Origin of the sequence: Nocardia brasiliensis (assembly GCF_011801125.1) — a bacterium.
Taxonomy (GTDB): Bacteria; Actinomycetota; Actinomycetes; order Mycobacteriales; family Mycobacteriaceae; genus Nocardia; species Nocardia brasiliensis_C.
Window position 1 is genome coordinate 1943929 of the sequence record NZ_CP046171.1, and the last position, 57330, is coordinate 2001258.

Annotated in this window: 52 protein-coding genes (2 of these 52 cut by a window edge); 26 read left to right on the forward strand and 26 right to left on the reverse strand. The window is 68.9% G+C overall.

What is annotated here, in order from left to right; genetic code table 11:
- The 4 genes from F5X71_RS08710 to F5X71_RS08725 form a co-directional block, all read right to left on the reverse strand.
- Positions 1-333, reverse strand: partial view of a helix-turn-helix transcriptional regulator gene (locus F5X71_RS08710; protein ID WP_167461484.1) — the 5' portion only. The gene continues 1716 nt to the left of window position 1, outside the view; 333 of the gene's 2049 nt are visible here — the first part of the coding sequence; the start codon lies at positions 331-333; the stop codon falls past the left edge of the window.
- A 242-nt stretch (positions 334-575) separates the two neighbouring features.
- Positions 576-1511, reverse strand: coding sequence for a hypothetical protein (locus F5X71_RS08715; protein WP_167461485.1), 936 nt, complete (start codon positions 1509-1511; stop codon positions 576-578).
- A 3-nt stretch (positions 1512-1514) separates the two neighbouring features.
- Positions 1515-2564, reverse strand: a complete 1050-nt coding sequence (locus tag F5X71_RS08720) for a 3-oxoacyl-ACP synthase III family protein (protein ID WP_167461486.1) — start codon at positions 2562-2564, stop codon at positions 1515-1517.
- Positions 2565-2651: 87 nt separating this feature from the next.
- Positions 2652-3488, reverse strand: coding sequence for an SDR family NAD(P)-dependent oxidoreductase (locus F5X71_RS08725; protein ID WP_167461487.1), 837 nt, complete (start codon positions 3486-3488; stop codon positions 2652-2654).
- A 280-nt stretch (positions 3489-3768) separates the two neighbouring features.
- Between F5X71_RS08725 and F5X71_RS08730 the strand changes: the two genes are divergently transcribed.
- A complete protein-coding gene (locus F5X71_RS08730; RefSeq protein WP_167461488.1) occupies positions 3769-4536 on the forward strand; it encodes a trans-aconitate 2-methyltransferase in 768 nt (255 codons plus the stop codon).
- Here the strand turns inward: F5X71_RS08730 and F5X71_RS08735 are convergent.
- From F5X71_RS08735 to F5X71_RS08755, 5 genes are all read right to left on the reverse strand, one after another.
- Positions 4461-5168, reverse strand: coding sequence for a TetR/AcrR family transcriptional regulator (locus tag F5X71_RS08735; RefSeq protein ID WP_167461489.1), 708 nt, complete (start codon positions 5166-5168; stop codon positions 4461-4463). The two genes, F5X71_RS08730 and F5X71_RS08735, sit on opposite strands and share 76 nt — an antisense overlap.
- A 67-nt stretch (positions 5169-5235) precedes the next feature.
- Entirely contained in the window at positions 5236-6486 is a 1251-nt protein-coding gene (locus F5X71_RS08740; protein WP_167461490.1) for a serine hydrolase domain-containing protein, read from the reverse strand.
- Between the two features lie 159 nt (positions 6487-6645).
- Positions 6646-9240 (reverse strand): polynucleotide kinase-phosphatase, encoded by a 2595-nt coding sequence (locus F5X71_RS08745; protein WP_167461491.1) that lies wholly within the window; start codon positions 9238-9240, stop codon positions 6646-6648.
- A complete protein-coding gene (locus F5X71_RS08750; RefSeq protein WP_167461492.1) occupies positions 9240-10814 on the reverse strand; it encodes a 3' terminal RNA ribose 2'-O-methyltransferase Hen1 in 1575 nt (524 codons plus the stop codon). Before F5X71_RS08750 ends, F5X71_RS08745 begins: the two co-directional genes overlap by 1 nt.
- A gap of 73 nt (positions 10815-10887) precedes the next feature.
- On the reverse strand, positions 10888-13356 hold the full coding sequence (locus tag F5X71_RS08755) for a phosphoketolase family protein (protein ID WP_203218276.1): 2469 nt from the start codon (positions 13354-13356) through the stop codon (positions 10888-10890).
- Positions 13357-13528: 172 nt separating this feature from the next.
- Here F5X71_RS08755 and F5X71_RS08760 point away from each other — a divergent pair, with 172 nt between their 5' ends.
- The 7 genes from F5X71_RS08760 (at position 13529) to F5X71_RS36875 (ending at position 19952) form a co-directional block, all read left to right on the forward strand.
- Positions 13529-14101, forward strand: coding sequence for an FKBP-type peptidyl-prolyl cis-trans isomerase (locus F5X71_RS08760; RefSeq protein ID WP_167461493.1), 573 nt, complete (start codon positions 13529-13531; stop codon positions 14099-14101).
- Between the two features lie 170 nt (positions 14102-14271).
- A complete protein-coding gene (tig, locus tag F5X71_RS08765; protein ID WP_167461494.1) occupies positions 14272-15660 on the forward strand; it encodes a trigger factor in 1389 nt (462 codons plus the stop codon).
- A 258-nt stretch (positions 15661-15918) separates the two neighbouring features.
- Positions 15919-16509 carry an ATP-dependent Clp protease proteolytic subunit gene (locus F5X71_RS08770; RefSeq protein ID WP_167461495.1) on the forward strand — a complete coding sequence of 197 codons (591 nt, stop codon included), beginning with the start codon at positions 15919-15921 and terminating at the stop codon, positions 16507-16509.
- Positions 16510-16578: 69 nt separating this feature from the next.
- On the forward strand, positions 16579-17244 hold the full coding sequence (locus F5X71_RS08775; protein ID WP_167461496.1) for an ATP-dependent Clp protease proteolytic subunit: 666 nt from the start codon (positions 16579-16581) through the stop codon (positions 17242-17244).
- Between the two features lie 444 nt (positions 17245-17688).
- A complete protein-coding gene (gene clpX / locus F5X71_RS08780) occupies positions 17689-18969 on the forward strand; it encodes an ATP-dependent Clp protease ATP-binding subunit ClpX (RefSeq protein ID WP_029895224.1) in 1281 nt (426 codons plus the stop codon).
- A 235-nt stretch (positions 18970-19204) separates the two neighbouring features.
- Entirely contained in the window at positions 19205-19624 is a 420-nt protein-coding gene (locus tag F5X71_RS08785; protein WP_167461497.1) for an STAS domain-containing protein, read from the forward strand.
- A gap of 37 nt (positions 19625-19661) precedes the next feature.
- Positions 19662-19952, forward strand: a complete 291-nt coding sequence (locus F5X71_RS36875; RefSeq protein ID WP_167461498.1) for a ribosomal protein L7/L12 — start codon at positions 19662-19664, stop codon at positions 19950-19952.
- Positions 19953-19970: 18 nt separating this feature from the next.
- Here F5X71_RS36875 and F5X71_RS08795 read toward each other — a convergent pair whose 3' ends face one another.
- Positions 19971-20423, reverse strand: coding sequence for an Lrp/AsnC family transcriptional regulator (locus F5X71_RS08795; protein ID WP_167461499.1), 453 nt, complete (start codon positions 20421-20423; stop codon positions 19971-19973).
- Between the two features lie 111 nt (positions 20424-20534).
- Between F5X71_RS08795 and F5X71_RS08800 the strand changes: the two genes are divergently transcribed.
- The gene (locus F5X71_RS08800) at positions 20535-21152 is read left to right on the forward strand and encodes a LysE family translocator (RefSeq protein ID WP_167461500.1); all 618 of its coding nucleotides are present in this window, start codon (positions 20535-20537) and stop codon (positions 21150-21152) included.
- 18 nt (positions 21153-21170) lie between these two features.
- Here F5X71_RS08800 and F5X71_RS37415 read toward each other — a convergent pair whose 3' ends face one another.
- The 6 genes from F5X71_RS37415 to F5X71_RS08830 all read right to left on the reverse strand — a co-directional run bounded on the left by F5X71_RS37415 (position 21171) and on the right by F5X71_RS08830 (position 25323).
- The gene (locus F5X71_RS37415) at positions 21171-21305 is read right to left on the reverse strand and encodes a hypothetical protein (RefSeq protein WP_275106775.1); all 135 of its coding nucleotides are present in this window, start codon (positions 21303-21305) and stop codon (positions 21171-21173) included.
- Between the two features lie 133 nt (positions 21306-21438).
- A complete protein-coding gene (locus F5X71_RS08810; RefSeq protein WP_238815790.1) occupies positions 21439-21798 on the reverse strand; it encodes an aldo/keto reductase in 360 nt (119 codons plus the stop codon).
- A 153-nt stretch (positions 21799-21951) separates the two neighbouring features.
- Positions 21952-22767: a hypothetical protein gene (locus F5X71_RS08815; RefSeq protein WP_167461501.1), complete on the reverse strand. Its 816-nt coding sequence runs from the start codon at positions 22765-22767 to the stop codon at positions 21952-21954.
- A gap of 191 nt (positions 22768-22958) precedes the next feature.
- Complete coding sequence (locus tag F5X71_RS08820) at positions 22959-23336, reverse strand: nuclear transport factor 2 family protein (RefSeq protein ID WP_167461502.1); 378 nt, start codon at positions 23334-23336, stop codon at positions 22959-22961.
- 119 nt (positions 23337-23455) lie between these two features.
- Positions 23456-24781 (reverse strand): bifunctional o-acetylhomoserine/o-acetylserine sulfhydrylase, encoded by a 1326-nt coding sequence (locus F5X71_RS08825; protein WP_167461503.1) that lies wholly within the window; start codon positions 24779-24781, stop codon positions 23456-23458.
- Positions 24782-24807: 26 nt separating this feature from the next.
- Positions 24808-25323, reverse strand: a complete 516-nt coding sequence (locus F5X71_RS08830) for an OsmC family protein (protein WP_174817028.1) — start codon at positions 25321-25323, stop codon at positions 24808-24810.
- Between the two features lie 576 nt (positions 25324-25899).
- On the opposite strand from F5X71_RS08830, the gene mihF reads away from it, so the two are divergent.
- Positions 25900-26214, forward strand: coding sequence for an integration host factor, actinobacterial type (gene mihF, locus F5X71_RS08835; protein ID WP_029895202.1), 315 nt, complete (start codon positions 25900-25902; stop codon positions 26212-26214).
- Between the two features lie 159 nt (positions 26215-26373).
- Here the strand turns inward: mihF and F5X71_RS08840 are convergent, their stop codons facing one another.
- From F5X71_RS08840 to F5X71_RS08850, 3 genes are all read right to left on the reverse strand, one after another.
- A complete protein-coding gene (locus F5X71_RS08840; protein WP_167461504.1) occupies positions 26374-26904 on the reverse strand; it encodes a hypothetical protein in 531 nt (176 codons plus the stop codon).
- 91 nt (positions 26905-26995) lie between these two features.
- Positions 26996-27832: a formate dehydrogenase accessory sulfurtransferase FdhD gene (gene fdhD / locus F5X71_RS08845; protein ID WP_167461505.1), complete on the reverse strand. Its 837-nt coding sequence runs from the start codon at positions 27830-27832 to the stop codon at positions 26996-26998.
- Entirely contained in the window at positions 27825-30122 is a 2298-nt protein-coding gene (locus tag F5X71_RS08850; protein ID WP_167461506.1) for an FdhF/YdeP family oxidoreductase, read from the reverse strand. Before F5X71_RS08850 ends, fdhD begins: the two co-directional genes overlap by 8 nt.
- 1729 nt (positions 30123-31851) lie before the next feature.
- Between F5X71_RS08850 and F5X71_RS08855 the strand changes: the two genes are divergently transcribed.
- The 3 genes from F5X71_RS08855 to F5X71_RS08865 are packed head-to-tail and all read left to right on the forward strand — an operon-like array spanning position 31852 to position 33295.
- Positions 31852-32124 carry a hypothetical protein gene (locus F5X71_RS08855; RefSeq protein WP_167461507.1) on the forward strand — a complete coding sequence of 91 codons (273 nt, stop codon included), beginning with the start codon at positions 31852-31854 and terminating at the stop codon, positions 32122-32124.
- On the forward strand, positions 32121-32948 hold the full coding sequence (locus F5X71_RS08860; RefSeq protein WP_167461508.1) for a hypothetical protein: 828 nt from the start codon (positions 32121-32123) through the stop codon (positions 32946-32948). The genes F5X71_RS08855 and F5X71_RS08860 overlap by 4 nt, the downstream gene beginning before the upstream one ends.
- The gene (locus tag F5X71_RS08865) at positions 32945-33295 is read left to right on the forward strand and encodes a protein kinase domain-containing protein (RefSeq protein ID WP_167461509.1); all 351 of its coding nucleotides are present in this window, start codon (positions 32945-32947) and stop codon (positions 33293-33295) included. Before F5X71_RS08860 ends, F5X71_RS08865 begins: the two co-directional genes overlap by 4 nt.
- Positions 33296-33449: 154 nt before the next feature.
- Here F5X71_RS08865 and F5X71_RS08870 read toward each other — a convergent pair whose 3' ends face one another.
- Positions 33450-33818 carry an FHA domain-containing protein gene (locus F5X71_RS08870; RefSeq protein ID WP_167461510.1) on the reverse strand — a complete coding sequence of 123 codons (369 nt, stop codon included), beginning with the start codon at positions 33816-33818 and terminating at the stop codon, positions 33450-33452.
- A gap of 293 nt (positions 33819-34111) precedes the next feature.
- A complete protein-coding gene (locus tag F5X71_RS36520; RefSeq protein ID WP_194250761.1) occupies positions 34112-34450 on the reverse strand; it encodes a hypothetical protein in 339 nt (112 codons plus the stop codon).
- Positions 34451-35480: 1030 nt separating this feature from the next.
- Here F5X71_RS36520 and F5X71_RS08880 point away from each other — a divergent pair.
- Positions 35481-36101 (forward strand): hypothetical protein, encoded by a 621-nt coding sequence (locus tag F5X71_RS08880; protein ID WP_167461511.1) that lies wholly within the window; start codon positions 35481-35483, stop codon positions 36099-36101.
- Between the two features lie 708 nt (positions 36102-36809).
- Here F5X71_RS08880 and F5X71_RS08885 read toward each other — a convergent pair.
- Entirely contained in the window at positions 36810-37646 is an 837-nt protein-coding gene (locus tag F5X71_RS08885; RefSeq protein ID WP_167461512.1) for an SDR family oxidoreductase, read from the reverse strand.
- Positions 37647-37810: 164 nt separating this feature from the next.
- Between F5X71_RS08885 and F5X71_RS08890 the strand changes: the two genes are divergently transcribed.
- The 4 genes from F5X71_RS08890 to F5X71_RS08905 all read left to right on the forward strand — a co-directional run bounded on the left by F5X71_RS08890 (position 37811) and on the right by F5X71_RS08905 (position 41324).
- Complete coding sequence (locus tag F5X71_RS08890; protein WP_167461513.1) at positions 37811-38491, forward strand: TetR/AcrR family transcriptional regulator; 681 nt, start codon at positions 37811-37813, stop codon at positions 38489-38491.
- A 97-nt stretch (positions 38492-38588) separates the two neighbouring features.
- Positions 38589-39044 carry a GNAT family N-acetyltransferase gene (locus tag F5X71_RS08895; protein ID WP_238815791.1) on the forward strand — a complete coding sequence of 152 codons (456 nt, stop codon included), beginning with the start codon at positions 38589-38591 and terminating at the stop codon, positions 39042-39044.
- A gap of 84 nt (positions 39045-39128) precedes the next feature.
- Positions 39129-40073, forward strand: a complete 945-nt coding sequence (locus F5X71_RS08900; protein WP_167461514.1) for an RNA polymerase sigma-70 factor — start codon at positions 39129-39131, stop codon at positions 40071-40073.
- A gap of 81 nt (positions 40074-40154) precedes the next feature.
- The gene (locus F5X71_RS08905; RefSeq protein WP_167461515.1) at positions 40155-41324 is read left to right on the forward strand and encodes an NAD(P)/FAD-dependent oxidoreductase; all 1170 of its coding nucleotides are present in this window, start codon (positions 40155-40157) and stop codon (positions 41322-41324) included.
- 110 nt (positions 41325-41434) lie between these two features.
- On the opposite strand, the gene F5X71_RS08910 is transcribed toward F5X71_RS08905, so the two are convergent.
- Together F5X71_RS08910 and F5X71_RS08915 are read right to left on the reverse strand one after the other, a co-directional pair.
- Positions 41435-42985 (reverse strand): glycerol-3-phosphate dehydrogenase/oxidase, encoded by a 1551-nt coding sequence (locus tag F5X71_RS08910; RefSeq protein WP_167461516.1) that lies wholly within the window; start codon positions 42983-42985, stop codon positions 41435-41437.
- 61 nt (positions 42986-43046) lie between these two features.
- Positions 43047-43679: a TetR/AcrR family transcriptional regulator gene (locus tag F5X71_RS08915; protein WP_174817029.1), complete on the reverse strand. Its 633-nt coding sequence runs from the start codon at positions 43677-43679 to the stop codon at positions 43047-43049.
- Between the two features lie 98 nt (positions 43680-43777).
- Here F5X71_RS08915 and F5X71_RS08920 point away from each other — a divergent pair, with 98 nt between their 5' ends.
- Both F5X71_RS08920 and F5X71_RS08925 read left to right on the forward strand, forming a co-directional pair.
- Complete coding sequence (locus F5X71_RS08920; protein WP_167466320.1) at positions 43778-45355, forward strand: FAD-binding oxidoreductase; 1578 nt, start codon at positions 43778-43780, stop codon at positions 45353-45355.
- Positions 45352-46308 (forward strand): diacylglycerol kinase, encoded by a 957-nt coding sequence (locus F5X71_RS08925; protein ID WP_167461518.1) that lies wholly within the window; start codon positions 45352-45354, stop codon positions 46306-46308. Before F5X71_RS08920 ends, F5X71_RS08925 begins: the two co-directional genes overlap by 4 nt.
- A 12-nt stretch (positions 46309-46320) precedes the next feature.
- Here F5X71_RS08925 and F5X71_RS08930 read toward each other — a convergent pair whose 3' ends face one another.
- Both F5X71_RS08930 and F5X71_RS08935 read right to left on the reverse strand, forming a co-directional pair.
- Positions 46321-47061, reverse strand: a complete 741-nt coding sequence (locus F5X71_RS08930) for an ATP-binding protein (RefSeq protein WP_167461519.1) — start codon at positions 47059-47061, stop codon at positions 46321-46323.
- Positions 47062-47241: 180 nt separating this feature from the next.
- Positions 47242-47835: a helix-turn-helix domain-containing protein gene (locus tag F5X71_RS08935; RefSeq protein ID WP_167461520.1), complete on the reverse strand. Its 594-nt coding sequence runs from the start codon at positions 47833-47835 to the stop codon at positions 47242-47244.
- A gap of 154 nt (positions 47836-47989) precedes the next feature.
- On the opposite strand from F5X71_RS08935, the gene F5X71_RS08940 reads away from it, so the two are divergent.
- The 6 genes from F5X71_RS08940 to F5X71_RS08965 form a co-directional block, all read left to right on the forward strand.
- Entirely contained in the window at positions 47990-48913 is a 924-nt protein-coding gene (locus F5X71_RS08940) for an NAD(P)/FAD-dependent oxidoreductase (protein WP_167461521.1), read from the forward strand.
- Between the two features lie 204 nt (positions 48914-49117).
- Positions 49118-51796, forward strand: coding sequence for a valine--tRNA ligase (locus F5X71_RS08945; protein WP_167461522.1), 2679 nt, complete (start codon positions 49118-49120; stop codon positions 51794-51796).
- Complete coding sequence (gene folC, locus F5X71_RS08950) at positions 51793-53262, forward strand: bifunctional tetrahydrofolate synthase/dihydrofolate synthase (protein WP_428981459.1); 1470 nt, start codon at positions 51793-51795, stop codon at positions 53260-53262. Before F5X71_RS08945 ends, folC begins: the two co-directional genes overlap by 4 nt.
- A 227-nt stretch (positions 53263-53489) precedes the next feature.
- Positions 53490-53897 (forward strand): DUF4233 domain-containing protein, encoded by a 408-nt coding sequence (locus F5X71_RS08955; protein ID WP_167461523.1) that lies wholly within the window; start codon positions 53490-53492, stop codon positions 53895-53897.
- A gap of 93 nt (positions 53898-53990) precedes the next feature.
- Positions 53991-54407 (forward strand): nucleoside-diphosphate kinase, encoded by a 417-nt coding sequence (ndk, locus tag F5X71_RS08960; RefSeq protein ID WP_042253663.1) that lies wholly within the window; start codon positions 53991-53993, stop codon positions 54405-54407.
- Positions 54408-54981: 574 nt separating this feature from the next.
- Positions 54982-57330, forward strand: the 5' portion of a protein-coding gene (locus F5X71_RS08965) for a translation initiation factor IF-2 N-terminal domain-containing protein (protein ID WP_167461524.1). 894 nt of this gene lie beyond the right edge of the window; only the first 2349 of its 3243 coding nucleotides appear in the window; it begins with the start codon at positions 54982-54984; its stop codon lies off the right edge, out of view.

A 57330-nucleotide genomic window follows, 5' to 3' on the forward strand; every position in this document is an offset into this window, starting at 1 on the left:
ATAGTCCGCGACACCGGCCTCGACCAGCTGGTCGGCCACCGTCGCCGCGGGGAAACCCTTGCTGTGCAACAGCTCCGCCGCGCGGCAGCGGAGTTCCGGATGGGCGGGCGCGGGGATCTCGCGCGGCCGCCGCTCACCGGTGTCGAGATCGTCGACCAGCACCCGCGCCGACGGCCGAGCGGCGAGCCTGCGCACCACCGTGCGCACCGCCGTCTCGTCCACGGCGAGCAGTTCCGCGATCAGGCCGACGGTGCTGCACCCCCCGAGCACCGCCATGGCCTGGCCGATACTGGATTCCGCGATGGTCGACCACTGGGTGTTCTGTACCGACATCGGCCGTTGCATGCCCTAGTCCCTTCATCGATGAGTGTGCCCGACTGTGGAAGGGCACCATCGAAAAGAGCAGTTCGGTGCGCTGAAGATGCGGCGTCGTCGCAGCAGGGGCATGTCCGGATGCCCCGTTGGTCCAGCCGGTGCACACAGCCTAAGCTGCCTTGCCTGACCTGTCCCGGCATTGCGGCGACAAGGCCGCCGGAACGCCGGAGTCCGTAAGAAATCGTGGAAGATACCGGAAGTCAATGCCTTTCGGTTGCCGTGGCGGCGGCGCGGCCGGCCAATGCCGGTACCGGCTGCCGGTAGGGCAGACAGGCCGCCGAGGCATCGTCGGCGGCCAGGAACAGCACCGTCTCCGCGGTGGCGAGCACGCCCGACCGCTGCGCGTGCAGGTACGCGTGCACCGGCGCCGCGGAGTAGGGATCGCCGACCTCGGTGGGCACCCCGACAATTGATTGCGGTGCGAGCCCGAGGGTTTCGGCCAGGCGCACCCGGAAGCCGAGCCCGGGTGCGGGCGTGAGCAGCACGGCCCGGCCGGTGGCGAACGCGTCGCTGTCGATGCCCTCCTCGCTCACGCACGCGCGTACCGCGGCCGCCGCCAGCGAGATCGGGTCCGCGTCGCCGTGCCGCACGCGCATGGCCGAGCGTCCGTTCGCGCCTGCCTCACCGAGGTCGACCCACGCGGACGGCTGGAGGTCACCCTGGGCATGGCTGAGGTACAGGCGGCCGAATCCGGCCGCGAACGGTGTGCTTTCGAGCAGCAATGCGGCCGCGCCCGTGGTGTAGGGGAACCCGGCGACATAGCGCTGCCGGGATGGATGGGTATCGCCCCCCACGATCAGCGCGTACTCGACTTCGCCTGCGGTCAAGAAGCATTCGGCGGTCGTGACGGCGTGCAACAGGCCGGTGGCGCCGTGCATGAGGTCGAAGGAGAAGGCCGGGACGCGGCCCGGCGCGTAGGCGAGGCCGATGCCGATCCGCTTCTGGATGAGCGCCGAGACGGCGGGCTCGGAGATGTTGTCATCGCGAAAGACACCGGTGTTGATCAGCATGCCGACCTCGTCGACGGAGACGTCGGCCTGTTCGAGGCACGACATCGCCGCGCGGGTCGCCAGCTCGAAATAGCTGCCGGTGTCCAGATCGGTGTTCGTCGTCGCCGCGACGATAGTGGTCGCCATGATTCAGGCCTCCAGACGCGAGATGGTCGCGGCGAGATAACCGGAGACGATTCCGGAAGCCGCGGGGATCATCAGGATCTTCGAACCCTTCGGTATCCGCTGGCGCGCGAGATACTCGCGCAGCACCAGGAAATGTGAGGTCGATGCGGTATTTCCGAACTCCTGCAACACATTCAGCGCCTGCGGCATCGGGGTGCCGAAGTGTTGCTCGGTGAGCTGCCCGAGGTATTCGAGCGCGGGGGCGCTGAACTGGTGATGGATCCAGTAGTCGAATTTCTCGCTCTCCCATGACCTTCCGCTCTCCCGCAGGAACGTATCGATCCGTTCGATGCCCTGCCGGTAGCGCGACTCGTTCTGCATGGCGCGGTTGTCGGTGTAGAGCGCGATTCCCGCGGACTTGTCGCTCGGCATGCCGAGGCAGTGCTCGGCGCCCTCCGCGGTGGTCATCAGCTCGACGTAGTGGATCTCGTCGTGGTCGTCGCCCTGGTCGTCGAGAATCACCGCGACGGCCGCGTCGCCGACGGTCAGCGCGGCGAACTGCGGGTCGTACGGCTGGCAGATCTCGCGCATCGCGGTCTCGGCGATCGGGGTGATCTGCTCGCCGCTGACCACCATGCCGTTGCGCACCACCCCGGCCTTGATCATCCGATCCAGCACGAGCACGCCGGTCATCATCCCGGCGCACGCGTTGGACACGTCGAAGTGCCTGGCCGAGGTCGCGCCGACGGCGTTGCCGAGCATCAACGCGAATGACGGTGCGTAGCAGAAGATCTCCTTGCCCCGGGTGCGGGTGATCGAGGCGGAGATGATGATGTCCAGATCGCCTGCGGCGTAGTCGGAGTGGCGCAGGCAATCGTCGATCGCGCGCAACGCCAGCTCGAACGACGATTCGTAGCGGTCCGGATGGGAATCGTAGACCCGCCGGTTCTTGATGCCGGTGATCCGTTCCAGATCCAATGACCGCGGGACCGCGAGCCCGGAGATCAGTTCCTCGGTGGAACGGACAGTGGCCGGAGTGTACGAGCCGATGGACTCGAAACGCGTACGCTGCATTGTCCCTGCTTTCTACAACTCAGTCGGTGACAAACAATTTGTGTCGCTAGGACTTTCGACAACGTTGTCGGTGACTGTGTGGCATGCCTACGCGGTGGCGGCGACCAGGTTCGCGCTCACCGTGTAGAGCCGCTGGCCGAGCACTTCGTCCTGGGCCCGACGTGACGGCGTCTTGATGCGGTTGTGCTGGAAGTAGGCACCGCTCACCCCGGCCACTTCCGCGCCGGTGGCCAGATAGGCCAGCGCCTGCCCGCCCTCCTCGGCGGTGATCATGAACAGCCGCTTGGCGAGTGCGACCAGCGGCTGCCCGAACCATGGCATGGCATCCCAGATACCGGTGGCCACGGCGCCCGGGTGGAAGGCGTTCACCGTGACCCCGGTGCCCTCCAGTGTCCTGGCCAGCGCCCTTGCGTAGAGGATGTTCGCGAGTTTTGAACGGCTGTAAGCCTTTTCGCCTGTGTAGCCGTGCCGGAAGGCCAGATCGTCGAGATCGAGGCCCGCACCGAAGTGCAGGACGGAAGAGGTGAACACGATGCGCGACGGCGCGCTGCGCACCATCAGTTCGGTGAGCAGTTCGGTGAGCAGGAAGCCGCCGAGATGATTGACGGCGAAGGTCTTTTCGACTCCCTCCTTGGTCAGGGTGTGGTCCTTCTGATAGCCACCCGCGTTGTTGGCGAGCACGTCGAGCCGGTCGTAGCGGGACAGCACCGCCTCGGCGAGCCCGCGCACCGAGTCCTGCTCGCCGAAGTCGCATTCGAGGGTGTCGACCCCGCCGGCGCCGGCGGCGCGGACCTCGGCCGCCGCCGCATCGAGCCTGCGCGGATTTCGCCCGACCAGCACCAGTCGATCGCCCCCTGTCGCGATCTGCCGTGCTGCCGCGAGTCCGATACCCGAAGTGGCCCCCGTGATCAGGATCGTCTTCATAGCCGATCACCCTGCCACACGCGCCGGTGCGGAAAGGCCTTCGTGACCGGCGGTTATCCGCAACCGTGTGTATCGCGAAAGATGCTGCCCCGGAACAACATCAGCGATATCGCGCAGGTCGACAGAGTGAGGTGTCGGCACCTGCGGCGCTGGGTATTCCAGCTGCGCCCGGTCGTCGGCGGGGCCGATAGGGGGTGATAGGGGTTCGGCATATCCGCCTGTCGCGACATACAGTACAATCGTACTAAGAACGCTCGTACTGTTAACGAGGAGGGTTCGTATGTGGGATCCGAAGAAGTATCTCGACTTCGCCGATCACCGAGCACGCCCGTTCTTCGAGCTGATCGGGCGGATCGACGCCGAAAAGCCGCGCCGCGTGGTCGATCTCGGATGCGGACCGGGCAACCTCACCGCGATGCTCGCGCAACGCTGGCCGGATGCGCGACTGGCGGCGTTCGACTCCTCGCCGGAGATGGTGGCCGACGCGCGCGAGCGGGGGATCGACGCGCAGGTGCTCGACGTGCACGACTGGCAGCCGGACGAGGAAACCGACGTGGTCGTCTGTAACGCTGTCCTGCAATGGATTCCGGACCATCTGGCATTGCTCGCCGAATGGTTGCCTCGGCTGCCGCGGGACGCCTGGTTCGCCATGCAGGTCCCCGGCAACTTCGACGCGCCGTCGCATCGGGAGATCCGGGCGCTGGCCGACGAGGCGCGCTGGCGGTCCCGGCTCGCCGACGCGATGTTGCGCGGTGTCGACTCGGTGCCTGAGCCGTCCGGTTATGCGGCGGTGCTCAGTACCGATGACACCGTCGCCGACATCTGGGAGACCACCTACTACCAGCGCCTGCAGGGGCCCGACCCGGTGCTCGAGTGGGTCACCGGCACGGCGCTGCGGCCGATCCGGGCCGTCCTGGACGAGCAGGACTGGCGCGAATTCCGGACCGAGCTGGCCGCGCGCCTGCGCGTCGCCTATCCGGTCGGCCCCGACGGCACCACTTGGTTCCCGTTCCGTCGCCTTTTCGCGGTGGTGCACAAAGCGGCTTGACCGAGAATCCCGTCGACGATCCGGCGCGCCCGGGGGATTGCCGCCGTTTCGCCGACGCGTAGCGCGGTGTTGGTGGCGCACAGCACGGAATCGATCTGGAAGGCGGCGAGCTCCGCGTCGAGATCGGCGAGTTCTCCCGCCGTGATCGCTTGCCGCAGTTCGTGTTCGAGTACGCGCATCCAGGCGCGCCGGTCGCGCAGCAGCGCGTCGAGCACGGGGCCCGGCCTGCTGTCCTGCTCTGGCACGGCGGCCATCCAGAAGCAACCGCCGGTGAACAGCGGCGCCTCGATGTAGGACAGCCAGTAATCGATCAGCGTCCGCAGCCGGGGCAGGCCGTGCGGTGCGGACCGGGCAGGCTCGACCACCGCTTCGATGAACAGGTCACGCGCATGGTCGATCGCGGCGAGTTGCAATGCCTCCTTGGTTTTGAAGAGCGTCTGGATGCCCGCCTTGCTCAGGCCGGACTCGGTGGCGAGCCTGCCGAAGCTCAGCCCGTCGAGACCGTCGAGCGAGACGAGGTCGACCGCGTGCCGCAACACCGTCTCGCGCGTCCGCGCTCCGCGCAGCAGGCGTTTGTCGGTGATCTCGGCGGGCCGGCGCCGGAGCAACGCGGAGTCGGGGCCAATTTCCATACGGTCGATCGTACTCAGGCTGGCGTAAATCGGTCACCCGCCGAGAATCGGTGCAGCGCCGGGTGGGTCAGCCCGCCGCCTGTCGCGTGGCCGGCGTGCTGCCCGCAGACCTGCCGAGAAGCGCGGCGCGGCGGGCAAGGGCGGCCAGCGTCGGGAGCCGTGCGTCGCCCAGCGTCATCCCCGAGTAGCCGAGGTGATTGGTCACGAAGGCGACGGAAACGCCGGCGCCGGGTACGGCGATCGCCCCCGAGCCGCCGACGCCGAAGTGCCCCAGCGCCTCTCGGGTCAGTCGGGTGCCGACGATGCCGCGGTGGTAGCCGAGCGCCCAGTGCGGTGGTGCGCCGAGCACGTAGTCGAAGCGACTGTTCGCCGGCATCCGCGCGATCATCGCGGTGGTCTCCGGTCGCAGCAGGCGGCGGGTGCCGACCACACCGTCGTTGGCGATCGCGCCGTACATCCTGGCCAGTGATCGCGCCGTGAAAACCCCGCCCCAGCTGGGCATCACGGCGTCGTAGGGCCGCTGGCCGATGCTCATGTCCGCCCAGCCGTCGTAGATCGCGCTGCGCGCGGACCGTACTCTGCGCACCGCGCCGAGCGGTGCGATCAGCTGGTCCACCGGGACCAGGCCGATGCTGAGCCGAGGGGCCAGCGTGGCGAGCCGGTGCCGCTCGCTTCGTGGCACCCCGAACCAGAAGTCGTTGTCGCCCAGCGGTTCCGCCAGCTCGGTATGCACGACGTCGGTGAACGAGCGGCCGGTGGCGCGCTGGATCAGCTCGGCCACCAGGGTGCCGAAGGTGAGCCCGTGATAGCCGGAGGCGCGCAGCCGCAACGGATCCGGCGCGGACGCGGCGAGCGCCGCGGCCAGGCGGTCGTGATCGAGCAGCGCCTCGTCGTCCAGCGGGTTGCCTTCGCTGTCGACCAGACCCCGGATGCGCTGCAGGCCCGCGCGATGGTTCAGCAGGTCGCGCACGGTGATGGCGTCCTTGCCCCGCGCCGCGAACTCGGGCCAGTAGGTGGCCACCGGTGTGTCGAGATCGAGCACACCGCGTTCGATAAGCCGATGCGCGACCGTCGCGGTAACGCCCTTGCCGGTCGAGTACGTCAGCGCCATGGTGTCGCCGCGCCACCGCCGATCGGCGTCCGCCCAACCCGCCCAGACGTCCAGGACGGGCTCGCCGTCGAGATAGACCGCGAGCGCGCCGCCACCCTGTCGCCTGCGCCGGAACATGGCGAAGAACTTGGCGGCGACGGCCGTGAAGCGGTCGTCGACCAGCATGCGGCCGGTGCTCGATGCGCCGTCCTGGGTCGCTGCGGGCATGGTCAGACTCCCTTGTCCAGTACGCCGGGCGGTCCGCTGTGTAACAGTTGCAAGCGGTCCGCTAACTCGCACGGTAACGCGTTTCAATTGCCGCGTGCAAGGGGGTCGGCATCCGGACGAGAGGGTCGGTGACCCGCGACCGGCGCCCAGGACAGGACGTCACAATCGCGGGTCGACCGGCTCGGACTCCAGCGCCAGCACGGCGAACACGGCCTCGTGCACCCGCCACAGCGGCTCGCCCGCGGCCAGGCGATCGAGCGCCTCGAGCCCGAGCGCGTACTCGCGCAACGCCATCGAACGCTTGCGGCCGAGGCCTCGCGCGCGCAGCCTGCGCAGGTTGTCCTCGCGCAGGTACTCCGGCCCGTAGATGATCCGGAGGTATTCCGGTCCACGGCATTTCACACCCGGCTGGACCAGTCTGCCGGCGTCCGCCTGCGCGTCGCCGCCGCGCGGGCCACGGGCCAGCGCCTGGCGCGGTTTGACCACCATGCCCTCACCGCCCGCCGCGGTGAGCTCGATCCACCACGCGGTCGCGGCGGCGGTGCTGCGCTCGTCGGTCAGGTCGACGAACACGCGTCCGGTCGGTGCGCACAGCTCTGGATCGGCGGCGACGAGCCGGTCGATCCGCTCCAGGTGCCAATCATGCTCGCGCACCGCATGGTTCGCGCCCTCGGCGGCGAGGATCTGGAAGGGCGCGAGCCGCAGGCCCGCCATGCCGTCCACCGGCCAGCAATACCGGCCGTAGGCGGCGGTGAAGGCCGCTGCGTCGGCGCGTCGGGCGTCGGTGCGCCGCGCCAGCTCGTCGACGTCCAGGCCGCGAGCGCCTACCGCGGACAGCACGTCGCCCGCGGCGCCGAGCGCGGCCCTGGCCGCCGCGCCGACCGCCGCGTACTGCGCGCGCAGCAGCCCGATCGCCTTCGCCGACCACGGCATGAGCTCGGTGTCGAGCAACAACCACTCGCTGTCCAGCTCCGCGAAGAGCCCGGCCTGCTCGGCGGCCGCCCTGACCCGCGCGAGCACGGCCTCGGTGTGGCCGCGATCGTCGAAGAACGGACGCCCGGTGCGGGTGTAGATCACGCCGGTGCCGCCGTCGTCGACGCCGAAGCGGTCGCGCGCCGCCCGTGCCGAACGAGCCACCAGGACCACCGCCCGCGAGCCCATGTGCTTCTCCTCGCACACCAGCCGCTCGACGCCCGCCGCGCGGAAGTACGCGAAGGCCTGGTCCGGGTGCTCCAGGTAGCCGTCCAACTCGGCGGTCGCGCACGGCGCCATCGTCGGCGGCAGGTACACCAGCCACCGCGGGTCGAGCGCGAACCGGCTCATCACCTCCAGTGCGGCACCGGCGTTCTCCTCCTGTACGCCGACCCGGCCGTGGTGGCGGGTCTGCACGACCCGTCTGCCGGTCACGTCCGCGAGGTCGAGCACGCCGGGATCGCGGTGCACCACGCCCTCTGCGGTGCTGATCGTGGTGGCCCGCAACGGACGCACCGGCTCGTACCAAACCTGTTCCGCGGCGACCGAAACCGGCTCGCGCTCGGGGTAGCGCAGCGCCGAGAGCCTGCCGCCGAACACCACGCCGGTGTCCAGGCACAGCGTGTTGTTCACCCACTGCAGGTCGAGCACCGGTGTGTGGCCGTACAGCACGGTGGCCGTGCCGCGGTAGTCGTTGGCCCACGGGTAGCGCACCGGCAAACCGTATTCGTCTGTCTCGCCGGTGGTTTCGCCGTACATGGCGAAGGAGCGCACCCGGCCGGAGGCGCGGCCGTGGTACTCCTGCTTCAGTCCGGCGTGCGCGACGACGAGCTTGCCGCCGTCGAGCACATAGTGGCTGACCAGCCCGCGGCAGAACTCGTGCGCGGCCTTGCGGAAGACCTCGTCCTCGGCGTCGAGCTGTGCCAGCGACTCGGCCAGGCCGTGCGCGACGCGCACCTGCTTGCCGTCGAGGGCGCGCACCAGCTTGTGCTCGTGGTTACCGGTGACGCACAGGGCCGTTCCGGCGGCCACCATGCCCATCACCAGCCGGAGCACGCCCGGTGTGTCCGGCCCCCGGTCGACCAGGTCGCCGACGAATACCGCGGTGCGGCCCGCGGGGTGGTGAGCGCCGACCGCGCGGCCGCTGTCGTCGCGGTCGATGAGATAGCCGAGTTCGCCGAGGAGCGTTTCCAATTCGGCACGGCAGCCGTGCACGTCGCCGATCACGTCGAACGGGCCGGTGAGTTCGCGCCTGTCGTTCCACGCCTTCTCGTCGACGATCGTCGCGGCCTCGATCTCGGCGACGCCGCGCAACACGTGGACCTTGCGGAAGCCCTCCCGCTCCAGCCCGCGCAGGCTGCGCCGGAGCTCGCGCTGCTGCCGGACGACCACGTGCGCGCCGAGGCCTGCCCGGTCCGGACGCTTCGAATTGCGTTCCAGGCACACCGAATCCGGTACGTCGAGCACGATGGCCACCGGCAGCACGTCGTTGGCGCGCGCCACCGCGATGAGCTCCTGTCGCGAGCGGGCCTGGACGTTCGTCGCGTCGATCACGGTGCGCAGGCCACGGCGCAGCCGGACGCCGGCGATGTGGTGCAGCAGGGCGAAGGCCGCCGCGGAGGCCGACTGGTCGTTCTCGTCGTCGCTGACGACGCCGCGGCAGGCGTCCGAGGAGACGATCGCGGTCGAGCGGAAGTGCTTGCGCGCGAAGGTCGATTTGCCCGAGCCAGTGCTGCCGATCAACACCACCAGCGAGAGTTCGGGCACCGAGAGTTCCGCCATCACGCCGCCCCTTCCTGTGCCGATTGCGTGAAGACCGCCATCTGGGTCGGCGCACCCACCTCGGGGTCGAGCGGGCCGATCGGGACGAACCGCACGGCGTAGCCGTGCCGGGCCGCGACCCGCGCCGCCCACGCCTCGAATTCCGCGCGGGTCCATTCGAATCGATGGTCGGCGTGCCGGAACTGACCGGCGGGCAGGGTTTCGTAGCGCACGTTGAACTCGGCGTTGGGCGTCGTCACGAGCACCGTCCGCGGTGCGGCGGCGGCGAACACCGCGTGCTCGAGCGCGCCGAGCCGGGGCGGATCGACGTGTTCGATGACCTCCATGAGCACCGCCGCGTCGTAGCCGCGCAGCTCGGCATCGGTGTAGGTGAGCGCGCCCTGCCGCAGGGTCAGGCGCGCGGCGACCCGCTCGGGCAGCCGATCCAGCCGCAGGCGGCGCTCGGCGATGTGCAGCGCGCGCATCGAGACGTCGACACCGACGATCTCGGTGAACGTCTTGTCCGCCAGCAACTCCCGCACCAGCGCCCCCTCGCCGCAACCCAAATCGAGCACCCGGCTCGCCCCGACCTCGTGCAACGCGGCCAGCACCGCCGCCCGCCGCGCGACCGCCAACGACGGTGCGGGCAAGGCGGTTTCGTCCCGAACGCCGGAACCCGACCTCACCGGATCGGCCTGCACAGCGTCGCCCTGCGCCGGGCCGGACTGCGCCGGAACGGAGCAGTCTGAATCAGCCTGTTCCGCATCGCATTGCGTTGCCTCGGCCGCTTCGGTGCCTTCCTCCGCCACGTTCTCGACCGCGTCGAGTTCCTCCGGCTCCACCCCGTCCACCTCGGCGAGGCGGGCCAGTGCGGCGCGGACGAGGGACTGTCGGCGGGCCAGGTAGCGGCGGGTGATCCAGGCGCGCTCCGGGTGCTCGGCGAGCCAACTCTCGCCCGTGCGGATCAGCTTGTCGACCTCGTCGGCGGCCACCCAGTAGTGCTTGGCCCCGTCGAGTACCGGCAGTAGTACGTAGAGGTGTGCGAGGGCATCGGCCAATCGCGCGGTGCCGGTCAGGGCGAGGCGCAGGTGGTGCGAATCGCCCCAGTCGGGGAAGGCCGGATCCAACGGCAGGGGAGTCGCGTCCACCGTCCAGCCCAGCGGCACGAACATCCGCTCCGCCGCCGCGGCACCGCCCTTGCACGGCACCGCGGGCAGCTCGAGCCGCAGCGGCAGCGCGGTCTGCGCCAGTTCCGGCCGCAGCGTGCAGCGGCCGTGCAGTGCGGTGCGGAATACCGCGCCGATGGCCACCGACAACAGCGACGAGGCCGCATAGGGCCGGTCGTTGACGTACTGGCCGAGGCTGAAGTCCGGCGTGCCGCGCGAACGTCCGCGCACCAGTCGGATCGGGTCGATCTCCAGCAGCAGGGCCGCCGTGCACCGGTCGGCCGTTGCCTCCGGATACACCACGTGCGCCGTGCCGTACGACTGTTCGAAGGCCTGCACCCGGTCGGGGTTCTTGTGCAGCAAGAACCCGAGGTCGGTCGCCGGCCATGCGGCGCCGTCCGGTCGGGTGCAGGTGATCGTCAACAGCATCCAGCGATCGTCACCCAGTCGACAGAGCCCGCGCAAGGAAGTTTCCGCCCGGTGGCAGTGCCTGGCAGCCTGGTCACGGCGCCGGGTACGGCCAACTCCAGTCGGCGACCTCGGGGATGTCCGCCCCGTGCTCGCGCGTCCAGGCCCGCGCCGTCCAGCGTGCGTCGACCATCTCCTGCCGCAGCCCGGCTGCTCGCTCGCCCAGGCTCGGTACCCGATCGATCACGTCCATCACCAGGTGATAGCGGTCCAGGTCGTTGAGCATCACCATGTCGAACGGCGTCGTCGTGGTGCCGCGCTCCTTGTAGCCGCGCACGTGCAGCCCGTCGTGGTTGGTGCGCCGATAGGTGAGCCGGTGGATCAGCCACGGGTAACCGTGGAAGGCGAAGATCACCGGCCGGTCGTGGGTGAACAGGGTGTCGAACTCGCTGTCGGGCAGGCCGTGCGGGTGCTCGTCCTGCGGTTGCAGCCGCATCAGGTCGACCACGTTCACCACGCGAATGCGCAACTCCGGCAACCGTTCCCGCAGAATCGCCGCCGCCGCGAGGGTTTCCAGGGTCGGCACGTCGCCCGCGCAGGCGAGCACCACGTCCGGAACGGTGCCGAGCTCGTCGTTGTGGCTCGCCCAGTCCCAGATGCCGATGCCGCGGGCACAGTGCTCGGCCGCGTCGTGCACCGAAAGCCAGTCCGCCTGCGGCTGTTTGCCCGCGACCACCACGTTGACGTAGTGCCGGGAACGCAGGCAGTGGTCGTAGGTGGACAGCAGCGTGTTGGCGTCCGGCGGCAGATAGACGCGCACGATCGAGGGCTTCTTGTTGAGCACCACGTCGAGGAAGCCGGGGTCCTGGTGGGTGAACCCGTTGTGGTCTTGTCGCCAGACATGCGAGGAGAGAAGGTAATTCAGGCTCGCGATGGGGCGTCGCCATGGCACCGCCGCGCTCGCGTCCAGCCATTTGGCGTGCTGGTTGAACATCGCGTCGACGATGTGGATGAACGCCTCGTAGCAGGTGAACACCCCGTGCCTGCCGGTGAGCAGGTAACCCTCCAGCAATCCCTGGCACATGTGTTCGGACAGCACCTCGATCACCCGGCCAGCGCGGTCGAGTTTCTCGTCGTGGCTACCGATTTCGGCCTGCCAGTTGCGTCCGGTCACCTCGAGCACGTCCTGTAGACGGTTGCTGGCCAGCTCGTCGGGCGCGAAGGTGAGGAAGTTGTCCGGGTTGGCCCTGGTGACCTCACGTAACCAACCGCCGAGCACCCTGGTCGCCTCGTGCGACGTGCCACCGGGCGCGCTCACCTCGACCCCGAACTCGCGCCAGTCCGGCAGGTTCAGATCGCGAATCAGCATGCCGCCGTTGGCGATCGGGTTCGCACTCAGCCGCTGCTCGCCCTCGGGTACCTGATCGAGCAGCTCAGAGACCGGCCTGCCGTGGTCGTCGAACAGCTCCTCCGGCCGATACGAGCGCAGCCATTGTTCCAGTACCGCACGATGATCGGCGTTCGAACGGGCGCCGGGCAGCGGCACCTGGTGGGCACGGAACGTGCCCTCCACGGGGTCGCCGTCGACCACCGGGGGACAGGTCCAGCCCTTGGGTGTGCGCAATACGATCATCGGCCAGATCGGCCTGCCGCCGTCGGTGTCGCCGCGGGCGGCCCGCTGGATCTGGGCGATGCGTTCCATACAGGTGTCCACCGCCGCGGCCATCGCCTGATGCACCGCCGCCGGGTCGCTTCCGGCGACCACGATCGGGTCGTAGCCGTACCCGCGCAGCAGCGAGACCAGCTCGGTCTCCGGAATGCGCGCCAGGATGGTCGGATTCGCGATCTTGTACTCGTTCAGCGCCAGAATCGGCAGCACCGCGCCGTCGCGCGCCGGATTGACGAACTTGTTGGCATGCCAGCTGGTCGCCAGCGGGCCGGTTTCCGCCTCGCCGTCGCCGATCACGCAGAACACGGTGAGATCCGGGTGGTCCAGCGCGGCGCCGTAGGCGTGCAGCAGCGAGTAACCGAGTTCACCGCCCTCGTGGAACGAGCCAGGCGTCTCCGGCGCGCAATGACTCGGCACCCCACCGGGAAAGGAGAACTGGGCGAAGAGCGCGGCCATGCCGGACTCGTCGCGCGGAATATGGCTGTACAGCTCCGAATACGTGCCCTCCAGCCAGGCGCACGCGTTCGGGCCGGGCCCGCCGTGGCCGGGGCCCGCCACGAAGACCGCGTTCAAGCCCCGCTGCCGGATCGCCCGATTGGCGTGCACCCACACCAGGTTCAAACCGGGCACGGTGCCGAAGTGGCCGAGCAACCGCGGCTTGACGTGTTCCTCGCGCAGTGGCTCGCGCAGCAGCGGATTCGCCATCAGATAGATCTGGCCGACCGCCAGATAGTTCGCCGCCCGCCACCACGCGTCGATCGAGGCGAGCTCGTCGCGCTCGAGTGGCCCATCGACCGACGCCAGCCGATAGGGCCGCGGTGCGATCGTCTGCCCGCCGGTGCTGCCGATGTTGTCGGCGGCGGTGTCACCGCCGGCGCTCGCCATGTGGGTCATACGCCGCCTCCTCGTGTTCGCCGGACCTCGGTAGCCGCGATACCCACCAGGACGGTGTGCACAAGTCCGCACGGAGAATTCACGGCCAGCCTAGTGCGCGCCGACGGCGCGGACGGCGGACTCGGACATGTCGGCTCGGACATTCCGGCCGGTGTGGTCTAGGGTCCGCCGCATGCAGACATTCGGCAGGATCATCGCGATCGCCACCATGACCGCGGCGGCGGGCACGCTGGTCGCGTGCGGCTCGGACGACAAGCCGTCGCCCGCTCCCTCCACCACCTCGGCCGCGCGGGCCGCCACCTCGGCCGCCGCAGGTCCGACCCAGAGCAAGGGCCGGGAATGCACGGCCGACGACATCGCCGTGAGCGGTGAGTTCGGCGCGGCGCCGACCATCACCATCCCGAACGACTGCGATCCGCCGAAGCAGCTGATCACCAAGGACCTGAACCCGGGCAGCGGTCCCGGCGCCGAACCGGGCCAGCAGCTGACCATGAACTACGCGCTGATCACCTGGTCCAACAAGCAGAAGAAGGACAGCTCCTTCGACCGCGGCAAGCCCTTCCAGCTCACCCTCGGCGCAGGTCAGGTCATCCAGGGCTGGGACAAGGGGTTGGTCGGTGTGCAGCAGGGCGCGCGCAGGCTGCTGATCGTGCCGCCGGACCTCGGCTACGGCGCGGGTGGGCGCGGCATCGCGCCGAACGAAACCCTGGTTTTCGTCACCGATGCCGTGTCGATCGGAAAGTAGGGGGCCGGGCGACCGGCCGAGTGCAGCCCGTCCCGGCCGGTCAACTAACCTGGTCGGGATGCGTACGCCGCGTCCCTCGCCACCCGGCGGGTGCCGGTGTCCCGGAGCATGTCCGGGATGACGGGGGATCGCGTCTCAACCAGAACAGACGACGAACAAGGAGCATGTCCGTGAAGAGCACCGTCGAGCAGCTGAGCCCGACCCGGGTCCGGATCAATGTCGAGGTGCCCTTCGAGGAACTGCAGCCCGACTTCGATCGCGCGTACAAGGCACTGGCCAAGCAGGTCAAGATCCCCGGTTTCCGTCCCGGCAAGGCGCCGGCCAAGCTGCTCGAGGCCCGTCTGGGTCGCGGCGCCGTGCTCGAGCAGGTCGTCAACGACGTGCTGCCCGGCCGCTACAGCGAGGCCGTCACCGCGGGCCAGGTGAAGGTCATCGGCCAGCCCGAGATCGAGATCACCAAGATCGAGGACGGCCAGGAACTCGCGTTCACCGCCGAGGTCGATGTGCGCCCGGAGATCACGCTGCCCGCCTACGAGGGCATCGAGGTGACCGTCGACGCGTTCACCATCGGCGACGAGGACATCGAGGAGCAGTTGCTCTCGCTGCGCCAGCGATTCGGCACCCTGACCGGTGTCGAGCGGGCCGTGCAGGACGGCGACTTCGTCTCCATCGACCTGTCCGCCACGGTGGACGGCGAAGAGGTGCCCGAGGCGGCCACCACCGGCCTGTCCCACGAGGTCGGTTCCGGCCAGCTGATCGAGGGCCTCGACGAGGCGCTCATCGGCCTGAACGCCGGTGAGTCCAAGGAGTTCACCTCCACCCTGGTGGCGGGCGAGCACGCGGGCAAGGAAGCGGTCATCACCGTCACCGTGCAGTCGGTGAAGGAGCGCGAGCTGCCCGCCGCCGATGACGACTTCGCCCAGCTGGCAAGCGAATTCGACACCCTCGACGAGCTGAAGGCCGACCTGCGCACCCGGGTGGAGCGCAGCAAGAAGGTGCAGCAGGCCGGCGAGATCCGGGACAAGGTGCTCGAGACCCTGCTCGAGCAGGTCGAGGTGCCGCTGCCCGAGGCCGTGGTCAAGGCCGAGATCGACGCCGTCACCCACGACGCGGTGCACGGCTTCGACCACGACGAGGCCAAGCTGGCCGAGGCGCTCGAGGCGCAGGGCTCCAGCCGCGAAGAGTTCGACAAGGACGCCAAGGAGTCCGCCGAGAAGTCGGTCAAGACCCAGCTGCTGCTGGACGCGATCGCCGAGGCCGACAACACCCAGGTCGGTCAGGAAGAGCTCACCGAGCGCATCCTGTTCCAGTCCCAGCGCTACGGCCTCGCGCCGGAGCAGTTCATCCAGCAGGTGCAGCAGGCGGGTCAGCTCGGCGCGATCTTCGCTGACGTCCGCCGCGGCAAGGCGCTCGCGGGCGTGGTCGGCAAGGTCAAGGTGACCGACTCCGCGGGCAACACCGTGGACACCGCCGAAATGTTCGGTGCGCCTGAGGATTCCGCCCCGGAGGTCGACGCCGAGATCGAGACGACCGAAACCGCCGAGGCGAAGGCAGAGTAATCGAGTCGGCGCAGTTGAGCGCCAGCGAAGTTGCGCTGTGAGCGAGCGAAGCGAGTGAACCGAAAGCACAGCGCGACCTCGCTTACAGTGCGGCTGAGCGCCAGCGAAGTTGCGCTGTGAGCGAAGAAGGGCGGTACCGGGAGTTCGGTGCCGCCCTGCTTCGTTAATGTTTGTGACAACGAACCAGAGATGGCCGTCGGCCAGCGAGCCGGTATGAGAAGGCAGGTATCCGTGACAAGTAATCAGGCAGGGATCGCTATGACGTCCGCGACTGCTGGGCTCAACCTCAGCGATTCGGTGTACGAGCGCCTGCTTCGCGAGCGCATCATCTTCCTCGGCACCCAGGTCGACGACGACATCGCGAACAAGATCTGCGCGCAGATCCTGCTGCTCACGGCGGAGGATCCGACCAAGGACATTTCGCTGTACATCAACTCGCCCGGTGGTTCGGTGACCGCCGGTATGGCCATCTACGACACCATGCAGTTCGCCGAGTGCGACATCCGCACCGTCGGCATGGGCCTGGCCGCCTCGATGGGCCAGTTCCTGCTCACCGCGGGCACCAAGGGCAAGCGTCTGGCCCTGCCGCACGCCCGGATCATGATGCACCAGCCGTCGGCCGGTATCGGTGGTTCGGCCGCCGACATCGCGATCATGGCCGAGCAGTTCGCGCACACCAAGCGTGAGCTCAACGAGCTGCAGGCGCACCACACCGGCAAGTCCGTGGAGCAGGTCACCGCCGACGCCGACCGCGACCGCTGGTTCACCGCCAAGGAGGCCCTGGAATACGGCTTCATCGACCGGGTCGTCAGCCACGCGAACCAGACCGGCGGCGTGAGCGACAACTAGGCGAGTTCGGCGAAGCCTCGTCCGTTCCCGCGTACCAGCCGCTTACCCACAGAGACTTTGGAGACCAAGATGGCCAACCAGTTTGACCCACGCGCACTCGGCGGTATGGCGCCGCAGGGCCCGCAGTCGCGCTACATCCTGCCGTCGTTCATCGAGCACTCGAGCTTCGGCGTCAAAGAGTCCAACCCGTACAACAAGCTGTTCGAGGAGCGCATCATCTTCCTCGGCGTGCAGGTGGACGACGCCTCCGCCAACGACGTGATGGCGCAGCTGCTGGTGCTGGAGTCGCTCGACCCCGACCGCGACATCACGATGTACATCAACTCGCCCGGTGGCTCGTTCACCTCGCTGATGGCCATCTACGACACCATGCAGTACGTGCGCGCCGATGTCGCGACCGTCTGCCTCGGTCAGGCCGCCTCCGCCGCCGCGGTGTTGCTCGCCGCGGGCACCCCCGGCAAGCGCGCCTGCCTGCCCAACGCGCGCGTGCTGATCCACCAGCCCGCGCTGGAGGGTGGCATCCAGGGTCAGGTCTCGGACCTGGAGATCCAGGCCGCCGAGATCGAGCGCATGCGTCGCCTGATGGAGACCACGCTGGCCCGGCACACCGGTAAGGACGCGGACACCATCCGCAAGGACACCGATCGCGACAAGATTCTTACCGCCGAAGAGGCCAAGGAATACGGGATCGTTGATACGGTGTTCGACTATCGCAAGCTCAGCGCACAGAAGTGAGTTCGTCGCGAATCGCCGTTTCCCGGCGGTGATTCGCGGGCGAATCGCGTTACCTCACGGAGTTCCGGCCGGGAAGCACGCCATGCGGCATGCTGCCCGGCCGGACTGCTTCAGCAACAATGCCGGTGCCGAAACACTTCGGTCCTCGGCGTCGATGAACAAGCGGCCGGAGCTCCACCAGGCCGTCGGAATGACAGAACGCGCTCCGGTGCCGTGAGAACTCGCACAACCCGGCGGAGAAACATGCTCGAGTTGTCGACCTCCATCGCACACACCAGGTACGGTCAACCTAGGGACCTTTGCTCCCGGTTGACAGCACTGCCGTAACACACCGGAACCGGTCGACGCGTTTTCGACCACGCCGCGGTGCCGACAAGCAAGGCGGCAGATGACTGGCAACCTGGACGACGGTTGCACGCGGACAAGGAAGTAGGGACCCACGAGATGGCGCGCATCGGAGATGGCGGCGATCTGCTGAAATGCTCGTTCTGCGGAAAGAGCCAGAAGCAGGTCAAGAAGCTCATTGCGGGACCAGGGGTGTACATCTGCGACGAGTGCATCGATCTGTGCAACGAGATCATCGAGGAAGAACTCGCCGAGTCCAGCGAGGTCAAGCTCGACGAACTGCCCAAGCCCGCGGAGATCCGGGATTTCCTCGAGAACTACGTCATCGGGCAGGACACCGCCAAGCGCACGCTCGCCGTGGCCGTGTACAACCATTACAAGCGCATTCAAGCTGGCGACAAGGGCCGCGACAGCCGCGGCGAGGTCGTCGAGCTCACCAAGTCGAACATTCTGATGCTCGGGCCCACCGGCTGCGGCAAGACCTATCTCGCGCAGACCCTGGCCAAGATGCTCAATGTTCCGTTCGCCATCGCCGACGCGACCGCGCTGACCGAGGCAGGCTATGTCGGTGAGGATGTGGAGAACATCCTGCTGAAGCTGATCCAGGCCGCCGATTACGACGTCAAGCGCGCCGAGACCGGCATCATCTACATCGACGAGGTCGACAAGATCGCCCGCAAGAGCGAGAACCCGTCGATCACGCGCGACGTCTCCGGCGAGGGCGTGCAGCAGGCGCTGCTGAAGATCCTGGAGGGCACCCAGGCGAGCGTGCCGCCGCAGGGCGGACGCAAGCACCCGCACCAGGAATTCATCCAGATCGACACCACCAACGTGCTGTTCATCGTGGCGGGCGCGTTCGCGGGCCTGGAGAAGATCGTCTCCGACCGCACCGGCCACCGCGGCATCGGCTTCGGCGCAGAGGTCCGCTCCAAGGCCGAGGTCGACACCACCGACCACTTCGCCGAGGTGATGCCCGAGGATCTGATCAAGTTCGGTCTGATTCCCGAGTTCATCGGCCGGCTTCCGGTCGTCGCGTCGGTGACCAACCTGGACAAGGATTCGCTCGTCAAGATCCTCTCCGAGCCGAAGAACGCGCTGGTCAAGCAGTACATTCGGCTGTTCGAGATGGACGGCGTCGATCTCGAGTTCACCACCGACGCGCTCGAGGCGATCGCCGACCAGGCCATCCTGCGTGGCACCGGTGCCCGCGGTCTGCGCGCCATCATGGAGGAAGTCCTGCTGCCGGTGATGTACGACATCCCCAGCCGCGACGACGTCGCCAAGGTGGTCGTGGATTCCGACACCGTCACCGAGAACGTGCTGCCGACCATCGTGCCGCGCAAGGCGCAGCGCGCCGAGCGCCGGGAGAAGTCCGCATAGTTCCCGCTGAGTCATTTCTCGGAGAAGCCACCGCGACTCGCGGTGGCTTCTCCGGTTTTATGGTCGAGGAATCTGGGTAATCTGAGGTCAGGGTTGAGTAGACAGCCCAGCTCTGGATGGCATCGGCGCATCAGGGCGAAAAGTATTGCCGGCAACCGGTTCCGTTGCCGTGCGCGACAGGGCCGAGGTCCTCATGTCGACAACATTCGCTACGTCAGCATCCCCCGTCAGCACCATGTCGAGAGCGGTGTCCATCCCGCATCGAGCCGGGCCGCCGCGTCGCGCCATCGCCGCGCAGCCGCCCGGTCCCCGGGATCGACTTCGCGTTTCCCTCACCGCGCCGAGCGACACCATCACGCTGTGCGCGCTGGCCGGCGAGGTCGATTTCTATACCGCGGAGCTGTTGCGGAGCCGGCTGTTCGGTGCGCTCGGCAATCGCGCGTCCACCGTGGTCGTCGACCTGTCCCGGGTGACGTTCTTCGGCGTGGCCGGACTGCGGGTGCTGCTCGAGGCCAGAGCCAGGGTCGAGGCGGACGGTCACCGGATTCGCCTGGTCACCGGCGCGCGCTGCGTCGATCGGCTGCTGGCCGCGGCCCGTGACGTCGCGGTCTTCGACATCGCGGACAACCTGGCCGACGCGGTGCTCGCCGCCTGAACGCCGTCCGAGGCGCGGTGGTCACTACGATTCGAGCATGTTCGCCCACCGACGCCTCGAGCGGAAGATCGACGCACTGCACGCCAAGCTGGATCTGATCCTCGATCATCTGGGGATCCAGGAACGGCCGGACCTCATCACGGCCAAGCCCATCCCGGCGATGCCGGTCGCGTCCGTGCCGGGGTCGTTCAGCTGGGCCGAGATCGACGATCTTTTGGCGCTGGGCAAGAAGATTCAGGCCATCAAGCGGTTCCGTGAGCTCACCGGCGCCGGGTTGAAAGAAGCGAAAGACGCTGTGGACCAACGCGAACGCGAACGCGGGTACTGAACCGGCGCGCTGTGTTGCTCAGAGCGGCACCGGTCGCTCGTGCACCACATGCTTCATCACCAAGGTCGAGGTGAGATGCTGCACGCCGGGCAGCGTCGCCAACCGCTCGTCGTAAAGCTGTTGGAACGCAGGCAGATCCGCGGCCACGACGCGCAGCAGGAAGTCGGGGTCGCCGAAGAGGCGCTGTGCCTGCAGCACGTGCGGTACCTCCGCGACCGCCTGTTCGAACGCGGCGACGGTGGGGCGATCCTCCTGCCGCATCGTGACGAACACCAACGCCTCGAAGGTCATCCCGACGGCCGCCGCGTCGACCACCGCGCGATAGCCGCGGATCACGCCGGACTTCTCCAACTCGCGTAGCCGACGGTGGCACGGCGACAGGCTCAGCCGCACCCGGGCGGCCAGTTCGGTGATCGTCAAACGGCCGTCGTGTTGCAGCTCGGCAAGAATCTTCCGGTCGATGCGATCCATGACGAAGATTCTTCCACAATTGGACGCTCACCTGCGAAAGGTTGGAATCACCTCCCGCTAGATCGCGCCTATCCTTCCTGGGGTTGCTGGTTCGAGGGAGAGGGTTTGCGCATGGCTGTCGGGTACATCGTCGCGTTCTGGACGGTGTCGGTACTGCTGATCCTGGTGCCGGGGGCGGACTGGGCGTACGCGATCGCCGCCGGTTTGCGGGAGTCGTCGGTGGTGCCCGCGGTCGGTGGGCTGTTGCTGGGGTACGTCGCGTTGACCGCGGTCGTCGCCGCGGGTGTCGCGGCCGTCGTCGATCGCAATCCTGTTGTGCTGACCGCGCTTACGGTGTTCGGCGGGCTGTATCTGATGTGGCTCGGGGGCACGACGCTGGTAGCGTCGAGTGCGCCCACTGCGGTTCAAGGTGAGGGGCATCCCGCACCGTGGGGTGCCAGCCTGTTGCGTGGGATCGGGATCAGCGGCCTGAATCCCAAGGCGCTGTTGCTTTTCGTGGCATTGCTGCCGCAGTTCACCGACCGGACCGGTAACTGGCCGCTCGCCGCCCAGATCGGCACCCTCGGGCTCGTCCACACCCTCAGCTGCGCGGTGATCTACCTGTGCGTCGGCGTGCTGGCCAAGACGGTGCTGCGCGCCCGCCCGACGGCCGCCCGCATCGTCACCCGCATCTCCGGTGTAGCCATGCTCGTGATCGGCGGACTACTACTGGTGGAACGACTGGTCTGAGCAGGTCGGTCGGCGCGGTTACGGGCGGTTCGCAGCGAACGCGAGCCGCGCCTCGACCTCGGGAACGGCTGCCCCGTCCCGCACGACGCCGAGGCGGTTCCCGTACTCACCTTCGTCCCCGCAGAAGACGCGCAGTACCTCGTACTCGATCACCTGACGAGTCAACCACGTTCACGCACAAGGGGTTGCGGTGCTGCCACGGTGGTCACAGGGGTTATGGATCGTCCGCAACACCACGCGTCTGCACAGTGCGGCTCGCCTGCGTGGGCGAACACTGCCGAACGGTTCAGTCGTGGCCGAGGGTGGGGTGGGGGCGGTAGGGGGATTCGAGGGTGGTGATTTCGTCTTCGGTCAGGTGTAGGGGGAGTGCGGCGATCGCGTCGTCCAGGTGTTGCGTTTTGGTGGCGCCGAGGATCGGGGCGGTGATGCCGGGCTTGCCGAGGAGCCAGGCGAGGGCGATCTGGGCGGGTGGGAGGTCGCGGGCGGCGGCGACCTCGCGTACCGCGTCGACTACGTCGAAGTCGTTGTCGGTGTACATGTTCGCGGCGATGTGGTCGGAGCTGGAGCGGTCGGTGGTGCGGCGGCCGCCGCGTTCGCGCGAGCCGCCGAGCACCCACGCCCACGACGCGGGATCCCCGTAACTCATCATCCCCAGGCAGATCCGCGACACGGTGAGGCCGGTGTTGCCGAGCCACCACGTCGATCGTGGTGTCCGAGCCGGTGCCGCGCCGTCCGCTACCTATCCCGGTGCGGCACAAGCCATAGCGAGCGCGCCCCCGGGCACCTGCCCTCGGGGAGGTTATGCGCGTGCGGTGCCGACGAGCCCGTTCTCGGGACGCGGCCATGGCTGGTTGGGGTTCTCGCGGATGTGCTCGGTGGCGCGCGCGATCGCTTGGCTGTAGCGCGAATTCGCGGCGTCGTGGGTGAGCAGGGCGACGCCGATCATCACCGGCGCGACGGCGTGCACGCCCGCGTCGAACCAGCGGCCGTCGCGCACGTGCGGGTAGGTGTTGAGCCCCACGGTCAGCGCGAGCAACGCGACCTCGGCGGCGACGACCTGCACCCGGCTGTCGAGCACGCCCCACTCGGTGATCTTGGTGGTGCCCACCATGATGATCACCAGACACACGCTGATCATCGCCTCGACCAGGTAGCTGAACCAGTAGAGGGGATCGCTCGCGCCGTCGGGTGCGATGTTGTGCTGCACGTTGACCGCCGACCACAGCATGCCCGCGATCACCACGCCGGCCAGCGCGCGCAGCGACCACGTGCGGTGCCGATACAGCGACGCCAGCTGCGCGTGCGGGCTGGATTCGCGGCGCTGCGCGGCGATCGCCTTGCGTGCCATCAGCAGATCGCGGATGTCGGCCTTGTCGATCGCCTCCTTGGTCTGCCTGGCGCGGTCGGCCGCGGCGGACACCGCCTGGGCGTACTTCCACCGCTGTCCGCGCTCCTGCGTACGGATGCGTTCGGCGAGCTCACGCTCGGCCTCTAGCTCGTCCTCGGCCAGGACGTCGGTCAGCGCGGGATCGAACTGGTAGGCCAGCCGACCGCGGGCCCGCTCGACCCGCCTGGCCAGCTGTGCGACTTCGTCGATGGGGTGTTCGTCGGGCATGCGGCTCCAAAAGTGGATGTGCTGAACGGAACTCGACAAATAGCAAGACGCCGGGCAGCCCGCTCACCGGGAGCTGGGTCTCAGCTCGATGAGAGGGTATCGGACGAGCGGCATCGATACCCACTCTTCCTAGTCGATTCCGCGCGCCAACGACACGCCACGCGGCCGATCGCACCGAAAAACGCGGCGCGTCACTCCGGTTCGATGGCCATGTCGGATTGGCTCCAGAAGGCGCGCATGCGCAAGATCTTGCCGGATTCGTCGAATTCCATGAAGTCGATCGGCGACATCGTGAAGCGCTGGCCGCCCGCGCGCGTGACGATCGTGAACTGGAAGGCCACCTCGTTGCCCGCGACGCGCACCGAGTCGGCGCGCAGTTCGGTCTCGCGGTCGAGGGGGGCGAGGATGTCGTAGAACTCGCGAATGGCTTCGTGGCCGTGCCGGACCGCGGACCCGACCGGGTCTTCGACGGTCGCCTCCGGCGCGTAGAGCTCGACGATGGCCTCGGTCGGTCCCGACCCGACCAACTCGACGTACTTGGTCACGACGGCACGGATCTGCTCGGACATCAGGACTCCCGCGGAATTGGAACGTGTTCTAATTCCGGCAGCGTAGCAGTACGTCCGCGCGGAGGAAACGGCGACGGGCGGGATCGTCGCGCATCCCGCCCGTCGCCGGTCGCTTCCCGCTATTCGGCGGCCGCCAAGCCTGTGCGCAGGTCGGCGAGGATGTCGTCGATGCCCTCGATGCCCACCGCGAGCCGGACCAGCCCCGGGGTGACGCCGGAGCTGAGCTGTTCGTCCGGGGTCAGCTGGGAGTGCGTGGTCGAGGCCGGGTGGATGACCAGCGAGCGCACGTCACCGATGTTGGCGACGTGGCTGTGCAGGGTCAGTGCCTCGACGAACCGCTTGCCCGCGTCCACGCCGCCGGCGAGTTCGAACCCGATCACCGCGCCCGCGCCGCGCGGCGCCAGCGTCTTCCCGCGTTCGTACCACGGCGAGGACGGCAGGCCCGCGTAGGACACCGACGTGACTTCCGGCCTGCTGCTGAGGAATTCGGCGACCTGATGGGCGTTGCTCACGTGCCGCTCGATACGCAGGCTCAGCGTCTCCAGACCCTGGCTGATCAGGAACGCGTTGAACGGCGAGACCGCGGCACCGAGGTCGCGCAGCAGTTGCACGCGTGCTTTGAGTGCGAACGCGGGTGCGCCGAGGTCGGCGAAGACCGCGCCGTGGTAGCTCGGGTCGGGTGTGGTGAAGCCGGGGAAGCGGGACTGTCCTTGCGCGTCGGTGACGGTCCAGTCGAAGGTGCCGCCGTCGACGATGACACCGGCGATGGCCGCGCCGTGTCCGCCGAGGTATTTGGTCGCCGAGTGCACCACGATGTCGGCGCCGTGCGCCAAGGGCTGGATCAAATACGGTGTGGCGACGGTGTTGTCGACGATGAGCGGAATGCCCGCGGCGTGCGCCACCTCGGCGATGCCGGGGATGTCGAAGATGTGATTCTGCGGGTTGGAGATGGTTTCGCCGTAGAACGCCTTGGTGTTCGGGCGGATCGCCGCGCGCCACTGGTCCAGGTCGTCGGGGTCCTCGACGAAGGACACCTCGATGCCGAGCTTGGGCAGCGTGTAGTGGAACAGATTGTAGGTGCCGCCGTACAGGCGCGGGCTGGACACCAGATGATCGCCCGCGCCCGCGAGGTTGAGGATCGCCAGCGTCTCCGCCGCCTGCCCGGACGAGAGCAGCAGCGCCGCAACGCCGCCCTCGAGGGCCGCGATGCGCTGCTCCACCGCGTCCTGGGTGGGGTTCATGATCCGGGTGTAGATGTTGCCGGGTTCGGCCAGGCCGAACAGCGCTGCGGCGTGGTCGGTGTCGCGGAAGGTGTAGGAGGTGGTCTGGTAGATCGGCAGCGCGCGGGCGCTGGTCGTGCCGTCGGGGACCTGGCCGACGTGGACCTGCTTGGTCTCGAAACTCCACGTTGCGGACGGGTCGGGCGACACGGTGGACTCGGTCATCGGTGCTCCTGGACGGGTTGCGGCGGCTAGTTGGTGATCAGGGTGGTTTCGACCGGTGTGGTCGCGGTGCTCAGATCGAGCACCGGGCAGTGCGCGTCGACCGCGGACTGGAGTTCGGCGTAGCGCTGGGCGGTCTCCGGCCCGGAGATCCGGACGGTCACCCGTACGGCCTGGAAACCGGCCCGGACGCTGTCGTCCAAGCCGAAGAAGCCGCGGACGTCGAGATCCCCCTCGGCCGCCACAGCGAGTTCGTCGACGGTGATGCCGAGTCGCTGGGCCCAGAAGCGGTAGGTCACCACCTGGCAGGAGATCAGCGCGGCGAGATACACCTCGACCGGATTCGCGGCGGTGTCCGCGCCGCCGAGCGTGGGGGGCTCGTCCACTCGGACGGTGTGTTTGCGCGCGGTGATCGTGCTGCCCACGGTGCCGTCCGGGGTGCCTGCGGCGCGGAACACCACCAGCGCGTTCGCGGGGTCGGCCGCGACCGCCTGTGCGGTGGCGTCGCCGATGTCGTTGAGCGGAGTGCTCAGATCAGTGGTCACGGCTGTGACGGTAGGAAGCGGGGCGCGCCATGGCGATGGTTTGATTCGGACAGAACTCAACGGTGGACGCCGCTGCCATGGTCCTTCGTTCGACGCCTGCGGGGGCGGTCAAGCAATGGATCCGCTCGGTCGTCGAACGGTCGGCGGCGCTTCGAGCCGTCGCGAAGTCCCCCCAAAGTTTGGCTTGCCCCCGCAGTCGCTGTTCTCTTGTCGGCATCGGCGTTGACGGGACACGGTGACGATCGGGAAACCGATCGCGCCCGGTGCCGGAAATCGCCGTTGATCTCCCGTGGTTCGCCGTTGAACCTTGATCCCGCGCTGATGCTTTCGTAGATTCTGTCGTATCGACCGGGCGCGGCGTTACCCCCGTTTCGGGGGGCGAACCGGGAGCCGCTGTCCGTCCTATTTGCCCGTTGTGTGCCACTCGATTACTGCTCTCAACGGCCCCGTTCCAGAAAACTCATCGCTAACTCCACCGAAACGGTCCCGGTGTGTCGGCCTTGTGCTGCCGGTGAAGTGCTGTTTACTCGGTCCGGTCAACCAGATGTTCGAGTGACGAGTGGAAGCGGAGGAGACATGGCACTGCCTACCATGACCGCGGAGCAGCGCACTGAGGCGCTGGCCAAAGCGGCAGCGGTCCGCAAGGCGCGCTCCGAACTGATCGGCAAGGTGAAGGCGGGCAAGGTTTCGGTCGCCGATCTGCTGAAGAAGGCCGACTCCGACGAGCTGGTCAAGAAGACCAAGGTCGCCGCGGTGATCAAGGCTCTGCCCGGTGTCGGACCGGTGAAGGCGGCCAAGCTGATGGACCAGGCCGAGATCCCGGAAGATCGTCGTATCGGTGGGCTCGGCGCGCGGCAGCGTGCGGCCCTGCTCGACGCCCTGAAGGACTGACGGGGCTAAGCGGACCGAACCAGCTCCAACCTCGGTGGCGTGGCTGAGCCCCGCGCACGACCGCCGACGCGCGGTACGGACGACGTAGCTCAGCCCCCAACCGCACAGACAGTTCGAACGCCCCACAGTGCCGGCACGGGCTGTGGGGCGTTGTCGTCGCTAGCGTTTGCGGCGCGGAAACCGGACGGTGATCGGGCTCGGATCCGACATCGGCAGATCGCCGCGCGGTGGCAGCAGCACGCAGGCCGCGGCGAGTACCACCAGCAGTGCCGAGGCGACCACGCTCAGCGTGAAGCTCACCGTGGACATCCCCGCGGGCTGGTGCAGCAGGTGGTACCCGACATGCGGCACGCTGAACACCAGCCAGCCGAGGCCCGCGATCCGCGCCACGGTGGTGCCGTCGACCACCAGCGCCGCGACCGAGACCGCGGTCAACGCGAGGAAGAACGCGCCGACGTCGGCCGCCAGATGATGGTTGTACGGGCCGTCCGCCGCCACCCACCGCATGCCGAAGCCGGGAAAGCTGGTGTACCACGAGTGCGGCGCCGCGGTCGCCCACAGCCCGCTGACCGCGCCCTGAACAGCCAACACCGCCAAGATGATCCGGGTCGCCAGCAAGCGGCGGCGGTACTGCTCGAAACGCATCCGCACGCGCAACCCCTCCTGCGTGCCCCGTACCGAAATCCGCATCGGTCTCTCCGTTCCCGCGAACCGCTCCGATCACGTAGGTGCCACGGTAAATCCGGCAATCGGGCCGGGCAAGGGTGCGGTGGCGCCGCGTCTAGGCCGGTAGCGGTGTGGCGCTCGCGGCGACGACCCGCTCCGGATGGGTGTAGACGTTCATCGTGTCGCCGCGCAGGAACCCGACCAGCGTGAGTCCCGCCTCGGCGGCGAGGTCGACCGCGAGCGAACTGGGCGCGGAGACCGCGCCGAGCATCGGGATGCCCGCCATCACCGCCTTCTGCACCAGCTCGAACGAGGCGCGCCCGCTCACGATGAGCACCAGATCGGTTGCGGGAACCCGGTTCTGGCGCAGCGCCCAGCCGATCACCTTGTCCACCGCGTTGTGCCTGCCGATGTCCTCGCGCACAGCGAGCACCGTGCCGTCAGCGTCGAACAATCCGGCCGCGTGCAGCCCGCCGGTGGCCTCGAACAGATTCTGCTTGCCGCGCAACGTTTCCGGCATGGCGCCGAGGGTGTGCGCGTTCACCTCGATGCCCTTCTCGGTGACCGGATAGCGGGTGTTCTTGCGCACCTCGTCCAGCGCGGTCTTGCCGCAGAGCCCGCAGGCGCCCGTGGTCAGGAAGTTGCGGGTCTGCACCGGGACCGGATTGCGCAGCGTGAGATCGAGGACGTTGTAGGTGTTGCGGCCGTCGTCGTCGGTGCCCGAACAGTAGCGGGCCGCCATGATGTCCTCGGCGACGCCGATCATGGCCTCGCTCAACAGGAACCCGTGCACCAGGTCCACGTCGTTACCCGGGGTGCGCATCGTCACGGTCAGCGATTGCCCGCCGATCCGGATCTCCAGCGGCTCTTCGACGGCCAAGGTATCGGGGCGCTGGACCTCACCGGTCGGCGAGATCCGGCGCGTGCGGCGGCGGGCGGTGACTCTACTCATTAGTGGCACGCTGCAATCTGATGGTGACCGATTTGGAGACCGGAGTGTTCGACCGTGCCGCGACATGATCAAGTGGCACAAGCGGATTAGTCTCGGGATAGTAGGCGGCCGCGTTCCCGCGCGGGGTCGGATAGCCGACCAGCCGGAACCCGCGCACGCGCCGCTCGGTGCCGTCGGTCCACTCCGAGATCACGTCCACCAGTTCGTCTTCGGCGAAGCCGAGCGCGGCGATGTCCTCGGGGTGTACCAGCACCACCTTGCGGCCGCCGTGCACGCCGCGGTAGCGGTCGTCCAGGCCGTAGATGGTGGTGTTGTACTGGTCGTGGCTGCGCAGCGTCTGCAGGATCAGCCTGCCCTCCGGGACCGGGGTCCAGGTGAGTTCGTTCACCGCGAAGTTGGCTTTGCCGGTGGTGGTGCGGAATTCGCGGTTGTCCCGGGGCGGGTGCGGTAGGACGAAACCGTTGCGGGCGCGCACCCTGGCGTTGTAGTCGGCGCAGCCCGGCACCACCCGCGAGATCGCGTCGCGGATGGTGTCGTAGTCGCGGCGGAACCGCGCCCACGGCACCGGATGATCCGCGCCGAACAGGGTGAGGGCCAGGTCGCACACGATCGCGACCTCGCTGCGCAGGTGCTTGCTCACCGGCTCGAGCCTGCCGGTGGACAGATGCACCATCGACATCGAATCCTCCACCGACACCTGCTGTTTCAAGCCGTCGCGCAGGTCCTTGTCGGTGCGGCCGAGCGTCGGCAGGATCAACGCGGTCGTGCCGTGCACGACGTGGCTGCGATTGAGTTTGGTGGAAATCTGCACGGTCAGCGCGCAATTGCGCAGCGCGGCCTCGGTCACCTCGGTATCGGGGGTCGCGGAGACGAAATTTCCGCCCATCCCGACGAACACCGAGGCTCTGCCGTCGCGCATGGCGCGGATGGCGTCCACCGTGTCCATGCCGTGCTTGCGCGGGCTGGTGATGCCGAACTCCTGATCCAGCGCGGCGAGGAAGGACTCCGGCATCTTCTCCCAGATGCCCATGGTGCGGTCGCCCTGCACGTTCGAATGTCCGCGCACCGGACAGACGCCCGCGCCCGGCTTGCCGATCATGCCGCGCAGCAACAGCAGGTTCGTCGCCTCCTCGATGGTGGCGACACCGTGCGACTGCTGGGTCAAGCCCATCGCCCAGCAGATGATGACGTTCTTCGCCTCGGCCAGATACTTGGCGGTGCGCTCGATTTCGGCATGGCTCAGCCCGGTCGCGGCCAGCACGGTGTCGAAATCGACGGCGCGGGCTTGCTTTTCGTACTCGGCGAAGCCGGCGCAATGCGCGTCGACGAACTCCCGGTCGAGCACGGTGCCCGGTGCGCGATCCTCGGCCTCGAACAGGAGCCTGCCGAGCGCCTGGAACAGCGCCATGTCGCCGCCGAGCCGGATCTGCAGGAAGTCGTCGGCGATCGCGACCCCGGTGGTGAAGCCCTTCACGGTCTGCGGATCGCGGAAGCCGAGCAGCCCGGTCTCGGGCAGCGGGTTGATCGCGATCACCCTGGCGCCCTTGGACTTCGCGTCCGCCAGCGCGCTGAGCATGCGCGGATGATTCGTGCCCGGATTCTGCCCGGCGACGATGATCAGGTCGGCAGCGGCGAAATCATCGATCGACACCGAGCCTTTGCCGATGCCGATCGAACTAGTCAGCGCCGCTCCCGAGGACTCGTGGCACATGTTGGAACAGTCCGGCAGATTGTTCGTGCCGAAGCTGCGGACCAGCAGCTGATAGAGGAATGCGGCCTCGTTGCTGGTGCGCCCGGAGGTGTAGAACACCGCTTCGTCGGGAGAAGCCAAGGCGCCCAGGTGATCCGCGATCATCCGGTAGGCGTCGTCCCACCCGATCGGTGCGTAGTGCGTATCGCCGGGACGCAGCACCATCGGATGGGTCAGCCGGCCCTGCTGGCCGAGCCAATAGCCCGATTTGCCGGCCAGCTCCTCGATCGAATGCGCGGCGAAGAACTCCGGGGTGACCGTGCGCAGGGTCGCCTCCTCGGCAACCGCCTTCGCGCCGTTCTCGCAGAACTCGGCCGGGCGGCGATGACCCGTCGGTTCCGGCCACGCGCAACCGGGGCAGTCGAAGCCGTGCACCTGATTCACCCGCGTCAAGGTGCGGGCGGTGCGCAGCACACCCATCTCCTCGACCGCGCGGCGCAGCGACACCGCGACCGCGGTGACACCCGCCGCCTGCTCCTTCGGCGCGGAGACGGTGAGCTCGGACTCGTCGATATCCTGGGTCGGCCCGTTACGGTGCATAGTTCGTATTGTCCTCTTCGCAGTGTCTGAGTCGGGCAGTGGACCGGCTACCTCGATGGTATGCACTCGTCGCGTTCAGGGGGCGGAACATGCGCGCCACCCCCTGCGCCGCGCCGAGCCGCGGCACAGTCCGGGAGTGGCGCGCCGGAGTTGGCTCCGCGTTGGCGCACAGAGCATTACGATGCTAGTGATCCGCACGCAGCACGCGGCGGCTGACGGACACCGTCGGCCCCGCCGCACTACCGCGGCGACGGCGGAGCTACGCCTAGCGAGAGCATGGCCGATGGGGATGTTGGCACCAGCCGTTGCGCGTGTCGGCGCGCTGGGCCGGCAGGCGGGAACTCGGCATGCGAGACAAGCGATCAGCTGTGCGATGGGACTGCTGTGCGCCGTCGCGATGAGCGGTGGGGCGGCCGGTGCGGCGAGCGGTGGGGCGGCCGGTGCGGCGAGCGTTCGAGATGCGGCGGTGGACAAGGGGTTCGTGCGCTCGGCAGGTTCCGTTGGGCAATTCGTCAGTGGGGAACGGGTGTCCGGCGGAGTGGTGTTGGTGCGGCAGCGCACGAGTCCGAAACGGGTGTCCGGCGGGGTGGTGTTGGTGCAGCAGCCCACGAGCCCGAGGCCGCCGGACAGTGGTGGCACGTGGGACGGGGTTGTGGTGCTTCCTCCACCACCTCCTCCTGTTCCTTCCGGTGGGGGAGCGCGGCGTGTTCCTGCTCAGTCCGATGCGAGTGGGACCTTCGATGTGGCTGGGACGCGGGACGCGGTCGGGGCGCCTGGTCCGGCGCAGGTTCCGCCAGCTCCTCCGCCAGCTCCTCGGCCGCCGCTACCTCCTGCTGTTCCTTCTATCGGGGGAGCGGGGGATGTTCGTGTTCAGCCGGATGGGAGTGGGACCTTCGATGTGGCCGGGACGCGGGACGCGGTCGGGGCGTCTGGTCCGGCGCAGGTTCCGCCAGCTCCTCCGCCAGCTCCTCGGCCGCCGCTACCTCCTGCTGTTCCTTCTATCGGGGGAGCGCGGGATTTTCGTGTTCAGCCGGATGGGAGTGGGACCTCCGATGGGACCGGGACGCGGGACGGGCCGGTCGCGCCGCAACCTCGGCAACCCGCACCCTGCGGGCAGGGGGATGGGCCGACGTGCCCGGGAACGCCGGGCGATCCGAAGCCCGGGCATCCGCGGCCGGATTCGGGGCCGGTCGACCCCAAACCTGGTGATCCGAAGCCGAGTGATCCCAAGCCGGGTGACCCGGGGCCTGGTGACCCGGGGCCGGGTGGTCCCAAGCCTGGTGACCCGGGACCGGGTGGTCCCAAGCCTGGTGACCCGGGACCGGGTGATCCCAAGCCTGGTGACCCGGGACCGGGTGATCCCAAGCCTGGTGACCCGGGACCGGGTGATCCCAAGCCTGGTGACCCGGGACCGGGTGATCCCAAGCCAGGAGATCCGCAACCGGGGGATCCCAAGCCCGGTGGTGCCGTTGATCCGCAGACGCCCGTTGTCCCGGTGCCGCCGCCGGTGCCACCGGTGGTCGTTGCGCCGGTGCGGCCGCCGGGGCCGGTTGTTCCGCCGCGGAATCCGGCGCGGGCGCCCGCCGATTCCCCGCCGGAGCCCGCACCTCAACCTCCACCACCGCGTGAATCTTCCCGCCCGGCATTGGCTCTCATGCCGAGCGCGGTCGGTCCCGGCACCGATGTCAGGGCGAGCGGGCAAGGGTGCGATCCGCAGGCTCCGGTGCGAGTGGCGATCGGGGATGTCGCCATCGGCACGACCGTGGCCGGGGCGGACGGTGCGTTCGACGTGCCGTTGGCCACCGGTGCGGTCGAGGTGGGTCGGCACGAGGTGACCGCGAAATGCGGACCGACGCTGTCCGCCCCGCTGGACGTGGTGCTGGTCAGCAGCATCGGCTCCGGTACCGGCACAGTGACCGTGATCGTCTTCGTCCTGTTGTTCGGCGGCTGGTACTACGGCCATCGCCTCGTTTCGCATCTACCGGCGCGGAGGGGCGGATGAGCGGACCGCATCGCGGCATCGGAGTTCTGCTCGGGCCGATGCTATTGCTGACGATGCTGCTGTGGCCGGCGGCCGCGGCGACGGCGCGACCCGACGGAGTCGACATGTCCGCCAATTTCGACGGACACGACATCGCGGACACCTCCGTCGAGGAGCCACTGCGCCTCGAGCCGGACAGCACCGTGCGGGTCGCGATCGAGTTGTCCAACAAGACCGGCGCACCGGTCGAGATCCGGCACGTGGACCTGGCTGGGCAGGTGTTGGGGTTGACCTTCTTCTCCTACTCGACCGCCGTCGAATTGACCATTCCGCCAGGCGGTTCCGAATCGCTGCGCTACCGACTGGAGTTGCGTGGCCTGCAGGGGCAGGCGGTCGGGTTCCTCGGCGGCGAACTCGCGGTCTACGGCGCGGACAACGCGAGGGTCGCCGCCATACCGTTGATCACCGATGTACGCGGGTCGCTGTGGTCGGTATACGGGTTGTTCGGCGTCGCGCTCGCGATACTCACCGCGTTGGCTCTGGCCGACGCCGCGTTGGCGGTTGCGCGCCATCGGCTTTCGGTGAACCGCTGGCAGCGCGGGCTGCGGTTGCTCGCACCGGGACTGGGGATCGGCCTGGTGTTCGCGTTCACCGCGTCGGTGGCGCGCTGGTGGGTGCCGGATACCGGATTGTGGCTGGCCTTCGCCGGTGTCACGGCCGCCGTCTCCTTCCTGCTCGGCTATGCGGCGCCGACGCCGGAGCCCGACACCGAGGCAGCCGACGAGCCGGACGAGAGCGCGGAACTCGACGTCCAGCGACTCCCCTCCGATGGACCCCGGCCGTGACCGAGCAGGGGGAGCGGGTGCGAGAGGCGTTGCCCGCCTACGACATCGGCGCCGAACTCGGCCGCGGCGGGTGCGGGGTGGTGCTCGCGGGCACCCATCGCAGGCTGCGTCGACCGGTGGCGATCAAGCAGGTTCCGGCGCAGTTCGTGCACGGCGAACGGGTCCGGCGGCGCTTCGTCGCCGAGGCCAGGATGCTCGCCGCCATCGACCATCCGCATGTGGTGCGGGTCTTCGACTACCTGGAACACGAGGAGCTGTGCCTGCTCGTGATGGAGTACCTGCCGGGCGGCAAGCGCCGCCGTTACCTACGCCGGACCCGTCGGCGTACCCCTCCCGCCACCGAGTAGAGAGGCATCGCCGACTTGGACGAGTGACCACGAGGAAATGGTGGCGGCATCGCGCGAGTAGCCTCCGCCACCAGTTCCTCGTGATCGCTTGTCCAGGAGTAGATGCCGGGTACCGGTGCGGTCCGAGGCGACTGGCGCGATGCAGTCGAGCGGGCTAGGGGGCGGGGTTTTCGGGGTGGTAGGTGAGGACGCGGTTGCTGATGCGGAGTCGCCAGCCGGGGTGGAGTTCGGTGGGGGAGGTGGTGATTCGGGTCCACTCGTCGGTGTCGGGTGGGGCGATGAAGGTGCCGGAGGTGGATTCGGCCTCGCGTACCAAGACCTTGCCGTCGTCCACCGAGACGTAGGTGTGCACCCGCGAGACGTGGCGGTCACGTTGGATCACGATCGGCGCGGCGGTGGCGGCGCGCACCGTTTCGTCGGCTTGCGGTCCGCGCCCGATCACGTACGGGCGATCGAGCGGATAGGCCGTACCGTTCTCCAGAACCAGCGCCCCGACCGCCCGCTCCAGCACCGGCCGCGTCACCCGCAGTCCGCGGTGCTGCGAAGGCTGGGGCAGCGCAACAGGTTCCGGCCATCCGCCCGGCCGGCGCACCTGCGACCAAGCCAGTGGCCGATCCGCCGCAGCCGTGCTCCCGACCGGCGGCCGCGGTCGAGGCAGTATCCGGCCGAGCCGCCGCGGCTGCACGATCGAAGCGCCCACTCCCGCCCCGGCATTCGTGCCCGCCCGTCCCTCAACACTCGAGCCCCGCCCTGAATTCGCCTCCGCGCCTTCGCCTGCGGTCGTGTGCCCACCCGCGTTCGCACCGGCCTCCGCGCCTACGCCGCCGCCTGTGCTCGCACCAGTCCCCGCGCCCACTCCGCCTGTGCTCGCCCTTGTGTCTGCGCCGGTGCGTTCGACAACGTCAGCGTTCGTGCCCGTGCACGCAGCTGCGCCCACGCCGTGCTCTGCACTCGTGCCTGCGCCTCTTCCTGTGTTCGTGCCGGTACCTGTGCGTGTGTTCCTATTTGCGCCTGCGCCTGCGCCTGCGCCTGCGCCTGCGCCTGCGCCTGCGCCTGCGCCTGCGCCTGCGCCTGCGCCTGCGCCTGCGCCAGCGCCAGCGCCTGCGCCTGCGCCAGCGCCAGCGGCCGGGCCGTTGCCTCTGGCTTGGCCGTCATTCGTGTTGGCCCCTGAGCTCGTGGCTCTGCCAGCATTTGTGCCCGTGCCCGTGCCCGTGCCCGTGCCCGTGCCCGTGCCCGTGCCCGTGCCCGTGCCCGTGCCCGTGCTTGCGCCTCGGCTTGTGCTCGTGCCCGCATGCGGTGCGGTTGATCGTGCCCTTGAATCTTGTGCTCGAGAAGCGGCGCCCTCGCTTGCGTTCGTGCCTGCTGATTCCGCGACAACCATCGGCGTTGCTGAGCGTGCAGATGATGCGGTTCTGATCGCGTCGGATTCGCCGGTTGGTTCGGGTGTGGCGTCGAATCCTGAGGCGGCGGTTGCCTCGAGTTCGTTGGTCGGGATGGTTGGTCGTGCCGTAGCGCGTTTGGGTGGGTTGGCTGCGGATCGTGTGGGGTTCGTGGCTGATCGTGCCGCCGAAGCTTGCGCTCGAGAAGTGGCGGCCTCGCTTGCGTTCGCACCTGCTGCTGACTCCGCGACATCCTTCGGTGTTGCTGAGCGCGCAGATGATGCAGTTCCGATCGCGTCGGATTCGCCGGTTGGTTCGGGCATGGCGCCGAATCCTGAGGCGGCGGTTGCCTCGAGTTCGTTGGTCGGGACGGTTGGTCGGGCCGCTGTGCGCTTGGTTGGGCGGGCGGTGACCCGTGCGGGTTTGTCGGCTGCGGTGGCTGATGGTGCGGCGGAAGATGCTGCGATCGCGTCGGATTCGCCGGTCGGTTCGGGTGTGGCGCCGAAACCCGAAGCGGCGGTTGCCTCTAGCTCGTCGGTGGAGACGGTCGGCCGTGGCGTGCCGTTGCGTGTGGCTGCCGCGGGTAGTACGGGTTGGTCGATTGGTCCTGCTGGAGCGCCGTTGCGCGTGGCTGCCGCGGGTTGGTCGGTTGGCTGTGCGGGGGCGCCGTTGCGGGAGGTGGGTCGCGCGGGTTCGGCGGGGGACGGGGTGGACGGTCGTTTTGGCCGAGCTGTGCCGTTTGAGCCAGCCTTGGATGACCTTGTCGCGGCGGCACAATCGAGGGTGCCCGCGTCAGATGGTCCAGGGTGGATGACCGATGGGTGCTGGGATGCGGTGCGGCGGTGGGCGGTGCGGTCTACCGCCGGGTCCGGTGTTTCGATGGGGTGGCGGGGCGCACGGCGGAGCGCGACATTCAGGACGAAACCGCCGCCAGGGACGACGCCCGCGCGGAGGTCGGTGCGGGGCAGGGGTTTCGGGGACGAAACCGCGGCCGCGCCGATCGCGATGCGGCGGAACGGTTCTCGGACTATCTCGTCGACCCAGGTGAACGCGCGGGTGCCGTCGAGGCGCCGGGTGCCTTCCGCGCCGCTGATCTCGGCGCGCACGGGACCGCGGAGCAGGATGAGGGTGCCCTCGGCGGTGGGTGCGAGGACACCGAAGTGCTGCGGTTCGGTGGGGTCGGCGAAAACCACGGCGGCGAGGCGGTGAACCAGTGCCGCACCGGGGTGGTCGAACTCCGCGACTGCCTCGATCGTGCCGAGAATTCGCTCGGTGGAAGCGGTTTCACCCGACAGGTAGACGACAATGCCACCGAAGCGCGCGACCAGGCCGTTGCCCGGTGCGATACCAACGGTGAACGGTTTGCTGCGCACCCGCGCCCTCCTTCCCGGCGCACTACCGATATCCGAAGCCAGCATAGAGCGTGAACCTGAGGCAAACCGGTGTCTCGGCCGCCCTCGGACCACCGCACGCGGACCCGCCGCCCCCGCCTGCCTCTCGCCCCCATCCGTCGAATCCAGCACCGCCGGTACACATCTGATTCCCGCACCGCTACTCGCCCGGCCTGCGACAACCCGACCGGCCCCGTCATGCGCCACACCCCGCGACTGTGGTCACCATCTCGCCCGCAACCACCCCGCCCACTTCCCGAACACGCCAACGCCCGCGCCCGGACGGCCGAGCATCGTGCACCGATGACCTCGCCCCACTGTCGAGCAGCCCCACCACCCGGTCATCAACCGCCCGACGCCCCCCGCTCGGCTCGGTTGGTGAATTCGTCCACTACTTGGTTCGACAGTCCGGCGCGTTGTGCCTGTCGCAGCTCGTCCGGTCCTCATCCAGCCAGCGCTCAGCGCTCAACGTGCCTGCTCATGTGGTGATTTCGTCCACTACCTGGCGTGGCGTCACCCCGAGCACGCCTTGGTCGACCAGCGCCCGCCCCGCGGCGAGCGCGGTCACCGCGGTGGCGATCGACCTCTTTCCGCGCAGCGAGGGCGCGACGCGGAAGGCTCAACAGCCCGGTGCGCCCTGCCTGTCGCAGCCCATGATCGTCTTCCAACTGGTGACCGGTGGCCCAACCTGCCCTGCTCAGCTGTGCATTCGGCCACCGATCAACGGACGAATGCGACCCTGTCTCAGCTCGTGAATTCGTCCGCGTGTTCCCGCAGCCAGGTGGTGAAGGTGCGGGCCGGGTGGCCGGTGAGGGTGGTCACGGTGTCGGTGAGGGGGATCGGGGTGCCGTCGTAGCGACGCCAGTGATCGAGCAGCCCGTCGGCGACGAACCCGGGCAAATGTGGCGCCATCTGCTGTTTCCATTCCTCGGGTGTGACTTCGGCGATCTCGACGGGCCTGCCGATGACCTCGGCGACGCGGTCGAACTGTTCGCGGAAGGTGAGCGCTTCGGGGCCGGTCAGAGTGTGCTGGGCGGCACGGTGTTTCGGTTCGGTGAGCACCGTGCGGGCGCAGGCGGCGATGTCGAGTTCGTGGATCGGTTCGGCGTAGGCGTTGGGATAGGGGAGGCTGACGGGCTGCCCGGCCTTGATCGGGCCGGCCCAGAGCCGCGCGTTGCTCGCGAAGGTGCCGGGGCGCAGCACGGTGGTGGTCATCGGCGCCTCGGCGAGTCCGATCTCGGTGTCCAGGTGGGCTTTTCCGATCGGGTTGGCGGCCACGTCGGGGTCGAGCACGGAGGTCGAGGAGAGCAGCACGATGTGGTCGACGCCGGCTTCGTGTGCGGCGGAGACGAATTCGTCAATCGCCGCGGGTTCGGCGTAGAGGAACACCGCGTCGACGCCGGCGAGTGCGGCGGCGAAGGTGCTCGGATCGGTCAGGTCGCAGGCGACGGCGGGCACGTCGGCGGGCAGCGCGAGTTCGTCGGGTCGGCGCGAGCCGACGCGCACGCTGTGGCCGTCGGCGCGCAGCAACTGGAGTAGGCGGGTGCCGACCGCGCCGCGGCCGCCGGTGATGAGAAGCATGGGAATCCTTGGGGGAGTGGTGCATTGACCGCACTCGCGGATCGGCGCAGCGCCGCATCGGGGCGAGGACGGAGGGTGATGACGAACATTGTTCGTTGAAGTCGACGGTACGAGACGAACGGTGTTCGTGTCAAACAATGTTCGTCATGACGTATGCTCGCCCCATGAACGAAGCGCCTGTGAGCCGTCGAGCGCGCCCAGCCAAGGCGCCGTTGAGTCGCGACGTGATCGTCGAGACCGGCCTGCGCATCCTGGATCAGGACGGCCTCGCCGCCCTGACCATGCGCCGGGTCGCGCAGGAACTCGATACCGGTGCGGCGTCGCTGTACGTCTACGTCGCCAACCGCGACGACCTGATGGCCGCCATGCTCGATCACGTGCTCGGCATGATCGAGGAACCGGCCGACGGCACCTGGCGGGAGCGGCTCGTCGCGCTGGTGGAATCGGCGATCGCGGTGATGAGCAGGCACGAGGGCGTCGCACTCGTCGCGCTCGGCTCGATCCCGACCGGAGCGAACGCGCTGGTGCTCGTGGATCGCATGCTCGCGCTGCTCGCCGAGGGCGGGGTCGCCGAGCAGACCAACTCGTGGGCCGTGGATCTGCTGTTTCTCTACATCACCGCGGCCGCCGCCGAGCAGAGCGCCTACAACACCAAGCGGATGCGGGCCGAAGAGCACATCGCGGAGGTGACCGCACGCTACGCCGCGCTATCGGCCGAGCGTTATCCGATGATCGTGGCGATGCGCGAATCCTTGACCGTGGGGGACGGCGACGCGCGCACACAGTGGGCGCTTCGCGTGCTCATCGACGGCATACTCGGCACGCCGGTCACCTGGACCCGATAATAGGGTCGTGTCTGTGATCCGTCCGGCGACCGAGGATGACCTGCCTGCCCTTCAGCAAATCGAGATCGCGGCGGGAAGACCGTTCGCAGAGATCGGGATGACCGCTGTCGCGGAGGACGACCCGCCCGCACTGGAGATACTGCGTGAGGCCCAGCAGGCCGGGCGCGTCTGGGTGTGGACCGACGATGCCGACCCGCCGATCGGCTACCTGATGGCCGAGCTGGTCGATGGGGACGTGCACATCGACCAGGTCTCCGTGCACCCCGACCATCGCGGCAGGCGGATCGGCAAACAGCTGATCGATCACGCCGTTCGCTGGGCCAAGGCGCGCGGAACGCGGGCGATGACCTTGACCACCTTCACCGAGGTGGCCTGGAACGGTCCGTACTACGAGCGGATCGGGTTCCGCTACCTCGCCGACGAGGAGCAGACGCCGGGCCTGCACGCGATTCGCAACGCCGAGGCCGAGCACGGCCTGGACGACTGGCCGAGGGCCTGCATGCGCGCGGACCTCGACGCCTGGTCGTTCGACGAGACCACCTCGGGGAGTTGAGCCGCTCGTCAGCGGAATGTGAGTTGGCCGTCGGCCGGGTCGCGCGGGTGGACGCGTCGGCCCGATCTGACCGACTATTGGCTCATGTCGCTCAGCATGCAAGAGGCCGATCTGTTCGAGGGCTTCCGTGGCCGCCTGGAGGCGATCGCCTATCGGCTCCTCGGGTCGGCCGGCGATGCCGAGGACGCGGTGCAGGAGGCGTATCTGCGCTGGCACGCGGCTGACCGCGCACTGATCGAGACGCCGGTGGCCTGGTTGACGAAGGTGCTCACCAACATCTGCCTCAACCAGCTGACCTCGGCCAGGGCGCAGCGGGAAACCTATGTGGGGGAGTGGCTTCCGGAGCCGGTCTTGGTCGGTGACCCGATTCTGGGCCCGGCCGACACCGCCGAGCAGCGCGAGTCGGTCTCGATGGCGATGCTCACGCTGATGGAGCGGCTCTCGCCCAACGAGCGCGTGGTGTACGTGCTGCGCGAGGCCTTCGGGTACTCCCATCGCGAGATCGGCGAGCTGCTCGACCGCACCGAGGCGAACTGCCAGCAGATCTATCGTCGCGCCAAACAGCATCTCAGTCAGGAGCGAGCCCGTGCCGAGATCGATGCGGTCGCGGCGCGCAAGGTGGTCGAGGAATTCCTCGCCGCCGCGCTGAGCGGCGACACCGACTCACTGATCCGGATGCTCACCGACGACGCGGTCAGCGTGGCCGACGGCGGCGGGCGGGTGCACGCCAGGAAGACCCCGGTGCTCGGCGCGTCGCGGATCGCGCGCTACCTGCACGGGCTGTTCATGCGGACCGAGGGCAAACGCGCGATGGTCGGCGGTGTCCCGGTCTTCTATGCCGTCGTCGCCAATGGCGCGCCCGCGCTGCTGGCCGAGGTCAACCACCAGGTGATCGCCGTGTTCTGCCTCGATATGACACCCGAGGGCGTCGCGCGCATCCACATCCAGGTCAACCCCGACAAGCTGACGCACGTGGCGCGGCAGTGGGCGGCGAGCAAGCCGCATCAGCCGCTCGAATTGGCATGGTGACGTAGGTCTCACTCGTTCGTTGTCAGGGATTGTGCGGCTGTCCGGTTCAGGAGGTGAGCACAACCCAGATAGGAGCGAGCCATGAAGCATCGCATTGTCGTCCTCGGAGCCGGATACGCCGGAGCCAACACCGCGAGCCGCCTCGCCAAGCGGCTGCACGGTGACGATGTCGAGATCACCGTGGTCAACGCCGACACCGAATTCGTCGAGCGGATCCGCTTGCACCAGCTGGCGAGCGGACAGGACCTGCCGTCGCGTCCGCTGCGGGAGCTCTTCGCGGGCACCGGCATCCAGGTGCGTACCGCCCGGGTCACCGCGGTGGACGTCGACCGCAAGTCCGTCGCCCTCGACGGCGGGGACGCTCTCGCCTACGACACCCTCGTCTACGCGCTCGGCAGCACCGCCACCGACCACGGCGTCCCCGGGGTCGCCGAGCACGCCTACAACATCGCGGGGAAACAGGCCGCGTCGCGGCTGCGGGATCGGCTGCGCGCGTTGCCGGCCGGCGCGTCCGTGCTGATCGTGGGCGGCGGCCTGACCGGTATCGAGGCGGCCACCGAGATCGCCGAGGCGTATCCGGACCTGGCCGTCGCGATCGCCGCCCGCGGCGGTGTCGGCGACTGGCTCAGCGAGAAGGCGCAACGGCATCTGCGCCGCGTGTTCGACCGGTTCGGCATCACCGTGCACGAGCACGCCGACGTCGCGCGCGTCGAAGCGAACACCGTGGTCACCGCAGCCGGGGAGATTCCGGCCGAGGTGACCGTGTGGACCGCCGGTTTCACCGTGCACCCGATCGCGGCCGCCACCACCCTCGAGGTCTCCGACACCGGACGGATCGTCGTGGACGCCGGTATGCGCTCGGTCTCACACCCCGACGTCTACGCGGTCGGTGACGCCGCGCTGGCCATCGGTGTCGGCGGCAAACCGCTGCGGATGGCTTGCGCCACAGCGACTCCCATGGCCTGGCTGGCCGCCGACGTCCTCGCCGCGCGGCTGACCGGACGCAAGGTGCCCGAGGCCCCGATCGGCTACGCCCTGCAATGCGTCAGCCTCGGTCGGCACGACGGGCTCGTCCAGCGGGTGACGCCCGCCGACGAGGTCACCTCCACCGTCTTCACCGGCTGGGTCGGCGCCCGCATCAAGGAGATGATCTGCGCGAGCACCACCTGGGGTATCGCACACCCGACCATGATGCTGCCGAGCCGTCGCCGCCACGTCGTCACCGGCACGGATCAGCTCAACGCCGCGTGATGCCAGACCTGTTGGCAGAGTGGATCTCCGGACGCCACGCGCCGACGAACTCTCGTCGGCGCGCGGCGGCCTTCGCCGCGTCACAGTGCGGCTCTGATCGATCGGGGTCCTCAGGTGACCGGGGCGAGGGCGGCTAGGGCTGCTGGGGTGGCTGCGGCGCGGTCGGTGCGGACCAGACCGATACGGGTGCGGCGGTCGAGCAGGTCGTCCGGGGTCAGGGCGGCCTCGTGGGTTACCGCGAAGGCGAATTCCGCCGCGGTGACGTCGATTCCGGGTGCGACCGGTTCGGCCAGTGCCGGGTCGGATTGTGCGGTGGCGAGAATGGCGGCGGCCTCGCTGCCGTAACGGTCGATCAGCGTGGACGGTGCGTGGATACGATCGCGTGCCGCACCGGATACCGCGCCTACCAACGGAAGTCGCCGGGTGCGGCAGGGACCGGCGGACAACCCGGCGCGGGTCACCGCGGCGTCGACGGCGTCCTGCGCCATGCGGCGATAGGTGGTCAGCTTGCCGCCGACGATGGTGATGACACCGGTCGGCGAGGTCAGCACCGCGTGCTTGCGCGAGATGTCGGCGGTGCTGTCGTCGGCGGTCTGCAACAGCGGCCGCAGGCCGGCGTAGCTGCCGCGAATATCGGCCCGGGTCAACGGTTCCCGCAGCGCGGTGTTGATGGTGTCGAGCAGGAAGTCGATCTCGGCCTCGGTCGGCTCGGGCTCGTCGGGCACCGGGCCCGGCGCGTCCTCGTCGGTCAAGCCGAGATACACCCGGCCGTGCGCGGCGGGGAAGGCGAAGACGAATCGGCTGGTGCTGCCGGGCACCGGCACCGTGAGCGACGCGGTGAGCCCGCCGAACGCGGCGGCGTCGAACACCAGATGCGTGCCGCGGCTCGGCCGCAACTCGATACTCGGATCGACCTGGTCGGCCCACACGCCGGTCGCGTTCACCACCGCGCGCGCCCGCACCGTCATGCGCTCGCCGCTGAGGGTGTCCCGCAGGGTCGCCGAATCTCCGGTCACGTCAAGGGCTTCCACGCGGGTGAGCACCGTCGCGCCCTGGGCCGCCGCGGTGCGGGCCAGCGCCACCACCAGGCGGGCATCGTCGACGAGCTGTCCGTCCCACGCTTGCAGTCCACCGCGCAACCCCGCGCGCCGCACGGTCGGGGCGAGTCGCAGCGCCTCGGCGGCGGCGACCCGGCGCGACCGGGGCAGGATCGCGGCGGGGGTGCCCGCGCCGCGGCGCAGCAGATCACCTGCCACGAAACCGGCGCGCACGAGCGCGCTGTGCGCGGCGCCGATGCCGGGCAGCAGGGGGACCAGCTGCGGCAGCGGTCGCACGAGATGCGGTGCGGTGGTACCGATCAGGATGCCGCGCTCGACGGCGCTCTCGTGCGCGATGCCGACCTGCCCGCTGGCGAGATACCGCAACCCGCCGTGCACCAGTTTGGAGCTCCAGCGGCTGGTGCCGAACGCGAGATCGTGCCGTTCGACCAGCACGGTGCGCAGTCCGCGCGCGGCCGCGTCCAGCGCGGCGCCCGCGCCGGTGACCCCGCCGCCGATGATCAGCAGATCGATCCCCGTCTCGTCACCGAGCTCGCGCAGCTCGCGTGTGCGCCGGCCCGCGTTGAGGGCCGCATCGCCGGTGATCGTCGAATTCCTGGTCATCGCAGTACCTTTCCGAAAGAGATGGCATCGCCCGTGCGCCGCTGGGCAGGCGTGGCCGGGGTCACCGGGCCCCGGCCGGAACGAGATAGCCGTCGATCGCGTGGCGCAGCTCGGCGTCGAGTTCCGCGCCGTGTAGCACCGACGCGACCGTGCCCGCGGATTGCACGGCCGATTGCGCGATCAGCAGCAGCATGGTGGCCAGATGTTGCGGGTCGCCCGCGCGAATCGAGCCGTCCTGCTGACCTTCTCGAATACCTGCGGCGAACAACTCGAGCAGTGCGCGCTGGTTGCGGCCGAGCCTGCCGAACACGTAGGTGAGCATCAGGTCGGTGTCGGTGCGGAAGATCTTGCCGAACAACGCGTTCGAGCGCACGGTCGCGGCACCGGCGACGATGCCCTCGACCAACCTGGCCCGTCCGGTGCCCGCGCTCGGCATGGTGTCGGCGACGATCGCGCGCAGTTCGCGCACGAGCAGCTCGGCCAAGAGTGCGCCGGTGTCGGGCCAGCGGCGATACACGGTGGGCCTGCTGACCCCGGCCCGTCGGGCCACCTCGGTGAGGGTGGTGCGCCGCACGCCGAATTCCTCGACGCAGCGGCGCGCGGCCTCGAAGATCGCGAGGTCGATGGCGGAGGGCGCGGTGTCGTCCGGAGCGGTCAAGGTGTCACCTCGGGTCGGATCGTTACTACTTGACATTCTATGTCAAACTGTAACGCATGGTCGAGACGCAGAAGCACACCGGCGGGAAACCGACTCCGGCGGAAAACTCGGGCGTAACCGAGGCCGCGGCGAGTATGGTCTGGGATGCCTGGGGCATTTCCGCCGGACACAAGCCGTTGTCGGCACAGATCCGGAACCTTCTGACGCAGGTGTTCGGAGTGTCCGGCGACCCGGTGGCGCGCCGCGATGAGGGCGATGTGCTGCTCCGCGAGTCGGCGCTCACGCCGGAACAACGAGACGGGTTGGCCGGGGTGGTCGGCGCGGACAATGTGTCGGTCGACCACCGCGACCGCTTGCGGCACGCGGGCGGCAAAAGCACGTTCGACCTCTTGCGTCGGCGCGCCGAGGAGCCGCAGGACGCGCCCGACGCGATCGTCGCCCCCGCTGATCATGCCCAGGTCATGGCCGTGCTGGCCTACTGCGCCGAGCGGGGCGTCGCCGTGGTGCCCTTCGGCGGTGGTACCAGCGTGGTCGGCGGCGTCGACCCGGTCCGCGGCCGCTTCGACACCGTGATCGCGCTGGATCTGCGCAGGCTCGACACCGTGACCGAGGTGGACCCGATCAGTGCCACCGCGACCCTCGGTGCCGGACTCACCGGCCCCCGCGCGGAGAAATTGCTGGCCGCGCACGGACTTTCGCTCGGTCACTTTCCGCAGAGCTTCGAGTTCGCCACCATCGGCGGGTTCGCCGCGACCCGTTCCTCGGGGCAGGCCTCGGCGGGCTACGGCCGCTTCGACGACATGGTGCAGCGCTTGAAGGTCGCCACCCCCAGCGGCACCGTGGAACTCGGGCGCGCACCCGCGTCGGCGGCGGGCCCCGACCTGCGCGAGTTGTTCGTCGGCTCGGAGGGTGCGCTCGGTGTGATCACCGAGGTCACCGTCCGCGTGCATCCGGTGCCGGAAATCGTTGCCTACCAGGCCTGGTCGTTCCCCGACTTCGAAACGGGCACCGCCGCACTGCGTTCGATCGTGCAGGCGGGCGCGGCGCCGACGGTGCTGCGCCTGTCCGACGAGGCCGAAACCGGCATCAACCTCGCGCGCGCGGGCGATATCGGCGGCAACGCCGTCACCGGTTGCCTGGCCATCACCACGTTCGAAGGCAGCGCGGCGCACGTGGCGGCCCGCAGTGCCGAGGCGGGGGCGTTGCTCGCGGGGGCGGGCGGTACCGATCTCGGCGAGACCCCGGCCCGCGAGTGGGAGCACGGACGCTTCGGCGCGCCCTACATGCGCGACGCGCTGCTCGATGTCGGCGTGCTCTGCGAAACCCTGGAGACCGCCACGGTGTGGTCGAACGTTGCGGTGCTCAAGGCGAAGGTCACCGCGGCGCTCACCGACGCGCTCGCCGGGCAGGGTACCCCGCCGCTGGTCATGTGCCACATCTCGCACACCTATCCGACCGGCGCCTCGCTGTATTTCACCATCGTGGCCAAACAGCTCGACGACCCGATCGCCCAGTGGCACACCGCGAAACACGCCGCGGGCGACGCGATCGTGGCGGCGGGCGGCACCATCACCCATCATCACGCGGTCGGCACCGATCACCGGCCCTGGCTGCCCGCCGAGATCGGTGACCTCGGGGTGCGCGTGTTGCGTGCGGTGAAGGCCGAAATCGACCCCGCAGGCATCCTCAATCCTGGAAAGCTGGTGCCGTGACACAGGATTCATCCCGCACCGGGCGTTCGGTCACCGTGGTGACCAATCCCCGGTCCGGACACGGCAAGGGCCACGACGTCGCCGCCGCGGCCCTGGCGCGGCTGCGCGCGCGGGACGTCGAGATCACCGAGGTGCGCGCGCCCTCGGCCGCCGAATCGGTACGGCGGGTGCGGGATTCGATCGAGCGGGACCGCCCGGACGCCGTGGTCTGCATCGGCGGCGACGGACTGGTCAACGTGATCCTCGCGGCCGTCGCCGAATCGGGCGTGCCGCTGGCCATGATCCCGGCGGGTACCGGCAACGATCTCGCCAGGGAGCTCGGAATCCCGACCGAAGACCCGGTGGCGGCCGCCGACGTGGTGCTCGACGGGCGCGCGCGGGCGATCGACCTCGGCCGGATCGATTCGCCGGTACCCGATTCGGCGCCGATCTGGTTCGCCACCGTGTCCGGTACCGGGTTCGACGCGCGGGTCAGCCTGCGCGCCAACCGGATGCGCTGGCCGAAAGGCCGGATGCGCTACACCGTCGCGGCGCTCGCCGAGATCTCCAGGCTGTTCCCGGTGCCCTATCGGGTGACCTTGACCGGAGCGGTCACCGAGGGGCTGACCAACCCGGGCAGCGGCTCGAACCTAGAGGTCGACGCGGTGATGGTCGCGATCGGCAACACCCGCACCTACGGCGGCGGCATGCTGATCTGCCCGGACGCGGAGATGGACGACGGACTGCTCGATCTGACCGTGGTCGGTGCGCTGTCGCGCCGGGAAATGGTGCGATTGCTGCCCGCCCTGTCCGCGGGCAAACGACAGATCCACCCGAAGGTCACCCAGTATCGCGCCGCGCAGATCGCGCTCGCCGCGCCGGACACCCCGGCCACCGCCGACGGCGAACCGGCGGGCGCGCTGCCGATCACCGTGCGCGCGGTGCGGGGTGCGCTGACCGTGTTGGTGCCGTGAGCGCGTAGTCCGCTACGGGGCGAAGGTGACCCGGTGCATCCGGTCGACGGTGCGCCGGTCGACGATCACCAGCGACTCCGGCGCGGGCCGCATGGTCTGACCGGCGCGCAGCTGTTCCATCAGTCGCCGCCAACGAAAGCAGTGCAGTACGAACGCCATTCGGTTCGAGCGCCGGCCACGCGCGTGCTGGCCGGCCTTGGCCACCGTGGCGGGCACGTCGAGCAGGAGCATGTGCAGCTCGCGGCCGTATCCCGCGGCCCAGAACGCGATCACCCGCCGTGCCCACCCGACCGTGGCACAGTCGTGGATCACCACCGGACCGTCGGTATCGCGCAGGGCCGCGCGGATTCCGGCGAAGTGCGCGACGTGCACGACGGGCCGCCACAGCGCATAGGGGATCCGGCCGAGCCGGTGCCGCAACCGATTGCGCACCTGCAGCGAGTCGAGCACCACCGATCCCTGCGGCCCGCCGCACGGCTGCTCGGCATCGGTGGTGGTGCCGAAGAACCGGCGCAGCACAGTGCTTTTGCCGGCACCGGGCAGACCGGCGACGACCAGTGCCGCGCTCGCGGGATACCGCAACTCGGTCACGGACCGACCACGCAGGTCGTGCACGGCGTCGGGCGTGAAAACCGGTGGCAGCTCGGGCCGGGCGACCAGATCCGCGGGCGGCCAGAGGGCCTCGGCGGGCAGTGCGGCTGTGGTGGGCGGGAGCACGGCTTCGTCGGCGTACGTGTCGAGCGGGGGCTTCACCTCTTCCAGCGTCCCGAAACGTCTTCGGCGCCGCAACGGGGAATACCCTGGTTTTTCACTGAGATTCCCCTGAAAACGACTGCCGGATGTATTCACTCTTTCCAGCGTCCGGATGCCGGGCATATCTGGCAATATCGGACAATACGGACGGCGTCGAATCGTGATGCATCCGCGCCGGGATTACTCCGCGCGGGCGCGCCGGGGTCGGGCCCGAATGTGCATGCGCTCGCCCTGACTGCCGAACAGACTGAGCAGTTCCACGGGGCCGCGGCCGGTGCTGCCGAACCAATGTGGTTGGCGGGTATCGAATTCGGCGGCCTCGCCGGGGCCGAGCACGACATCGTGCTCGCCGAGGATCATCCGCAACCGGCCGGACAGCACGTAGAGCCACTCGTAGCCCTCGTGCACCCGCACCTCCGGTTCGGTGCGATCGGCGGGCAGCACCATTTTGAAGGCCTGTAGCGGTCCTGGCTGCCGGGTGAGCGGAAAGACGGTGATACCGTTCACTTTCCGCGCGGGGGCGTGGACCCGGGGGTCGGCGGTTCTGGGGGCGACGACGAGTTCGTCGAGTGGTACCTGCAAGGCCTGTGCGATCGGCAGCAACAGTTCGAGGCCGGCGCGGCGCCGGCCGGATTCCAAGCGCGACAGCGTGCTCTTGGAGATCCCGGTCGTCTCGGCCAACGCGGTCAGCGTCACGTTGCGCTGAGTGCGCGCGGCTTTGAGCCGTGGACCGATGTCGGCGAGGGTCGCGGCGATGCTCGGCTGGTTCTCCATTGCTCCAGTGCACCTCGATTTCCCGGAAACAGCAATATTTGTTGCCGTAACTGGACGCGGAGCGGCACGCTGACGACATGAGCGAACGCAGTGAGCGAATCATGACACAGCGCGCATCGCGCATGGCGGAGCCGAGCGCTCGCGAGGCGGAGGCATGAGCGAGATGTATGACGTAGTGGTGGTCGGCGGGGGCGCGGCGGGACTGTCCGCGGCGTTGGTGCTGACCAGGTCGCGCCGCCGGGTCGCGGTCGTGCGGGGCGGGCCCGCGCGCAACGCGCCCGCCGAGCACATGCACGGGTTCCTGTCCCGGGACGGGATGGCACCCGGTGACCTGCTGGCCGTCGGCGCGGCCGAGGTCGTGGGCTATGGCGGCGAGCTGGTCGACGACTTCGTGACGGAGGTCGAAAGGTCGGACGGCGGTGCGGAGTTCACGGTCCGGCTGGCGGGCGGACGGGTGCTGACGGCGCACCGGCTGCTGATCGCGACCGGCCTGCGCGACGAACTGCCCGAGCTGCCGGGCGTGCGCGAGCGGTGGGGCGCCGAGGTGCTGCACTGTCCTTACTGTCACGGCTATGAGGTGCGTGATCAGCCGCTGGGGCTGCTCGGCGGCACCGACCCCAGGGTGCTGCACCTGGCGTTGCTGTTGCCGCAATGGTCCGACGACGTGATCCTGTTCCAGCACACCATGGAACTCTCCGATGCCGACCGTGCCCAGCTCGCGGCCCGCGGCGTGCGGATCGTCGAAGGGACGGTCGCGCGGCTGGTGGTCGACGGCACGTTGCGCGGCGTGGAACTGGCCGACGGCCGAGCCGTCCCGCGGGCCGCGCTGTTCGTCGCGCCGGCCTTCGTGCCCGAGGCCGATCTGCTGCGTGCCCTCGGGTGCGCGTTCGACGATCAGGGCTGGGTGGTCGTCGATCCGTCGGGACGGACGAGCGTGCCCGGTGTCTGGGCCGCGGGCAATGTCTCGAACGCCGCGGCGCAGGTGATCGTCGCGGCCGGTGCGGGCTATACCGCCGCGGTCGCCATCAACGGCGATCTGGCCCTTGCGGCCGCCCAAATGCCCGTTTCGACGGGTTAGTCGCGATGTTTCCGGCGGGAAGGTGTCCGAAGCTGAGAATTCAGTATGGATTCCGGAACACTTCCAGCTGGGACGGTAAGCTATGACTCGTAGGCGGAGTCTTCGGTGTCCCTCATCCACCGAAGACTCCGCCTTACTTTTTCGTTTGCGCGCGCACCCCCGCCCCTGCGGAAATCCGTTGAGCCCGACTACTAGAATCGTCGGGTGACCAGCGCAGCCCCTGACAATCCACGTAATCGTGCCGATGCCCTTCCCAAGAGCTGGAACCCCGGCGAGGTAGAGGCCTCGATGTACGAGCGCTGGGTAGCCGCTGGCTATTTCGAGGCCGACGTCACCAGCGACAAGCCGCCGTACTCCATCGTGCTACCCCCGCCGAATGTCACCGGCAACCTGCACATCGGCCATGCCCTCGACCACACCCTGATGGACACCCTCACCCGCCGCAAGCGCATGCAGGGTTATGAGGTGCTGTGGCTGCCCGGCATGGACCATGCCGGCATCTCCACCCAGACGGTGGTGGAGAAGCAGCTGGCCGTCGACGGCAAGACCAAGGAAGACTTCGGTCGCGAGCTGTTCGTCGACAAGGTGTGGGACTGGAAGCGTGAATCCGGCGGCGCCATCCAATGGCAGATGCGCGCGCTCGGCGACGGCGTCGACTGGGGCCGGGACCGATTCACCCTGGACGACGGCCTGTCCCGGGCCGTGCAGACGATCTTCAAGCGGCTCTACGACGCCGGACTGATCTATCGCGCGGAACGGCTGGTCAACTGGTCGCCCGCGTTGCGCACCGCCATCTCCGATATCGAGGTCAAGTACGAGGACGTCGAGGGTGAGCTGGTCTCGCTGCGGTACGGCTCGCTCGACGACAACGAGCCGCACGTGATCGTGGCGACCACCCGGGTCGAGACGATGCTCGGCGACACCGCGGTGGCCGTGCATCCGGAGGACCCGCGCTATCGCGCGCTGGTCGGCACCACCCTGGAACACCCGATCACCGGCCGTCAGATCCCGATCATCGCCGACGACTACGTCGATCCCGAGTTCGGTTCCGGCGCAGTGAAGATCACCCCCGCGCACGACCCGAACGACTTCGAGATGGGCGTGCGGCACAGCCTGCCGATGCCGAACATCATGGACGAGCGTGGCCGGATCATCGATACCGGAACCGAATTCGACGGCATGGACCGGTTCGAGGCGCGCGTCGCGGTGCGCGAGCGGCTCGCCGCCGAGGGCCGCGTCGTCGCGGAGAAGCGGCCGTACCTGCACAGCGTCGGACACTCCGAGCGCAGCGGTGAGCCGATCGAACCGCGCCTGTCGATGCAGTGGTGGGTCAAGGTCGAGTCGCTGGCCAAGGCCGCCGGTGACGCGGTGCGCAACGGCGACACCGTGATTCATCCGGCCAGCTCCGAACCGCGCTGGTTCGACTGGGTCGACAACATGCACGACTGGTGCATCTCGCGGCAGCTGTGGTGGGGTCACCGGATCCCGATCTGGTACGGCCCGGAAGGCGAAGTGGTGTGCGTCGGCCCCGACGAGACCGCGCCGGAGGGCTACGTGCAGGACCCGGACGTGCTCGATACCTGGTTCTCCTCCGGGCTGTGGCCGTTCTCCACGCTTGGCTGGCCCGATGCCACCCCGGAGCTCGAAAAGTTCTATCCGACAAACGTTCTCGTCACCGGCTACGACATCCTGTTCTTCTGGGTGGCCCGGATGATGATGTTCGGCACGTTCGTCGCCGACGACCCGGTGCTCACCGCGGGCAAGAACGGCGCGCGCCAGGTGCCGTTCAAGGATGTGTTCTTGCACGGCCTGATTCGTGACCAGCACGGCAAGAAGATGTCGAAGTCGCGCGGCAACGGCATCGACCCGCTGGTCTGGATCAACCAATACGGTGCGGACACAGTGCGATTCACGCTGGCGCGCGGTGCCCAGCCGGGCAGCGACGCCGCCGTCGGCGAACAGCACGCGCTCGCCTCGCGCAGCTTCGTGACGAAGCTGTTCAACGCCACCAAGTTCGCGCTGATGAACGGCGCGCACACCGGCACCCTGCCGGAGCGCGCTGCGCTCACCGACGCGGACCGCTGGATCCTGGATCGGCTCGAAGAGGTGCGCGCCGAGGTGGATTCGGCCTTCGACGCCTACGAATTCAGCAAGGCCTGCGAGGCTCTGTACCACTTCGCCTGGGACGAACTGTGTGACTGGTACCTGGAATTGACCAAGGTGCAGTTCGCGGCCGAGGAGACCCGTGCCGAATCGACCAGGGTGGTGCTCGGCACCGTCCTGGACGCGGTGCTGCGGCTGCTGCATCCGGTCATCCCGTTCGTCACCGAATCGCTGTGGCAGGCGTTGACCGGTGGCGAGTCCCTGGTGATCGCGGCCTGGCCGCAGCCAACCGGTGTGCCGACCGATCAGGTTGCCGCGCAACGGGTTTCCGATACCCAGCGACTCATCACCGAGATCCGCCGGTTCCGCAGCGACCAGGGTCTTGCCGACAAGCAGAAGGTGGCGGCCAAGCTCAACGGACTCGACGCGGCCGGACTGACCGAGCTGCACGCGTCGGTGGCGAACCTGGCCCGGCTCACCGAGCCCGGCGCCGACTTCGCGGCGACCGCCTCGCTGGAGGTCCGGCTGAGCGGCACCACCGTCACGGTGGAACTGGACACCTCCGGCGCCGTCGACCTGGATGCCGAACGTCGCCGCCTGGAAAAGGATCTGGGCGTCGCTGAGAAGGAAGTCGCCACCACCACAGCTAAGCTCGGCAACGAGGCCTTCCTGGCCAAGGCGCCGGAACCGGTGGTCGCCAAGATCAAGACGCGGCAGGAGATCGCCACCGCCGAGGTGGCCAGGATCAGCGCCCGGCTCGCGGAACTGAGCGGCAAATGAACCACGAACCGGAGCCGCAATACGGTGACGAACTGCGGCACCCGGCGGCGGGGCCGCGACTGAGCTCCGGTCCGTCGCCGGTCGAGCTCGCCGAAATGGCGTTGGTGGAGGCCGAACTCGATACCCGCTGGCCGGAAACCAAGATCGAGCCGTCGCTCACCCGCATCGCCACCCTGATGGATCTGCTCGGCTCGCCGCAGCACAGCTATCCGGCGATCCACGTCGCGGGCACCAACGGCAAGACCTCGGTGACCCGGATGATCGATGCCCTGCTCACCGCGCTGCACCGGCGCACGGGCCGGATCACCAGCCCGCACCTGCAATTGGCCACCGAGCGGATCAGCATCGACAACGCGCCGATCAGCCCGGCCAAATACGTGGAGACCTACCGCGAGTTGGTGCCCTATATCGAGATGATCGATGCGCAGTCGGCCGACGCGGGCGGCCCGGCGATGAGCAAGTTCGAGGTGCTCACCGGCATGGCCTTCGCCGCGTTCGCCGAGGCGCCGGTCGATGTCGCGATCGTGGAGACCGGCCTCGGTGGCACCTGGGACGCCACCAACGTGATCGACGGGCAGATCGCGGTGATCACCCCGATCGGCATGGACCACACCGACTATCTCGGCACCGATCTCACCAGCATCGCCGGTGAGAAGGCCGGGATCATCAAACGCGCACCGGACCTGCTCATTCCGCGCGACACCGTCGCGATCATCGCCGAGCAGGATCCCGAGGCGATGGACGTGCTGCTGCGCCGTGCCGTCGAGGTGGACGCGGCGGTGGCCCGCGAGGGCGGCGAGTTCCGCGTGCTCGCGCGTCAGATCGCGGTCGGCGGGCAGCAACTCGAATTACAGGGTCTCGGTGGTGTTTACGACGAGATCTTCCTGCCGCTGCACGGCGAGCACCAGGCGCACAACGCTGTGCTCGCGCTCGCCGCGGTCGAGGCATTCTTCGGCGCGGGCGCCGACCGTCAGCTCGACATCGACGCCGTGCGTGCGGGTTTCGCGAACGTGACCAGCCCCGGCCGGCTCGAGCGAATGCGCAACGCGCCGACCATCTTCATCGATGCCGCGCATAACCCGGCGGGGGCGCGGGCGCTCGCGGCCACACTCACCGCCGAGTTCGATTTCCGTAAGCTGGTCGGCGTGGTCGCGGTACTGGCAGACAAGGACGCCGACGGCATCCTCAACGAGCTCGAGCCGGTGTTCGACGAGATCGTCGTGACCAACAACGGCTCGCCGCGCGCGATGGACGTGGACGTGCTCGCCGACCTGGCGGTGCAGCGTTTCGGCGACGAGCGGGTGATCACCGCCGCCACCCTGCCCGACGCGCTGGAGTCGGCCATCGCCATCGCCGAAGAGGTCGGCGAGGCGGGGGAGATGGTGTCCGGTGCCGGCGTCGTGGTGACCGGGTCGGTGGTGACCGCGGGCGCGACACGCGCACTGTTCGGAAAGGACCCGGCATGACCGAGTCAGGGCCCGGAGGAGGAAGCCTGCGTAACCACGTAGGGCCCCTCGGGCGTGCCGAAGGGGACACTGCATGACCGAGTCAGGGCCCGGAGGAGGAAGCCTGCGTAACCACGTAGGGCCCCTCGGGCATGCGAAAGGGGACACCGCATGACCGAGTCAGGGCCCGGAGGAGGAAGCCTGCGTAACCACGTAGGGCCCCTCGGGCATGCGAAAGGGGACACCGCATGACCGACGAGCCCGGCTCGGTACCGCCGCCCGCGACCGACCCGTGGAAGGGGTTCCGCGGCGTCATGGCGGGCACGCTGGTGCTCGAGGCGATCGTGGTGCTGCTCGCGCTGCCGGTGGTCGGTTCGGTCGGCGGCGGGGTGACCTGGTGGTCGGGTACCTACCTGGTGGTGCTCGCGGTCGTGATGTTCCTCGGCGCCGGCTTGCAGGGGCGCTCCTGGGCGATGCCGTTCAATCTCGGCCTCCAGGTGCTGGTGCTGCTCGGCACGTTCATCCATCTCTCGATCGGCATCATCGGCATCGTCTTCGCGGTGGTGTGGGGGTTCATCCTGGTGTTGCGCGCGGACGTGCGCGGCCGGATCGAGAAGGGTCTGCTGCCGAGTCAGCGGCTCCCGCGTTCCTCCTGAATCGAGGCCGCGGCCCCGGGTTCGCGGTGCCCGCGCCGGCGCGATCGAACCGCGAGTTCGGTACCCGGTGGGGGTGCCGGTTAGAGTGTCGCCGTGACTGAGCAGACGTTGGTACTCATCAAGCCGGACGGTGTGGCCCGTGGCCTCGTCGGTGAGGTGCTGGTACGCATCGAGCGCAAGGGCCTGAAGATCGCGGCTCTCGAACTGAAGCACGTGTCCGAGGACCTGGCCAAGGGCCACTACGCCGAGCACGCCGAAAAGCCGTTCTTCGGCTCCCTGATCGAATTCATCACCTCCGGTCCGGTCGTCGCGGCCATCCTGGAGGGGCCGCGCGCCATCGCGGCGTTCCGGCAGATCGCCGGCGGCACCGACCCGGTCGAGAAGGCCGTGCCCGGCAGCGTGCGTGGCGACTTCGCCCTGGAGACACAGGAGAACCTGGTGCACGGGTCCGATTCGCCCGAATCCGCCAAACGAGAGATTGCTCTCTGGTTCCCGGAGTTCCGTATTTAACCGACAGTTGCCGACCAGCCCGGTCGAGGCGAGCGCCACGACCGGGCCATCGACACAGCACCCGCGACGTCGGCTCGGTGGGTCGAGCCCTGTGCGCGGGCACAGCGAGTGAACCAAGAGCAACAGCGCCCCCGGCGCGCGGCAGAAAGCTGACCGTCAGCGAGCTGAGCCGTGCGCCGCGGCGTGCTCGTGGCGGGTGGTGTGGGATACTTGGAAGCGGTTGCTGTCGATGCCGACTGTTCGCGCAGGTACGCGGACGATCGGGACGATCGCAACCGGATGACACACCGCGGTTCGATGCCGATCATCGCTGCCACGGACAAAAGGCCCGGTTGCTGGGGTCCGTTGTTCGCGTCGGCACGCTGGATGAGCGCTCACACCGTGGAGTTCAGCCAACAGCCAGGCGCCGCGTGACCAGTTAGCCCAACCGACGATCGACATGGTGATAACCGGACATGCGGGGCGAGACCAGATGACCTTGCGCCGAGCGGCGTGAGGCGAACGGACAGTGCCCCCGCGTCGGCCGCGTCACTCCTTACCGGGAGGGACGCGCCCGGGGGTCCGAGGAGACTTCGTGGCCGAACAAGAGCCATCGGGAACAACACCACAGGATGCGGAACAATTGCCGGAGCGGATCCGAGTTCATGCACTCGCCAAGCGCCTGGGAGTAACGAGCAAGCGCATCCTGGCCAAACTCACCGAGCTAGGAGCCGAGGCGCGCAGCGCGCAATCCAACGTCGACCGGGCGATCGCGGAATCGGTCCGCGACGCGCTCGGCCCGCCGGAGGGGGCGACTCCCGCCCCGGCGCCTGAGACCCCGGCCGCCGCCCCGGCGGTCGAGACTCCGGCGCCCCCGGCGGAGCAAGCCCCGGCGCCCGCCGCTGCGGTTCCGGCCGAGCAGCAAGCCGAGACCGCCGAGCAGCAGGCCGAGACCGAGCCGCAGCCGAGCCGAGGCCACGGTGGCCTCGTCTTCTCCGCGCCCGATCCGATCATCGGGTCCGGCGCGACCGAGCGGCCAACCGAGGTCGCCCACCAGCCGTCCGTCCAGCTGTTCACCCACCCCGTGCAGGAAGAGCCGCACGTCGCCGCGCCGGTGGTGTTCGAATCCGCCGCCGTGGTGCAGGCGCCGCTGTTCCTGCCGCCGGACGCCGCCGCGGCCGAACAGGCCCGCCGCAAGCGCCGTACCGAGCGGGAGGCCCGGCGCGAAGAGCCCGTGGTCGAGCCGGTCGAGGAAGAGCCGGAGACCACCGAGGACGAGCAGGACTCGGCCGAGCAGCAGGGCGACGCCGACGGTCAGCCGCGGCGCAGGCGCCGTGGCCGCCGTGGCCGCGGTCGCGGTCGTGGCGAGCAGCACAGCGATGCCGACGACGAGAACGACACCGACGGCGAGACCGAGTCCGACACCGACGACGAGCAGTCCGCCGACAGCGGCGAGCCCGCGGAGTCCACGGACTCGGCCGACGACAGCTCCGATGCCGACTCCGACGACGACGAGAACGCCGGTGACGGTTCGAGCCGTCGGCGGCGCCGTCGCCGTCGCCGCAAGGTGGCCGGGGACAGCGGTGAGGCCGCCGACGTCACCGACGACGACCCGCCGAACACCGTCGTGCACGAGCGCGAACCGCGGAACAAGAGCCGCAGCCGCGCCACCACGGTCGACGAGGTGCAGGGCATCACCGGTTCCACCCGGTTGGAGGCCAAGCGGCAGCGCAGGCGCGACGGCCGCGAGGCAGGCAGGCGCCGCCCGCCGATCCTGACCGAGTCGGAGTTCCTGGCGCGCCGCGAGTCGGTGGACCGGGTGATGGTGGTGCGCGAGAAGGCGTTCCCGGATCACCCGACCGCGACCCAGGTCGCGGTGCTCGAGGACAAGATCCTGGTCGAGCACTTCGTCACCAGCACCGGTTCCGCGTCGATGGTCGGCAACGTCTACCTCGGCAAGGTGCAGAACGTGCTGCCCAGCATGGAGGCGGCGTTCGTCGATATCGGCCGCGGCCGCAACGGCGTGCTGTACGCGGGCGAGGTGAACTGGGAGGCCGCCGGACTCGGTGGCAAGGAGCGCAAGATCGAGCAGGCGCTCAAGCCCGGCGATCAGGTGCTCGTCCAGGTCTCGAAGGACCCGGTCGGGCACAAGGGCGCCCGGCTCACCACCCAGATCAGCCTGGCCGGTCGCTTCCTCGTGTATGTGCCGGGCGGCACGTCCACCGGCATCAGCCGCAAGCTGCCCGACACCGAGCGCAAGCGGCTCAAGGAGATCCTGCGCGACATCGTGCCCAACGACGCGGGCGTGATCATCCGCACCGCTTCCGAGGGCGTCGCCGAGGAGGAGCTGGCCCGCGACGTCGAGCGCCTGCAGGCCACCTGGCGCACCATCGAGAAGGCCGCCGCGGGCAAGAACGACGGCGCGCCCAAGACGCTGTACGAAGAGCCCGACCTGCTGGTCAAGGTCATCCGTGACCTGTTCAACGAGGACTTCTCCAAGCTGGTCATCGAGGGTGACCGCGCCTGGAGCACGGTCGAGAAGTACATCGGCACCGTCGCACCGGAAATGCTCGCCCGGGTCTCCCGGCACGAGAACAACGGCGTCGACGTGTTCGAGACCTACCGCATCGATGAGCAGCTCGCCAAGGCGCTCGATCGCAAGGTGTGGCTGCCCTCCGGCGGCACCCTGGTGATCGACCGCACCGAGGCGATGACCGTCGTCGATGTCAACACCGGCAAGTTCACCGGCGCCGGCGGCAGCAACCTGGAAGAGACGGTCACCCGCAACAACCTGGAGGCGGCCGAGGAGATCGTGCGCCAGATGCGGTTGCGCGATATCGGCGGCATGATCGTCGTCGACTTCATCGACATGGTGCTCGAGTCGAATCGGGACCTGGTGCTGCGCAGGCTGACCGAGGCGCTGGGCCGGGACCGCACCCGGCAC

Bases quoted from the DNA above. Each gene is read 5' to 3' on its own strand.
- F5X71_RS08715 (WP_167461485.1), bottom strand. From the start codon at position 1,511: ATGGCGACCACTATCGTCGCGGCGACGACGAACACCGATCTGGACACC.
- F5X71_RS08720 (WP_167461486.1), bottom strand. From the start codon at position 2,564: ATGCAGCGTACGCGTTTCGAGTCCATCGGCTCGTACACTCCGGCCACT.
- F5X71_RS08725 (WP_167461487.1), bottom strand. From the start codon at position 3,488: ATGAAGACGATCCTGATCACGGGGGCCACTTCGGGTATCGGACTCGCG.
- F5X71_RS08730 (WP_167461488.1), top strand. From the start codon at position 3,769: ATGTGGGATCCGAAGAAGTATCTCGACTTCGCCGATCACCGAGCACGC.
- F5X71_RS08735 (WP_167461489.1), bottom strand. From the start codon at position 5,168: ATGGAAATTGGCCCCGACTCCGCGTTGCTCCGGCGCCGGCCCGCCGAG.
- F5X71_RS08740 (WP_167461490.1), bottom strand. From the start codon at position 6,486: ATGCCCGCAGCGACCCAGGACGGCGCATCGAGCACCGGCCGCATGCTG.
- F5X71_RS08745 (WP_167461491.1), bottom strand. From the start codon at position 9,240: ATGGCGGAACTCTCGGTGCCCGAACTCTCGCTGGTGGTGTTGATCGGC.
- F5X71_RS08750 (WP_167461492.1), bottom strand. From the start codon at position 10,814: ATGCTGTTGACGATCACCTGCACCCGACCGGACGGCGCCGCATGGCCG.
- F5X71_RS08755 (WP_203218276.1), bottom strand. From the start codon at position 13,356: ATGACCCACATGGCGAGCGCCGGCGGTGACACCGCCGCCGACAACATC.
- F5X71_RS08760 (WP_167461493.1), top strand. From the start codon at position 13,529: ATGCAGACATTCGGCAGGATCATCGCGATCGCCACCATGACCGCGGCG.
- F5X71_RS08770 (WP_167461495.1), top strand. From the start codon at position 15,919: ATGACGTCCGCGACTGCTGGGCTCAACCTCAGCGATTCGGTGTACGAG.
- F5X71_RS08775 (WP_167461496.1), top strand. From the start codon at position 16,579: ATGGCCAACCAGTTTGACCCACGCGCACTCGGCGGTATGGCGCCGCAG.
- clpX (WP_029895224.1), top strand. From the start codon at position 17,689: ATGGCGCGCATCGGAGATGGCGGCGATCTGCTGAAATGCTCGTTCTGC.
- F5X71_RS08785 (WP_167461497.1), top strand. From the start codon at position 19,205: ATGTCGAGAGCGGTGTCCATCCCGCATCGAGCCGGGCCGCCGCGTCGC.
- F5X71_RS36875 (WP_167461498.1), top strand. From the start codon at position 19,662: ATGTTCGCCCACCGACGCCTCGAGCGGAAGATCGACGCACTGCACGCC.
- F5X71_RS08795 (WP_167461499.1), bottom strand. From the start codon at position 20,423: ATGGATCGCATCGACCGGAAGATTCTTGCCGAGCTGCAACACGACGGC.
- F5X71_RS08800 (WP_167461500.1), top strand. From the start codon at position 20,535: ATGGCTGTCGGGTACATCGTCGCGTTCTGGACGGTGTCGGTACTGCTG.
- F5X71_RS08810 (WP_238815790.1), bottom strand. From the start codon at position 21,798: ATGAGTTACGGGGATCCCGCGTCGTGGGCGTGGGTGCTCGGCGGCTCG.
- F5X71_RS08815 (WP_167461501.1), bottom strand. From the start codon at position 22,767: ATGCCCGACGAACACCCCATCGACGAAGTCGCACAGCTGGCCAGGCGG.
- F5X71_RS08820 (WP_167461502.1), bottom strand. From the start codon at position 23,336: ATGTCCGAGCAGATCCGTGCCGTCGTGACCAAGTACGTCGAGTTGGTC.
- F5X71_RS08825 (WP_167461503.1), bottom strand. From the start codon at position 24,781: ATGACCGAGTCCACCGTGTCGCCCGACCCGTCCGCAACGTGGAGTTTC.
- mihF (WP_029895202.1), top strand. From the start codon at position 25,900: ATGGCACTGCCTACCATGACCGCGGAGCAGCGCACTGAGGCGCTGGCC.
- F5X71_RS08840 (WP_167461504.1), bottom strand. From the start codon at position 26,904: ATGCGGATTTCGGTACGGGGCACGCAGGAGGGGTTGCGCGTGCGGATG.
- fdhD (WP_167461505.1), bottom strand. From the start codon at position 27,832: ATGAGTAGAGTCACCGCCCGCCGCCGCACGCGCCGGATCTCGCCGACC.
- F5X71_RS08850 (WP_167461506.1), bottom strand. From the start codon at position 30,122: ATGCACCGTAACGGGCCGACCCAGGATATCGACGAGTCCGAGCTCACC.
- F5X71_RS08860 (WP_167461508.1), top strand. From the start codon at position 32,121: ATGAGCGGACCGCATCGCGGCATCGGAGTTCTGCTCGGGCCGATGCTA.
- F5X71_RS36520 (WP_194250761.1), bottom strand. From the start codon at position 34,450: ATGACGGCCAAGCCAGAGGCAACGGCCCGGCCGCTGGCGCTGGCGCAG.
- F5X71_RS08885 (WP_167461512.1), bottom strand. From the start codon at position 37,646: ATGCTTCTCATCACCGGCGGCCGCGGCGCGGTCGGCACCCGCCTACTC.
- F5X71_RS08890 (WP_167461513.1), top strand. From the start codon at position 37,811: ATGAACGAAGCGCCTGTGAGCCGTCGAGCGCGCCCAGCCAAGGCGCCG.
- F5X71_RS08895 (WP_238815791.1), top strand. From the start codon at position 38,589: ATGACCGCTGTCGCGGAGGACGACCCGCCCGCACTGGAGATACTGCGT.
- F5X71_RS08900 (WP_167461514.1), top strand. From the start codon at position 39,129: ATGTCGCTCAGCATGCAAGAGGCCGATCTGTTCGAGGGCTTCCGTGGC.
- F5X71_RS08905 (WP_167461515.1), top strand. From the start codon at position 40,155: ATGAAGCATCGCATTGTCGTCCTCGGAGCCGGATACGCCGGAGCCAAC.
- F5X71_RS08910 (WP_167461516.1), bottom strand. From the start codon at position 42,985: ATGACCAGGAATTCGACGATCACCGGCGATGCGGCCCTCAACGCGGGC.
- F5X71_RS08915 (WP_174817029.1), bottom strand. From the start codon at position 43,679: ATGTCAAGTAGTAACGATCCGACCCGAGGTGACACCTTGACCGCTCCG.
- F5X71_RS08920 (WP_167466320.1), top strand. From the start codon at position 43,778: ATGGTCTGGGATGCCTGGGGCATTTCCGCCGGACACAAGCCGTTGTCG.
- F5X71_RS08935 (WP_167461520.1), bottom strand. From the start codon at position 47,835: ATGGAGAACCAGCCGAGCATCGCCGCGACCCTCGCCGACATCGGTCCA.
- F5X71_RS08940 (WP_167461521.1), top strand. From the start codon at position 47,990: ATGAGCGAGATGTATGACGTAGTGGTGGTCGGCGGGGGCGCGGCGGGA.
- folC (WP_428981459.1), top strand. From the start codon at position 51,793: ATGAACCACGAACCGGAGCCGCAATACGGTGACGAACTGCGGCACCCG.
- F5X71_RS08955 (WP_167461523.1), top strand. From the start codon at position 53,490: ATGACCGACGAGCCCGGCTCGGTACCGCCGCCCGCGACCGACCCGTGG.